The sequence below is a fragment of the Sphingomonas sp. PAMC 26617 genome (genome assembly GCF_000242835.1).
GTDB lineage: Bacteria > Pseudomonadota > Alphaproteobacteria > Sphingomonadales > Sphingomonadaceae > Sphingomonas.
Genome location: NZ_JH594425.1, coordinates 3,623,548 through 3,679,810 on the forward strand (window position 1 = coordinate 3,623,548; position 56,263 = coordinate 3,679,810).

The following is a 56,263-nucleotide window of genomic DNA, read 5'->3' on the forward strand; positions in this document are numbered from 1 at the left end:
TGGCGTGCTGGACTGCCCCTCTCCCCGGCCCTCTCCCCGCAAGCGGGGAGAGGGAGAAGAAAAGATGGACCACGCTATCTCCGCCGATACTGCAGTTCAGGCGCAGCTTGACCGGCTATGGAAGCTGTCCCCCGGTGCGGACATCCTTGGCCTCGAGCGAATCACGCTCCTGCTCGACCGGCTCGGCAACCCGCAAGACCGATTGCCCCCGGTGTTCCATGTCGCGGGCACCAACGGCAAGGGATCGACCTGCGCGTTCCTGCGCGCCGCGCTCGAGGCGGCGGGATATACCGTCCACGCCTACACCAGCCCGCATCTCGTCCGCTTCAACGAACGCATCCGCATCGCCGGGCGTCTCGTCGACGACACCCTGCTCGCCGCGCTGCTCGAGGAAGTGCTCGACGCGGGCGGCGACATCGGCGCGAGTTTCTTCGAGGTCACCACCGCCGCGGCGTTCCTCGCCTTTGCGCGCACCCCGGCGGATGCATGCGTGATCGAGGTCGGGCTCGGCGGGCGGCTCGATGCGACCAACGTCATCGCGCACCCGCTCGTCACGGGGATCGCGCAGCTCGGGATCGATCACCAGAGCTTCCTCGGCGATACGGCCGAAGGGATCGCCGGCGAAAAGGCCGGGATCGCCAAGCCCGGCGTCGCGCTCGTCACAATGGCTTATGAGCCCGACAGCGCTGCGCGCGTCGCCTCGGTAGCGATGCAGGCGGCCGCGCATGTCCTTCCGCTCGGCACGGCCTGGCACATGGAAACCGACGCCGCGATGCTCCGCTACGAGGACGCTGGCGGGACGGTCGAAACCCCGCTGCCCGCAATGGCGGGCCCGCATCAGCCGGGCAATCTCGCGCTCGCGATCGCAATGCTCCGCCACCAGACGGTGTTGACGATCCCGACCGACGCCTATGCCGCCGCCGCCCGCGACACACGCTGGCCCGCGCGGATGCAGCGCCTCCATCCGGGGCCGCTGGTCGACCTGCTCCCGCCCGGCAGCCAATTGTGGCTCGACGGCGGGCACAATCCCGCCGCCGCCGGCGCGATCGCGGCGACGCTGCGCGACATCGCCAACCCGGGCGTCGGACGGAGCGAAGTCCATCTCGTGCTCGGGATGCTCGCCAACAAGGATCCCGTTGGACTGCTCGCGCCGTTCGCCGGGATCGCGACGACGGTGCATGCGGTGCCGATCACGCAGCACGAACACCACACCCCCGCCGCCCTCGCAGCGACCGCGCACGCCCTCGGGCTTGCCACCCATACCGCGCCAGACGTCGCCAGCGCGCTGCGCGACATCGCCGAAATCGCGGATCAGGCCGAGCCTCCCATCGTCCTCGTCCTCGGCTCGCTCTACCTTGCGGGCGAAGTGCTCCTGGCAAACGGCGAGTTGCCCGACTGACCGATATTATTGCGATTGACTTGCAATAGCGACTGAAGGAGGATGCCCCCATTCCACGGAGCATCCCCCATGACCGCATATCGCCCGTCCGCCGCCACCCTCCCGGCCGCCCTCCCGCACCTGCTGCCGGAGGATCCCAACGCACGATTGCTGCTCTTCGCCTTTCGCCGGATGGGCGCGCACGGGCTTGGCGATGCGCACGCAGCCCAAACGATGATCGACGGGTTCGGCACTGACTTCCGGCGTCCGTTGACCCTGTTGCGCGCGATGATGGCGGATCTTGCAGACAGCGCGACGTGCGCGATTGCGATTGCGCCGTGCTGCTGCCGCCGGATGACGCATGCCGAACACGCGGTTCTGACAATCCTCTCACGCGCGGAAACGTCTCCCGCTTCCGCGCGGCTGTTACTCGGCGACCTGATCGGGGTGCGCAACCCGGACGGCGTGCTCGCGAGCGTGACCGTGGTGGCGCAGGCGTTTGCCGACGCGGGACGTCCGATCCTCGCCGAATGATGCAGGCAGTGCGCTCCCGCACCCTGCCTGTCGCCTCAGTCCGCCGCGCCATTCTCGGTCGCGCCGATCGACGCGTCGATCAGCCCGGTCCGGCTCATCCACCAGAACAGAAGCACCCCCGGAAACGCCAAAACGGTCGTGAGCAGATAGAAGTTCACATAGCCCATCGAATCGATCAGCCCCCCCGCGGTCGTCCCGGTCACCGCGCGCCCGACGATGCTCGCCGCCGCCGAAATCAGCGCATATTGTGCGGCGGTGAAGCGCGCGTTCGTCAGCGCGGAGAAATAGGCGATCACGGTCACGCCGCCGATCCCGCTCGAAAAATTCTCGAACCCGATCGCGCTGCCCATGCCGAGGTTGGAATGCCCCGCCGCCGCCAGCGCAGCGAAGCTGAGGTTGGAGAGCATCATCAGCACCAGCGACACCAGCACCGACCGCTTGAGACCGAGCCGCGTGTACAGGATGCCGCCAACGAAGATCCCGACCATAAAGGCGAGGAACCCGACCCATACGTCGTAATAGGCGATTTCGTCATTGGTGAAGTGGAGTGAGTCAAAGAGCAGCCGGAAGGTCAGGTTCGCGAGCGTATCGCCAATCTTGTGGATCAGGATGAACAACAGGACGAGCACTGCGCCACGCCGCTGGAAGAATTGGAGGAACGGCCCGAGGATCGAGCTGCCCAGACTCGCCAGCCCGGCGCGCCGTTGTTCGGGCGCGCGACGGTTGGCGGGTTCTCCGCAGATCAGGCCGGCCAGTATCGCGGGCAAGGCGAACGCCGCGCACGCCAGATAGCCGTTCGCCCAGCCGAACCGCGCCGCGACGACCAGCGCGACCGCCCCTGCCCCCGCCGACCCGAGCCGCCAGCCATATTGCGACATGCCCGACCCGACGCCCAACTGGCGCGGTTCGAGCAGTTCGATCCGGTACGCGTCGATCACGATGTCGAAGGTCGCGCCCGCCGCGCCGACGAGGATCGCCGCAACCGCCGTCGCGAAGATGTCCGCCTTCGGGTCGACCAGCGCCAGGTTGACGACCGCAGCGATCACCAGCAGCCCCGCCACGAGCAACCATGACACCCGCTGGCCCAGCGCGCCGATCAGCGGCAGGCGTACGCCATCGACGATCCACGCCCACAGCCATTTGAGATTGTAGACGAGGAACGCGAGGCTGAACGCGGTGACGGTCGACTTGGTGACGCCAGCCTGCGCCAACCGGCTCGTCAGCGTCGCGCCGATCATCGCGAACGGGAAGCCCGAGGAAATCCCCAGCGCCAGCGCCGCCAGCGGGGCCTTTTCGAAATAGGGACGGATGCCATCCGACCAGCTCGCGGCACGCCCGCTCACGCCATCCATTCGTCTCTTGCCCCCACCGCCACAACCACTTCACCATAATCGCTTGCCGAGGCAAGCGACCCTAACGGCTAAATTGCGAAGCGAAAGGGCGCAGCGGGTCAGCGGGACCGATCGTCGCGCTCAGTCGACGTTCGTGAACAAACTCAGCCCATTTGGCATCCGTCTGGGAATCTTGCCGTCGAGCACCGCCTCGAGAGCCGAGATCGCGGCGAGCAGGTCGCGTTGCGCATAGGGTTTGGCGAGGCAACCATTGGCCACCGCGCGACCACCCTGCGGGCATTGACCGGTGACGAACAGAACCGCGATCCCCTTCGCCTTCGCGGCCCGCGCAACGTCGACGCCATTGCCGTCCGCCAGGCTGATATCGACCAGCACCAGATCGATCTCGAGCTCGTTGTCGATCACCGCGATCGCATCGGCGACGCGATCGACCGTCGCGACGATCTCATATTCCGCGTCGCGCAGGAAATGTTCGGTATCGAATGCGACCAACGGCTCGTCCTCGACGAGCAGAAGCTTGCAGATTCGCCGCTTTTTCCGTCCGAACAACATGTTCGGCCCCCCACCTTCTGTCACGCGCCGAAACTGGCAATGTGCGTATCGCCCTCGTTACGCACCCGTAGCTTAACGCTCGGCTACAAGATCGGGCGCAAATCTTTTTGTTCAACACGTGCGCCCGATTTTCGGTATCAGGGCGCGGTGTCAAAATACCGTCCCCCCAAAACCCCCGCACCCGGCGCCACCACCCCCCGCGCCCGCGCCGACGACGAACAACGGATCGCGAAACTGCTCGCGCGCGCAGGCATCGCCTCGCGCCGCGAAGTCGAACGCATGATCGCCGAGGGTCGCGTCGCGCGAAACGGCGTGGTGATCGATACGCCTGCGACGATCCTCGCCTCGCTCGACGGCGTGACGGTCGACGGCAATCCGGTCGCCGCCCCCGCCGACGCGCGGCTGTTCCTGTACCACAAGCCGTCGGGTCTGCTCGTTACCGAGCGCGATCCTGCCGGGCGCCCGACGATCTACGACCGTCTACCGCAGGATCTGCCGCGCCTCGTCCCGGTCGGGCGGCTCGATCTCAATACCGAGGGGCTGTTGCTGCTCACCACCGACGGCGAATTGAAGCGCCAGCTCGAGCTTCCCGCGACCGGCGTCGAACGTGCCTATCGCGCGCGCGCTTATGGCCCGGTGACGCAGGAGCAGCTCGAGGAACTGATCCACGGGATTGAGATCGAAGGCGTCCGTTACGGCTCGATCAACGCCAACCTCGAACGCCGCACCGGCGCGAACGTGTGGATCGAGATGATCCTGACCGAGGGTAAGAACCGTGAAGTCCGCCGCGTCCTCGAATTCCTCGGGCTGCGTGTCTCGCGGCTCATCCGCACGCGCTACGGGCCGTTCCTGCTTGGCGACCTCGCGCCGGGCGACATCGGCGAAGTGCGCGCGCATGACGTCGCCGCATTCCGCAAGGACCCCAAGCGGATCCTGCAACCCGAGCGGATCCGCGGACCGCGCCCCGACCAGCGGCCGACCGCCGAACCGGAAGCCCCGGCCGCCGCACGCCCGGCGCGTACGCCACGCGCGCTGCCGAAGCCGCAACCGGTGCGGATCACCCGCGCGGTCGCGAACACTTCGGATCGCGCCGCCTTTGCCGAGCCGCGCCGCGAAGGCATCGTCGTCGCCAAGGCACCCAAGGTGAAGCGTTTCTATGACGCCAAGCCCAAGGCGGGATCGCCCGCCCCCGCTGCGGCCACCCGTGCTCCGGCGCGCACGCCCGATGGCCGCCCGGCACGCGTGTTCAATCCCGAACTCGGTCGTAACGTCCGTGCCAAGACGCCGCGCGCCACCGGTGGAGCGGGCGCAGCGCCTGCCCGCCCGGGGGCGTCGCGCCCGAATGCGGTGCGACCGACGACCGCTCGGGCCGGGGCCGACGGTGCCACCGCCAGCCGCCCGACCGGGGCTCGCCCGACCGGCGACCGCCAGACTCCACGCCCTGCCAAGCCACGCACACCACGGACCCGTAAATAATGCGCATCATCGCCGGAGAATGGCGCGGCCGCCCGCTCGTCGCCCCAAAGGGAGACGCGACTCGTCCCACCGCAGACCGCGTCCGCGAGGCGTTGTTCTCGATGCTTTCGAGCCGCCTCGGCAGTTTCGAGGACCTCAGCGTGGCGGATCTGTTCGCTGGGTCGGGCGCGCTCGGGCTCGAGGCGCTGTCGCGTGGTGCTGCGTCGTGCATCTTCGTCGAGCAGGACAAGCCAGCGCTGGATGCGTTGCGCACCAATATCGCGAAGCTGTCCGCCAGGGCGGACGTCCGCGCGCAATCGGTGATGGCGCTCGGCCACGCGGTCGCGCCGCTCGACCTGATCCTGATGGACCCGCCCTATGACAGCAATGCGGGCGCGGTCGCGCTCGACAAGCTCGCGCGGCTCGGCTGGGTTGGCGATGCGACGTGGATCAGCATCGAGACCGCCAAGCCCGACCGGGTCGAAGTCGCCGGATTCGTCGAGGACGTCACGCGCGTCCACGGCAAGGCCCGGCTGACGCTGTTGCGGCGGGGCTGACTTGCGACCAGGCTGACGTGTCCGGGTCCGGCGCCGCGACGGCGCGGGCCCGGACCTTGCCTTTTACGGATCACCCTCGATCGATTTGTTTCGAGCGACGTCGATCCGCGCGACCCGTGCCATGCCCGGTATCACGACGTGATCGGAAAGGAAGGGCGTGCGGGGAGCGCTCTGCTGCCGAAATCGATCGAAAGATGGAGGCTGCGACCTACTGTTATCGCAGTATTTTTTACACCTCGCCGGCAATATCGTCGCCGGGCGTTACACCCCGATCCTCGTTAACCATCCAAGTCGTTGAGAGTTCGAAATGGCATGAACTATGCGAGGTACATGGCACTCGGGTATTGAGGGCGTTACTAGCACTTTAGAATGACTTTCCGTTCCGAGTCAATCAGGGAAAGGAAAAGCGATGCGTATGAATAGGACTTTGGGAGTATTGGCGGCCAGTGCGGCGCTGTCACTCGCAGCACCTGCTTTTGCAGCCACCAACTTCTTCACGAATTTTGACTCGATCAACTTCGGTTCCGGCCCTGGCTTCACCACGCGGGAGTCGTACGAGGGCTGGACCGCCGGCCGCAACGGCCTTGAGGTCCAGTATAACAACGTCGCCGGGGCAGCATTTTCGGGGGCGAACCTGGTCGAGCTCGATACGTCCGCCAACAGCTCGATGAGCCGCATGATCGATCCGGGCACGTACGTCCTGCGCTACTGGTATTCGAACCGGCCCGGCGTTCCGGCATCGTCGAACGGGATCAGCGTCCTGCTGAACGAGTCGCCGATCTTCACCACGCCCGGCGGCAACGGTGGCGCGTCGACCAACTGGGTGCTGCAGACCGTCAATTTCGCGGTCACCGCCCCGACCACCCTCACCTTCTCGGCAATCGGCACCAGCGACTCGGTTGGCGGGTATCTCGACAGCATCTCGCTGTCGGCAGTGCCCGAACCCGCGAGCTGGGTGATGATGATCCTCGGCTTCGGAATGCTCGGCGTAGTGCTGCGCCGCCAGCGTCAAGCCAAGCTCCGGGTTACCTACGCCTGACACCATAGGTCGGGGGGAGAAAAGGCCGTCGGCGCATGCGTCGACGGCCTTTTTGCACGTAGGCGTCAGAACACCGCCTTGCCGTCTCCCCCGAGCATGGCTTTGAGCACCAGCGGCAAAGGCGGTCCGCCGTAGCTCAGCAACTGGTCGTGGAACGCCTTCCACCCGGCGCGACCGCCATGCGTCGCGGTCCAGTCGGCGCGCATCTTGCGGATCAGCAGCTTGCCCATCGTATAGTTGAGATACGCCGGATCATAGGTCCCGCGCGCGGACTGCTGCCGGGCATTGCCCTCGTCCTGATAGCATTGCTCGATGAACATCCGGCGGGACTGCTCCTGCGTCATGCCATGCGCGTGAAGCCCGATCGCGGAGAGATAGCGGCAGTCGCGCAGCAGCGCGTTCGACAATTGCCCGACATGCGTCTCCGGGTCGCCCGCATGAAGCCCGGCTTCCCACATCATTTCCTCGGCATAATGCGCCCAGCCCTCGGCGAAGGCGTAGCCAACGAACAGCCGCCCGAACAGCGAGGGCGAGGCATTGGCGTGGCGGAACTGGAGGAAATGCCCCGGCATCACCTCATGCACCGAGGTGAACAGCAGGTCGTTCTTGCCGGGGATGAACCCCTCCTGCTCCGCCTTGCTCCACGACGGGTCCGGCGGGGAGATGTAATAGACCGAGGGGATGCCCTTCTCGAACGGGCCGGGCGGATCGATGTACGCAGAGTTCTGCCGATTGTACGGCGGGCTTTCCTCGACCAGCGCCTGTTCCTGATCCGGGATCGTGACGACGTCGCTCTTGAGCACGAACGCGCGAAGTTCGGGGATCTGCTTGCGCGCCTCGGCGACGGGGTCGTCGTTGACCGGCTTGTTCGCGTTCATCTTCGCCATGCACGCAGGCACGCTCGCGCCGGGCGCGAATTGCGCGCAGGCGGCGATCAGCGCCTGCTGGTTGCGCGCCATGTCCGCCCGCCCCGCCGCCTCGAGCGTCGCGAGCGGCACGTCGACGCCCTCGGTATCGCGCACCATCCGCGAGAATTTGTCCGCGCCGAGCGCGAAGTCCTGCGTCGCCGAGCCGCGCTGGCTCTCGAGCCATGCGCCGAGATCGTGCATCGCCTTGGACGCGGCAGTCGCGGCCTGGCCGAACTCATCCTGCAGCGCGGGGCTTTTGACGTCGGCGAACGCCTTTCTGGCGTCACCGGTGTAATAATCGCCGAACCCGTTGAACGCCGCGACACCGAAATTGATGTAGCTCAGCGGCATCGGCGTCTTGAGGTTCGCGCGGATCTGCGCGGTCGCGGTCGGGATCTTGCGGAGGAACGCGACCATCGCGCGCATCCGCGTCGGCGCATCGGCATAATGCCGCGCGATATAAACGTTCGGGTCGAGCCCCGCGTTGACATACCATGCCGGATTGCGATGCGGGAAATCGGCATCCTCGAGCCAGAACAGCTTCCCCGCCGCGACCGTCACCAGATAGTCGCGTTCGAACGCGTCCTGCTTGCCGAGCCTGGCGGAATCGAACGCCTTCGCCTTGGCGATCGCCTCCCGCAGGAACGCCCCCTGCCGCTTGAGCCCCTCGGGCGACCAGTCCCCCAGGCCGCCGTCGAAATCATGCCGGCCCTGATAGACCGCATCGGCGGGCGACACCTTGAACCAGTCCTCGATGAACGCGTCGCGGAACCGCTTCCAGTCCCCCGTCGGCAAGGGGGCGAGCGCCGCCGTCGCCGTCTTCGGCATCGGCGCCTCGGCGGTGCACGCCGCCATCGCCAGCGCCGCTATCCCGGTAAGCCAGATCTTCCGCATTGCCGCTCCTTCTTGTACGTTCGGTCAGGGGATTCGTTTGCGATGGGAAGCTGGCAGCTTGCGATGACGAGCGCCACCCCGCACGGAACGGCCCCCGCCGCGTATCGTTCTGGTCAAGCAGTTCAACGCCAAGGAGCTTTCCATGCCCTATATCAAAACGCGCGATGGCACCGATCTCTACGTCAAGGACTGGGGCAGCGGCCGCCCCGTCGTCCTGATCCACGGCTGGCCGCTCAATGCCGACAGCTGGGACGCACAGGCGATGGCGCTTGCCGATGCCGGGTTCCGCGCAATCGCCTATGATCGCCGCGGGTTCGGCCGGTCGGGCCAGCCGTGGACCGGCTATGATTACGACACCCTGACCGACGATCTGGCGGACGTGCTGGAGCAGACCGGTGCGGACGATGCGACCATCGTCGGGTTCTCGATGGGCGGCGGCGAAGTCGCGCGCTACATGAGCCGGCATGACGGCAAGGGCGTGGTCGCGGCGGGGCTGATCGCCTCGGTCGTGCCGTACATGCTCCAGACCGACGACAATCCGCACGGCGTTCCCGAGGACAAGCTCGCGAGCATCGGCGAAGGCATCCAGAAGGATCGCTACGGCTTCTTCCAGACCTTCATGAAGCAGTTTCTGGGCGTCGGGTTCATCTCGTCGCCGGTGAGCAGCGAGACGGTCGACTGGGCGTGGTCGCAGACCAATCTGGCCGGGCTCAAGCCGATCCTCGCCTGCGCGCAGTCGTTCGGGCATACCGATTTCCGCCCGGATCTCGCGGCCTTCCGCGTGCCGACGCTGATCGTCCACGGGACGAGCGACCAGACCGTCCCGATCGACGCAACCGCCCGCCGCGCCGCCGAGGGCATCGCGACGTCGCAGCTCGTGGAATATGAAGGCGCGCCGCACGGGCTTACGATTACCGAGAGCGACCGGTTCACGAATGACCTGCTGACGTTTCTGGGGCGGTAAACCGCTTTGTTGCGACTCAGCCCCTCCCCTTCAGGGGAGGGATTGGGGGTGGGGGAGGTCTCACCGAGACTGTCCCTGATGGAGTACGCTGCACGGCCCCACCCCAACCCCTCCCCTGAAGGGGAGGGGCTTTTGCGCATGAACCTTCAACGACTCACCGGCACCTGTCATTCGGGAGGGGGAGTAACCAAACCTAGCCCCTGCTCGCCCCTCCCCTTCAGGGGAGGGGTTGGGGGTGGGGGAGGTCTCACCGAGACTGTCTCTGATGGAGTGCGCTGCACGGCCCCACCCAACCCCTCCCCTGAAGGGGAGGGACTTTTGGGCTAATTCAGCGGAACGATAACCTCGTCCTGATGCACGACGCCAAGATCCTTGCGCGCCAGCTCATCCGCCAGGTCGGGATCGGCATGCCGCGGATCGAGCAATGCGACGCGGTTCTTCAGCTCGGAACGGTTACGATCGAGCAACGCCAGGTGATGTTGCTTGACCGCAAGCTGCCGCTGGATGTCGCCATACGCCAGCACGCCATTCGGCCCGAACACCGCATAGCCCCCGAAAAACAGGCCGACGATCATCAACGCCGCCGGCGCGATCGCGCTGCGGAGCATCATTCGGACGTTGGATCGAGTCTTGGCCACGAGCGCGATTCTCTTACATCGCGACTCGTGGATCAAGCGGTTATTTCCCTAAATCAGACACGCAGCACCGAACGCCCGGCGTAGAGCGCCGCGCCCTCGAGTTCCTCCTCGATGCGGATCAGCTGGTTGTACTTCGCGAGCCGGTCCGACCGCGCGAGGCTGCCGGTCTTGATCTGCCCGCAATTGGTCGCGACCGCGAGATCGGCGATCGTCGAATCCTCGGTCTCGCCCGACCGATGCGACATCACCGCGGTGTAGCCAGCGCGGTTCGCCATCGACACCGCTTCGAGCGTCTCGGTCAGCGTGCCGATCTGGTTGACCTTCACCAGCAGCGAGTTGGCAAGACCATCCTTGATCCCCTGCCCCAGCCGCTTCGGGTTGGTCACGAACAGATCGTCGCCGACCAGCTGGACCGTATCGCCGCACAGATCGGTAAGCGCCTTCCAGCCCTCGAAATCATCCTCGCCCATCCCGTCCTCGATCGAGAAGATCGGGTAGCGCCGCGCAAGATCCGCCAGATACTCGGCCATCTCGTGGCTGCTCAGGCTCTTGCCCTCGCCCGAAATCTCATACTTGCCGTTTTTGTAGAATTCGGTCGCCGCGCAATCGAGCGCGAGCATCACGTCCTCGCCAGGCTTGTACCCGGCGGTTTCGATCGAGCGCAGGATGAACTCGATCGCCTCGTCGTTGGTCGCGATGTTGGGCGCAAAGCCGCCCTCGTCGCCGACCGAGGTCGACAGGCCCTTGGCACTCAGCCCCTTCTTGAGCGTGTGGAAGATCTCCGATCCGCAGCGGACCGCTTCGAGGATCGACGACGCGCCGACCGGCACGATCATGAATTCCTGGAAATCGATCGGGTTGTCGGCATGTTCGCCGCCGTTGATGATGTTCATCATCGGCACCGGCAGGACATGCGCGGCAACCCCGCCGACATAGCGGTACAGCGGAAGGCTGCGCGCATCGGCGGCGGCCTTTGCCACCGCGAGCGACACGCCGAGGATCGCGTTCGCACCCAGGCGGCTCTTGTTGTCGGTGCCGTCGAGCTCGATCATCGTGTGGTCGACGTCGCGCTGGTCTTCGGCTTCGAGCCCGAGCACCGCGTCGGCGATCTCACGGTTGACCGCCTCGACCGCCTGGTCGACGCCCTTGCCGCCCCAGCGGCTCTTGTCGCCGTCGCGCTTCTCGACCGCTTCGTGCGCGCCGGTGGAGGCGCCCGAGGGAACGGCGGCGCGGCCAAAGCTGCCGTCTTCCAGCATCACGTCGACCTCGACCGTCGGGTTGCCCCGGCTGTCGAGGATCGTACGGGCATGAATGTCGATGATTGCGGTCACGGAACGATCCTTCTACCAAATTGGGAATGGCGTCGCGGGTGCCTCTATCGCCTAACCGGTGTGGCCGCAATTCGTGCGCGTCCGATGGAACCCAGCGCGGCCCGGACCGCTTATTGTCGACAAGTAACAATTGGAGGGCATAACAATGGCCACGACTTCAGATTCCCCCACGTGCGAAGACGCACAGGCGACTGCAAACGAGAAGATCAACGCCGCTGCCGGTGCCGCCAAGGAGGCCGCGTCGTCGGCCCGCGACGAAGCCGCGAAGCTGACCAGCGGTGCCGCGCAGCTGTTCAAGGACAGCACCGACAAGCTCGGCAAGGAAGTCGTCGGTCGCGCCAAGACCTATGCCGAGGACGGCAAGGCCCGCGCCGGAACCGCACTCGACGAGGTCGTCAAGATGATCAACGATGCAGCCGGCACCGTCGATGAAAAGCTCGGGTCGCAATACGGCCAGTATGCCCGCACCGCCGCCGACAAGGTCCAGGGTTTCTCGGAAGGCCTGAAGGCGAAGGAACTCGACGACCTGATCGAGGACGCGCGCGGCTTCGTGCAGAAGAGCCCCGCGATCGCGATCGGCACCGCCGCCGCGCTCGGTTTCGTGCTCGTGCGCCTGATCCAGTCGGGTCTCGCCGCCGACAGCGACACCAAGGCCTGATCGCAGCGTGACGGGGACCCGGATGAGCGAAATCCTGAAGAATGCCGGGTCCTCCCCGGCGGACGACACCATCGTGACCTTGCTGTCACGCGTGGTGTCGGACGCCGGCGAGGTCGCGCGGGCCGAGGTGGATCTGCAGAAGGCCAAGGTCTTCTCCAAGGTCTCGGATGCGAAAGGCGGCGTCGTCATGGCGGCGATCGCAGCGGTGCTTGGCCTGCTGGCGCTGATCGGGCTGGTGGTCGGGTTACTGATGATCCTGACGCCGGTCGTCGGGCCGATCTGGGCGACGGTGATCGTGGTCGGCGGGTTGCTGGTACTGGCGGCCATTTTCGCGATGGTTGCGGTGGGCCGCTTCAAGGCGATGTTCGCCGTACCGGGAGCAAACGCATGAGCACCACCGATTCGGTCGCGCTGGCGCAGGCCCGCGCCGATGCCGCCCGGGCGCAACTGGCCGAGACGATCGGCATCCTGCAGAAGCGGGCCAACCCGCAGACGCTGGCCTCTGACGTTGCCGAGAACCTCAAGGTCCGCGGGACCGAGGCGGTGACGACCGCCGTCGAGACTGCCCGAAAGAACCCCGTGGCCACGGGCATCGTGGGCGCGGTGCTTGGGTCATTCCTGGTGGTCGGACCGGTCTCCCGGCTGTTGCGGGGTCGCAAGCCCGCGAAATCAAAACTGAAACGCTGAAGTGAATTTGGGAGACGATGAGATGACTGTAGCCGAAACCCTCCATTCGGGTGCCGCAGCGGTGTCGGACAAGGCCCGCACCGCACTCGATACCGCCCGCGAAACCGCCGGCACCGCAGTCGACACCGTCCGCGAGACCGCGGGCACCGCGTTCGAGACCGCGCGCGAGGCGTCCGGCAAGGCGATCGAGACGACGACTCACGCCGCGCAGGACTTCTCGGCACGCGCGATCGCGCTGGCTGAAGCCAACCCGTTGAGCGTGCTCGTCGGCGGTCTTGCGGTCGGGATGCTGACCGGTTCGCTGCTGCCGCGCACCGATCGCGAAGCGCAGTTGCTCGCCCCGGTCGGGCGGCGGCTGAGCCTGACGGCGCATGGCGCGGTCGATGCGGCGAAGGAGACCGCACGGTCCGAATTCGCCGGACTTGGGCTGTCGCGCAACGCCGCAAAGGATCAGGTCGGCAAGCTGCTCGGCAACGTCATCACCGCGCTGACCGCGGCGGGGACGGCAGCGGTTACCGCGAAGGCCGGTGGCACCGACGCCGCCGCCACGCCTGAGCCTGCCGCACCACAGGCATCGACCAAAACGGGGTCCGCTACCAATTAATCGCGGATGACAGGTTCCCGAAGCGGCAGCGCGTGCCTATGAGAAGCGCGACCCTGCTGTCTTCGGGAACCCAATACCATGAGCAAACTGCACCTAGTCTTCGGCGGCCGCGTCCGTGATCCGCGCGGAGTCGACTTCGTCGATACCGCCTCGATCGAAATCGTCGGCGTCTATCCAGATTATGCGAGCGCCGAAAAGGCGTGGCGCGCGGCGGCGCAGCGTACGGTCGATGATGCCGAGATGAAGTTCGTGGTGGTGCATCTGCACCGTCTGCTCGAGCCCGATCTGCTCAAGCCGGGCACCGCTGCCTGAACCAAAAAAAGGCCCGCCCTGCATCTGCACGGCGGGCCTTTTTGTTAGATGAATTCGATCTTCGAGACGACGTAGTAGCGGTCGCCCGACGGAACGGTGACTTCGACCTCGTCATCGAGCTTCCGCCCGATCAGCGCGCGACCGAGCGGCGAGTTGTACGAGATGCGGCCGCCCTTGGCGTTCGCCTCGGTCTGGCCGACGATCTGGTAGGTGACGGGCTTGTCGTCCTCGTCCATCAGCGTGACGGTCGCGCCGAACACGACCTTGTCGCCCGACAGTTCGAGCGGATCGATGACCTGCGCACGCGCAAGCTTGTCCTCGATATCGCTGATCGACGCTTCGATCTGGCCCTGACGCTCCTTGGCGGCGTGATATTCGGCGTTTTCCGAAAGGTCGCCATGCGCGCGCGCCTCTTCGATCGCATCCACGATCGTCGGGCGTTCCGCCTTCAGCCGTTTCAGGTCTGCATTCAGCGTTTCATAGCCTTCCTGCAGCATCGGCATCTTTTCGACGGTAGCCATCCCTTAAACCCTTTGTCTTCGAACAATCCCTTATCAAGCGAACCCTCCTAGGAGGGCGCGCCCGCACTGTTTCAATATGTCGGGATCAATGGTGCGAAGAGGAATAATAGGATTGTAACGGTCGCACTTCAAGACTGCGCGTCGAAAGCGCGACGATTGCCTGTGCTGCCTCGACGCTCGCGGGTGCCGTCGTGAAGTAGGGGATCTTCAATTGCAGCGCGGAGGCGCGGATCGGCTGCGAGTCCTTGAGGCTCTGCCAGCCCTCGGTCGTGTTGAAGATCAACGCGATACCGCCATCCTTGATCCGGTCGACGATATGCGGCCGCCCCTGCGCGACCTTGTTGACCCGCTCGACCGGCACACCCTGCCCCGCGAGGTAATCCGCGGTGCCGCCGGTCGCGACGATCGTGAAGCCATGCCCGGCAAGCGCACGCACGCCCGGCAGGATCACCGGCTTGTCGGTATCCTTGACGCTGACGAACACCGCGCCCGCCTTGGGCAGGATCGTCCCCGCGCCGAGCTGCGACTTGGCGAAGGCGAGCGTGAAATCGGGGTCGATCCCCATCACTTCGCCCGTGCTCTTCATTTCGGGTGACAGCACCGGATCGACCCCGGGGAAGCGGTTGAACGGGAACACCGCTTCCTTGACCGCATAATAATCGATGTGCCGATCTATCACGGGCAGGTTGGCGAGCTTTTCCCCCGCCATCACGCGCGCGGCGATCTTGGCGATCGGTGCGCCGATCGCCTTGGCGACGAACGGCACGGTGCGGCTGGCGCGCGGGTTGACCTCGATGAGATAGACCTGCCCGCCCTTGACCGCGAACTGGATGTTCATGAGGCCCACCACCGACAGCGCCTTGGCGAGCGCGGCGGTCTGCTTCTCGATCTCTTCGATGATCGCGGGCGTCAGGCTGTACGGCGGGATCGAGCAGGCGCTGTCGCCCGAATGGACGCCGGCTTCCTCGATATGCTGGAGCACGCCCGCGACGACGACATCGGTGCCGTCCGAAATGGCGTCGACATCGACCTCGATCGCATCGCGCAGATACTGGTCGATCAGCACCGGTGAGTCGCCCGACACCTGGACCGCGGTCTGGATGTAATTGTCGAGCTGGAGCGGCCCGTCGACGATCTCCATCGCGCGCCCGCCGAGCACGTAGCTCGGGCGCATCAACACGGGGTAGCCGATCCGCTCGGCGACCGCGATCGCCTCGTCGCGGCTGCGCGCGATGCCGTTGGCGGGCTGAAGCAGGCCGAGCTTGTTAATGAGGGCCGCGAACCGTTCGCGGTCCTCCGCCAGGTCGATCGCGTCGGGCGAGGTGCCGAGGATCGGGATGCCTGCGTCCTGGAGCGCCTGCGCGAGGTTGAGCGGGGTCTGCCCGCCGAACTGGACGATCACGCCGACCAGCGTGCCGTTCTGCTGCTCGACGTGGAGGATTTCGAGCACGTCCTCCGCGGTCAGCGGCTCAAAGTACAGGCGGTCGGACGTGTCATAGTCGGTCGACACCGTCTCGGGGTTGCAGTTGACCATGATCGTCTCATAGCCCGCATCCGCGAGCGCGAAGCACGCATGGCAGCAGCAGTAATCGAACTCGATCCCCTGTCCGATCCGGTTCGGCCCGCCACCGAGGATGACGATCTTGCGCCGGTCGGTCGGCTGGCTCTCGCACTCGGGCTCTCCGAAGCTCGGGGCTTCGTAGGTCGAGTACATGTACGGCGTCTTGGCGTTGAATTCCGCCGCGCAGGTGTCGATCCGCTTGAACACCGGACGGACGCCCAGACGATGCCGCAGAGCGCGCACTTCGGCCTCGGTCACGCCACCGGTCATCGCGACGATCGCGTCGTGCACCAGCCCCGACCCGCGCGCGATACCACGTGCGTTACCGCGCAAATTCGCTGATTTCAGAGCAAGATAAGCGAGACGCTTGTCACTGAATCCCATCGACTTCAAACGCCGCATCCCGGGCCCGTCGATCGGCAGACCGTTGGCGCAGATCTGCTCCTCGGCCGCGACGATCTCGGCGATCCGCTCGAGGAACCACGGGTCGTATTTCGCCAGCGCATGCACCTCGGCGACGGTGAAGCCCTCGCGGAGCGCCTGGGCTGCAACCAGCAACCGGTCCGGCGTTGCGAGCGCGAGCGCGGCCTCGATCTCGGCGCGCGGTGCGCCTTCGAGGCGGTCGATCATGTTGAAGCCGGACAGGCCGGTCTCGAGCCCGCGGAGCGCCTTCTGGAGGCTTTCATGGATGTTGCGGCCGATCGCCATGACTTCGCCGACCGACTTCATCGCGGTCGACAGCACGGCTTCGGCGCCCTTGAACTTCTCGAACGCGAAACGCGGGATCTTGGTCACGACGTAATCGATCGTCGGCTCGAACGACGCAGGGGTAGCCCCGGTGATGTCGTTCATGATCTCGTCGAGCGTATAGCCGACCGCCAGCTTGGCGGCGACCTTGGCGATCGGGAAGCCGGTCGCCTTGGACGCGAGCGCCGAGGAGCGCGACACGCGCGGGTTCATCTCGATCACGATCAGGCGCCCGTCCTTGGGATTGACCGCGAACTGGACGTTCGACCCGCCCGTCTCGACGCCGATCTCGCGCAGGCACGCGATGCTCGCGTTGCGCATGATCTGATATTCCTTGTCGGTCAGCGTCAGCGCAGGCGCGACGGTGATCGAGTCGCCCGTATGGACGCCCATCGGATCGATATTCTCGATCGAGCAGATGATGATGGCATTGTCGGCGCGGTCGCGCACGACTTCCATCTCATATTCCTTCCAGCCGATCAGCGATTCCTCGATCAGCACCTCGGTCGTCGGCGAAGCGTCGAGCCCCGAGCGTACGATCGTTTCGAATTCCTCGCGATTGTACGCGATCCCGCCGCCGGTGCCGCCCATCGTGAAGCTCGGCCGGATGATCGAAGGAAGTCCAGTCCGCTCAAGCACTTCGAACGCTTCGGTGAGGCTGTGTGCGATCCCAGAACGCGCGCTTTCGAGACCGATCTTGGTCATCGCGTCGCGGAACTTCATCCGGTCCTCGGCCTTGTCGATCGCCTCGGCATCCGCCCCGATCATCTCGACGCCGTATTTCTCGAGCGTACCGTCGTTGAACAGCGCCAGCGCTGTGTTGAGCGCGGTCTGCCCGCCCATCGTCGGCAGAATCGCGTCGGGACGCTCCTTCTCGATGATCTTCGCGACGATCTCGGGCGTGATCGGCTCGATATAGGTCGCGTCCGCCAGCTCGGGATCGGTCATGATCGTGGCGGGGTTCGAGTTCACCAGGATGATGCGATAGCCATCTTCCTTGAGCGCCTTGATCGCCTGCGTGCCCGAATAATCGAACTCGCACGCCTGCCCGATGACGATCGGCCCCGCGCCGACGACGAGGATCGAGGAGATGTCGGTACGTTTTGGCATTAGTGTGCTTGTCCGGTTTCTTCGGTGTCGTCCGCGTCGTCATCGGTGCCGTCCTCGGACGTGCAGCCCCAGCCGTCATATTCGACGCCGTACGCGAGTTCGATCTGGACGCACTTGCGCGTCAGCGCGCGGATCGAGGCTTCGTCGGCGGCTTGCTCGCAGCCGAGGAACAGGCACATCTCGCCTTCCTCATCCTCTTCGCGCTCGATCACTTCGAAGCCGAGGTCCTCGGCATCCGCCTCGAGCTTGTCGAGCGCCGCGTCGTCGCCGCGGAAGCTGACGTCGACCGGACGAACGAGATGCGCGATGTCGCCGCTTTCCTTGAGGCTGGCGAGCACGTCCTTGTCGGCGGCCCACTCTTCTTCGAGCCGGGCTTGCGGGACTTCTGGGAGGTTCATCATGCCGGTGCTTTCAGGGATGAGACGAATTTTGCGAACAGATACAGGCTGTCCTGCGGGCCGGGGCTCGCTTCGGGGTGATATTGCACGCTGAACGCGGGGCGGTCGGTGAGTTCGATCCCGGCGTTGGAGCCGTCGAACAGCGAGACGTGCGTTTCGCGGGCGGTCGGCGGGAGCGTGGCGCGTTCGACCGAGAAGCCGTGGTTCATCGAGGTGATTTCCACCGCGCCGTCGCTGAGGCGCTGGACCGGGTGGTTGGCGCCGCGGTGGCCCTGGAACATCTTGGTCGTGCTCGCGCCGACCGCGAGCGCGAGGAGCTGGTGGCCGAGGCAGATGCCGAACAGCGGCTTGCCGGTGTCGAGCAGCTGCTGGATCACGGGCACGGCATATTCGCCAGTCGCGGCGGGGTCGCCCGGGCCGTTCGACAGGAAGATGCCGTCGGGGGAGAGTGCAATGATGTCGTCGAAGCTCGCCTGCGCGGGGACGACCGAGACGTCCGCGCCGGCGGCGACGAGGTTGCGGAAGATGTTGCGCTTCGAGCCGTAATCGATCGCAACGACATGCGGCCGCGTCTTCTGAAGCCCCTCCCCTTCAGGGGAGGGGTTTGGGGTGGGGCTGTCGTGTGAAATCGCGGGGTCGGTGGGCTGCACGGCCCCACCCCCGGCCCCTCCCCTGAAGGGGAGGGGGGAAGAGGTGTCATAGCCTTTGCCGAGCTTCCACGTGCCGCCGGCGGTTTCGGCACCCCAGCCATAATGCATCTCGGTGCTGACCCCGAGCGCGAGGTCCATGCCCTCGAGCCCCGGCCACGCACGCGCCATGTCGAGCAGCTGGGCGACGTCGAACACGCCATCCGCCGCATGCGCGATCACGCCGTTGGGCGCGCCGCCGCTACGGATCCGGCGCGTCAGCGCGCGCGTATCGACGCCGGACAGGCCGATTCGCCCGTGCTTCGCCATCCACGCATCGAGTCGCTCGGTGCTGCGGAAATTGCTCGGTTCGGTCACGTCCTCGCGCACGATCATGCCGAGCGCGTGGGGATCATCCGCCTCGATATCGTCCGCATTCGCGCCGACGTTGCCGATATGCGGGAAGGTGAAGGTGATCATCTGGCCCGCAAAGCTCGGGTCGGTCATGATTTCCTGATAGCCGGTCATCGCGGTGTGGAAGCAGACTTCGCCGACGGCGGCACCTTCCGCGCCGAACCCCCTGCCCCATACGATCTCGCCAGTGGATAGCACCAGAACGCCGGTGGCTCCGTCGGGCGCAGTCATGGGATTGGCGTCGGCCATTGCGGCGGGCACTCCGTTTTTCGTTTCGATGTCGCTAAGCGCCGGGAGCTAGAGGGGGATGGGCAGTGCGTCAATCGGATAAACCCGCTACCCTCCTGCCCCAGCAAAAGGACGACACATGATTCGAGACGACATCAAGGCTGCATTGATCACCGCGATGAAGGGCGGCGACAAGGCGGGCACCGCAACCCTCCGGCTGGTGCAGTCGTCGATCAAGAATCGCGACATCGAGGCACGCGCGCCGCAGTCGCGCGAGGGCAAGGCGCCGGACGACGACAATGTGCTCGTGGTCGAGGTGCTGCAGAAGATGATCAAGCAGCGCCGCGAGTCGATCGAGATGTACGTCAAGGGCGGGCGCCAGGAGCTGGCGGATGCGGAGAGCGCGGAAATCGCGGTGATCGAGCAGTTCCTGCCCGCACAGCTCGATGAGGCGCAGACCGCGGCGGCGATCGAGGCGATCAAGACCGAGCTTGGCGCGAGCGGCATGAAGGACATGGGCCGCGTGATGGCGGAGCTGAAGGCGCGCCATGCGAGCGAGATCGACATGAGCAAGGCGAGCGCTGCGGTGAAGGCTGCGCTGACGTAACCGGGGGTAGCGCGGGGTTCTCGACTTCGCTCGAACCGAACGGGGGGTGGGGGGTGCCCCGCCCCTAACCCTTTCCTGCCAGACCGAAGCCCCGCCACTCGCCACTCAAATCGTGCCACTCGCCAACCGTTCGTTTCGAGCGAAGTCGAGAACCCCGGCACCCGCCATCCCCGCGCTCGACTCTTCCCGGGCGCGTGGGGCACAATACCGCATGGCCTTCTGGACCTACATGCTACGATGTGCAGACGGTGCCTATTACACCGGCCACACCGACTCGCTCGACCGCCGGATCGGCGAGCACCAGACCGGCGGCCATTGCGACTTCACCTCCCGCCGCATGCCTGTCGAACTCGTGTGGAGCGAATATTTCCCGACCCGCCTGGAGGCCCTTGACGCCGAGCGGATTGTGGGTGGCTGGTCGCGCGCAAAGAAAGAGGCGCTGATAGCGGGGAACTGGTCGATGCTCTCCCATTTCGCCAAACCACCGAGGGAACGTATGCCCAACCCCCAACCGTTCGTTTCGAGCGAAGTCGAGAAACCCGGCACCATCGCAGGTTTCTCGACTTCGCTCGAAACGAACGGGGGTGTAGGGGGGCCTCCCCCGAAGGCCCCCATCGCATGACCCTCTCCCCCCAATTCCTCGACGAACTCCGCAGCCGCACGCTGCTGTCCGGCCTGGTCGGCAAGACCACCAAGCTCCAGAAGGCGGGGCGCGAGTGGCGTGCGTGCTGCCCGTTCCATAACGAGAAGACCCCGAGCTTCTACGTCAACGACGACAAGGGCTTCTACCATTGCTTCGGCTGCTCGGCGCACGGCGACGCGATCCGCTGGATGACCGAGCAGCGCGGGCTGCCGTTCATGGATGCGGTCAAGGAGCTCGCGCAGACCGCGGGGATGGAACTCCCCGCGATGGATCCGCGCGCCGCGGAGAAAGCGGAAGCCGCCAAGGGCCTCCACGAAGCGTGCGCCGATGCCGCGACCTGGTTCACCGAGCAGCTCGACGGCCTGGCGGGCGCGACCGCACGCGGGGTGCTCGCCAAGCGCGGAATCAAACCCGAGACGGCGCGGACCTTCGGGCTCGGCTTCTCCCCCGATTCGCGTGGGGGACTCAAGACCGCGCTCAAGGACTATGGCGACCCGCTGCTGATCGAGGCCGGTCTGCTGATCAAGGTCGACGACAAGGTCCCCTACGATCGCTTCCGTGGCCGCCTGATGATTCCGATCCGCGACCCGCGCGGGCGCACCATTGCCTTTGGCGGCCGCATCATCGGCGACGGCGAGCCCAAATATCTCAATTCGCCCGAAACCCCTTTGTTCGACAAGGGCCGCACGCTCTACAATCTGGACCGTGCCGCGCCCGCCTCGCGCAAGACCGGCCGCGTATTGGTGGTCGAGGGCTATATGGACGTGATCGCGCTCGCGCAGGCGGGGTTCGGCGAGGCGGTGGCCCCGCTCGGCACCGCGCTGACCGAGCCGCAGCTCGAGCGGCTGTGGCGGTTGTGCGAAGTCCCGATCCTGTGCTTCGACGGTGACAGCGCGGGGCAGAAGGCGGCTTTGCGTGCCGCGCACCGCGCGCTCCCGCTGCTCCAGCCCGGGCGCAGCCTTGCGTTCGTCACCCTGCCCGCGGGGCAGGACCCCGACGATCTCGTCCGCGCGAAGGGGCCGGGCGCGTTCGAGGCGTTGCTTCAGCAGACCGAACCGCTGGTCGACCGGCTGTGGAAAAGCGAGCTCGCCGCCGAGCCGCTCGACACACCCGAGCAGAAGGCGGGCCTCAAGGCACGCCTCGCCGATCTTGCGAAGACGATCGCCGACAGCAACGTCGCGCACGAATATCAGGCGGAGTTCCGCACGCGCTTCGACGAAGCCTTCCGCCCGCAACGCAAGCCCTTCGAACCGCGCGCGCCGTTCCAGCCGTTCCAGCGCGGAAAGCCCGGCAAGGCGTATAAGGCGCCGCATCTTCCCGTCGGCGAAGGGGTCAAATCGGTCCGTACCCGCGGAATCGATCCGATCCTCGCCAAGGCGGTGCTCGCCGGGCTGATCCGCCATCCGGCGGAAATCGCACGGCATATGGAGGTGCTGGGGAGCCTGAAGCTCGGCGACGATGCGCTCGGGCGGTTGTTCGAGGCGGTGGTCGATCTCGCGGTCGAAGACCATGTGCTTGATAGTGACCGCTTGCTCACCATATTGGCTTCATCCGGATTTGACAGTATCGCGCATGATCTGCTGCGACCCGACCGATTGTCGTGTTCGTTCACGCAGAAGGATGCCGAGCCGGCCCGGGCGCGCGAGGACCTCGACGAGGCGATCGCGATCCTGGTGGCGCGACCAGAAGTCGACGCCGCGCTGGCTGAGGCAACCGCTGCGATGCAGCTGGAGTGTTCGGATGAGGCCTTTGCCCGCCAAGTTGCGCTGGTGAAGGAAAAACAGACGCTCGACGCGCGACTTGCAAATCTGGTGCAGTCGAACGAAGACGCAAGAAGCTTTATGACCGAGGGCAGTTGATGGCGAAGACGGATATGGCGGACGTTGCGGATACGACCGAGTCGAGCGACGCACCGCTGATCGATTTGAACGACGCTTCGATCAAGAAGGTGATCGCGCGCGCGAAGAAGCGCGGGTACATCACCTATGAACAGCTCAACGAGGCGCTGCCGCAGGGCGAGATGTCGTCCGACCAGATCGAAGACATCAGCGCCGCGCTCAGCGAGATGGGCATCAACATCGTCGAGAATGACGAGCAGGGCGAGGACGGCGACGAGCCGGCCAAGGCCGAAGACGACGACGATGCGGAACCCGTAGACTCGTCGGAAGACGCCGGCCCCGCGCTCGACGTCAAGAAGAAGGAAATCGTCGACCGCACCGACGATCCCGTCCGCATGTACCTGCGCGAGATGGGCGCGGTCGAGCTGCTCAGCCGTGAGGGCGAAATCGCCATCGCCAAGCGGATCGAAGCGGGTCGCGACACGATGATCCTGGGTCTGTGCGAATCGCCGATCACGTTCAACGCGATCATCGACTGGTCGACCGCGCTCAACGAAGGCACGATGCAGCTGCGCGAGATCATGGATCTCGATGCGATGCTGTCGAAGGACCCCGCGCCGGAAGCGATGGCCGAAGCCGAGGAAGGCGACGGCGAGATTTCGGAAAAGAACGCAGGGCCATCGTTCAAGGAAGAAGCCGAGCCCGAGGAGCCGTCGGTCGACGAGGACGAGGACGGCGAGCGCCGCACCCCGCGTGCGTCGGACGACGAGGAAGAGGACAACACCCTCAGCCTCGCGCAGATGGAAGAGCAGCTCAAGCCGATCGCGCTCGAGCGCTTCGCCAACATCACCGCGCTCTACAAGAAGTTCTCCAAGATCCAGCAATCGCGTCTCGACGCGATGGCGGGCGGCGGCGAGCTGTCGAGCAGCGACGAGAAAAAGTATCACAAGCTCCGCGAGGAGCTGACCGCCGAAGTCGAGAGCGTCCAGTTCCACAACGCCAAGATCGAATATCTGGTCGACCAGCTCTACGCCTTCAACCGTCGCCTCACCGCGCTCGGTGGCCAGATGCTGCGCCTCGCCGAGCGTCACAAGGTGCCGCGCAAGGACTTCCTCGACCGCTACATCGGCCATGAGCTCGATGAGCAGTTCCTGCCGAGCGTCGCCAAGCTCGACAAGAAGTGGACCGCGTTCGTCACCAACGAGGGCGAAGCGGTCGATCGCATCCGCGTCGAGATCAGCGAGATCAGCCAGGCGACCGGCATGGCGCTCGGCGAGTTCCGCCGCATTGTCAACATGGTCCAGAAGGGCGAGCGCGAAGCGCGCATCGCCAAGAAGGAAATGGTCGAGGCGAACCTGCGGCTCGTCATCTCGATTGCCAAGAAGTACACCAACCGTGGTCTGCAGTTCCTGGATCTCATCCAGGAGGGCAACATCGGCCTGATGAAGGCTGTCGACAAGTTCGAGTATCGCCGCGGCTACAAGTTCTCGACCTATGCGACGTGGTGGATCCGTCAGGCGATCACACGTTCGATCGCGGATCAGGCACGGACGATCCGCATTCCGGTCCACATGATCGAGACGATCAACAAGCTGGTCCGCACCAGCCGTCAGTTCCTCCACGAACAGGGCCGCGAGCCTACGCCCGAGGAAATGGCAGAGCGTCTGTCGATGCCGCTCGAGAAGGTTCGCAAGGTGATGAAGATCGCCAAGGAGCCGATCTCCCTTGAAACGCCGATCGGCGACGAGGAGGATTCGCATCTCGGCGATTTCATCGAGGACAAGAACGCGATCATCCCCGTGGATGCCGCGATCCAGGCGAACCTCAAGGAGACCGTCACGCGGGTGCTCGCCTCGCTCACCCCGCGCGAGGAACGCGTGCTGCGCATGCGCTTCGGGATCGGGATGAACACCGATCACACGCTTGAGGAAGTCGGCCAGCAGTTCTCGGTCACGCGCGAACGTATTCGTCAGATCGAGGCGAAGGCGTTGCGCAAGCTCAAGCATCCGAGCCGCAGCCGCAAGATGCGGTCGTTCCTCGACCAGTAAGCCGGTGACGGACGGCGATGGAGACCCCATCGTCGTCCAGTCGCATGGCCACGACGCGCAATAGCAATTGCATCCGGTTTGGCGGCATTCGGTGGTGCCTCGGCGGTCTTTGCGCGATCACCGTCGCATGCCGACCGCATCCCACCCCTATCCCGCAGCGTTTCCGGCAACGCCCGACCGGATCGTCACTGCCTCCAATTTGGTTCGACATTTCGGCGTGTGGCAGGAACGCGCCGCGCGAGAGCCGGTCTACGTCCTGTTGCACGGCCGGCCCCGCCTCGTGCTGCTGGCGATGGAAACGTTCAACGGGTTGTGTGGGGAAGCCACCCCCGATCCCGACAGCGACACAAGTGAACCGATCGACGTTGCCCCATTGCTGGATACGATCGGCGACATCGTTCTCGTCGCCGACGCGGACGGGAGGATCGCGGCGACGAGCCGCGCGGCGCGGCTTCATTTCGGGACGATGGCTGCGCCCGGTCAACCGCTTGCCGGCATCGCCCCGGTCGCGCAGCACCCCGTCCTCACCGCGGCGATCCAGCGGGTTGCCATGACCGGAACGGCGGAAGCGCTTTACCTCCGTTCGATCGCGCGCGCCGGGCGAGTCCTCGCCGTCACGCTTGTCCCATCTCGACGCGGCGTCGCGCTGATCGGTCGCGACGATACGCTCGTCCAGGACCATGCCCGGATCTGCGCGATCGAACAGGCAGCGGCGGACGCGATGATGGCGGCGGGGGATATCGCGCTGGTGCTGATCGACCGGTCCGGGGCGATCGCGGAGCCGGCGCCGGCGCTCACGGTGATGATCGGGTCCGACGCGGACATGCTCCGTTCGACCGCCTTTGCAGCACTGGCTGTGCTGTCGCAGCGTGCCACGGTCGCCCGAACGATCGAGCGCGTCTTTGAAAGCCATCGCGCCGAAGCGATCGACACGGCACTCGCCCAGGCACCCCGACGCTCGCTCAAGGTCCGGATCGGCTTCGCACCGGTGTGGCACGGCGCCATGGACCGGATCGTCGGCATGGTCTGCGCACGCTGATCCCGCCGGCAAAGCAACAAGCTAAGACATTGCCCTTATAGTAGAATTTTCAGAACCGGCGATGACGGAAAGACAATTTCTCGTACCGTCTAGGCGATCCGGCAATCTTTTGCCGATCAGCAACTTGCGTTTGCCGCCAAGGATTGTGCGGGACTAAGTTGAAATAGGTTTAACCTGCCATAAACCAGGTTTTTACGTGCTTCGGTATAAGCCTTGCGCCAAAGCGGTGTGGCGTCCTGCCAATACGGCGGACGCGACTCGAACCGAAGGACGAACCGAAGATCATGCCGACCGCAGCGACAGGGGTACATTCGGGGGCGGGAGTCCCCGGTACGATCGTGGCGCTTGCGGGGACGGATAGCTGTGCGCACCACCCCTTCGTTCCTCGCCTGCTCGGCGCACGGGCTGCCGGCCGCGATCTTGCCGATGCGATCCACGCGTTGTGTGCGGTGCACGGGCGCGCGAACATGCTGTTCGAGGCGGCCGCGCGGCAACGCATTCCCGACGTCGACCACCGCTGGGTCGACGATGCCGCCGCCGCCATCGCTGGCGAGCGTGGCTATCTCGCCGCCTTGACCGCCGCGGTAGGCCCCCTGCCCTCGACCCCGGGCCAGGCGGAGAGTGACAGCGCGTTCGCCGCGCTTCGACATGCCTTCGATACGCTTGCCGGCTCGGACCGGCTCGGCTGCGCCACCGGGGCGGCCATCGCGCTGCTGATCGACTGGCAGACGTTTCGCCGCATCTGCGATACCGCCGCGGGTCGGGTCGGAGTAGAAATTCCGGAAAGCGAGCTGCCCGACGAGGGTGCGATCGTCCGGCTGAGTGCGGCGGCGGGCGCGAGCCCGGCGGTCCACCGCGCGATGCGGTTCGGCGCGCAACAGGCGTTTGCGCAGCATCGCGGGCTGTTTTGCCTGATCGAGGCGCGCGCGACCGCGCGCGACCGGCACTAGCCGAGGCCGCCGCGCACACCCCTCCCTCAGGGGTTCGTTTCGAGCGCGCTTGCGCTACCGCGCGCATTCCCGCTATCGCCGTACCCGGAATTCAAACGAACGAGGGCGTCGCGATGAAGCGGTTCGAAGGCACGCAAGGCTATGTCGCCACCGATGATCTGAAGGTCGCGGTCAACGCAGCGGTGACGCTGCGGCGCCCGCTTCTGGTCAAGGGCGAACCCGGCACCGGCAAGACCGTGCTCGCCTATGAGATTGCCAAGGCGCTCGATGCCGAACTGATCGAATGGAACATCAAGTCGACCACCAAGGCCCAGCAGGGCCTGTACGAATATGATGCGGTCGCGCGGTTGCGCGACGGGCAGTTGGGCGACGCGCGCGTCCACGACATCGGCAACTACATCCGCAAGGGCAAATTGTGGGAAGCGTTCACCCGCCCCAAGCCGCCGGTGTTGCTGATCGACGAGATCGACAAGGCCGACATCGAATTCCCCAACGATCTGTTGCAGGAACTCGATCGGATGGAATTCCACGTTTACGAAACCCGTGAGACGGTGCGTGCGGTCGAACGGCCGATCGTCATCATCACCTCGAACAACGAAAAGGAACTGCCCGACGCGTTCCTGCGCCGCTGCTTCTTCCACTATATCAAATTCCCCGACCGCGGCACGATGCAGGCGATCGTCGATGTCCACTTCCCCGGCATCCAGAAGATCCTGGTCAACCGCGCGATGGATATCTTCTACGATGTCCGCGACGTGCCGGGGCTCAAGAAGAAGCCGAGCACGAGTGAATTGCTCGACTGGCTCAAGCTGCTGCTCCACGAGGACATGCCGCTCGACGTGCTGCAGAACCGCGACCCGACCAAGGCGATCCCCCCGCTCCACGGCGCGCTGCTCAAGAACGAGCAGGACGTGATGCTGTTCGAGCGTCTCGCGTTCATGGCGAAGCGACAGCAGAACAAGGGCTGAAGCGCGACCCCGGCATGCCCCGAGGTGACGGCGGCTGAAATTCGGTAACGACTCGGTCACCGTTTCGCGCTACGCAAACCGCCGGGCTGTGTCCGACGGGATGCCAGATGCGCGGAATTCGATTGACGATCACGGCGTTGAGTGCGGTCCTTGTGACGGCACCGGCGGTCGCGTCGTCGCTGCTCGATTATGTCGGCCAATGCGTTCCGTTCGCGCGTGCCGCCTCCGGAATCCAGCTGTTTGGCGATGCCTGGACGTGGTGGGCGCAGGCCGCGGGGCGTTATCGCCGGGGCGAGATGCCCAAGGCGGGTGCCGTCCTCGTCTTCGCGCGCACCAGCCGGCTTCCGCTCGGCCATGTCGCGGTCATCAGCCAGGTCGTCGATTCACGCGTCGCGATGGTGACGCACGCCAACTGGTCACGAATGAACGGCGAGCGCGGGCATGCCGAACAGGATGTCACGCTGACCGACGTCTCGCGCGACAATGACTGGAGCGTGGTGAAGGTGTGGTTCCGCGACAATGCCGGGCTCGGCGGGTCGGTCTTTCCGACCTACGGCTTCATCTATGGCCAGCCGGTCGGCGACCGGGCGGTGGCAAAGGTCCGGCCCGCACGCGAGCTGACCGGGCGGCATCCCGATTACGTCGGCGCGTTGATCGACGCCTATCGCTGACGCCGCGCGGGCTGTCCTACACGGCCCAAGTCTGTCATCATCAGGTCGCAGCGTCGTCCAGCCGACGCGCCGTGCGCCCGTCTGCAATGGCGTGCGTGTGCGACCTTTGTGATGTTCCGGACCATAAAGCCATGTTCCTCCACTTCCTCGACGAGCTCCGCGCCGCCGGCATCCCGGCCAGCCTCAAGGAACATCTGCTCCTGCTCGAGGCGCTCGACGCAGAGGTGATCGATCGCACGCCCGAAGATTTCTATTATCTGTCGCGCGCGGTGTACGTGAAGGACGAGGGCCTGCTCGACCGGTTCGACCAGGTCTTCTCGAAGGTGTTCAAGGGCATCGCCACCATCTTTGGCCAGACCACCGCAGAGATCCCCGAAGACTGGCTCCGCGCGGTCGCCGAAAAATATCTAAGCCCGGAGGAAATGGCCGCGATCACGGCGCTCGGATCGTGGGACGAAATCATGGAGACGCTCAAGAAGCGGCTCGACGAGCAGAAGGAGCGGCACCAGGGCGGCAACAAGTGGGTCGGGACGGGCGGCACCTCGCCCTATGGCAACAGCGGCTATAACCCGGAGGGCGTCCGCATCGGCGGGGAAAGCACGCACCAGCGCGCGCTCAAGGTCTGGGACCAGCGCGAGTTCCGCAATCTCGACAATACCCGTGAGCTCGGCACGCGCAACATCAAGGTCGCGCTCCGCCGGTTGCGCAAGTTCGCGCGTGAGGGTGCGGCGGACGAACTCGATATCGACGCGACGATCGACGGCACCGCGCGGCAGGGCTGGCTCGACGTCGTGATGCGCGCCGAACGGCGCAATGCGGTCAAGCTGCTGCTGTTCCTCGACGTCGGCGGCTCGATGGATCCGTGGGTGAAGCTGTGCGAGGAATTGTTCTCGGCGGCGACCACCGAGTTCAAGAACCTCGAATTCTTCTACTTCCACAATTGCCCTTATGAGGGCGTGTGGAAGGACAACACCCGGCGCTTCGCCGAGCGGACTCCGATGTGGGACGTGCTCCACAAGTTCGGGCATGATTACAAACTGGTGTTCGTCGGCGACGCGTCGATGAGCCCGTATGAGATCAGCCACCCCGGCGGATCCGTCGAGCATTTCAATGAGGAATCGGGAGCGGTGTGGATGCACCGCCTCACCACGACCTATCCGGCCGCAGTGTGGCTCAATCCGATTCCCGACCAGCAATGGGGCTATTCGCAAAGCGTCCGGATCATCCGCGAGCTGATGAGCGACCGCATGTATCCGCTGACGCTCGCCGGGCTCGACGAGGCGATGCGCGAACTGACCCGGAAACGCTAGCTCAGGCGGCGGTCAGGTCGGTCGACAGCGCCTGCAATTTGGCAAGATAGGAATGCACGAGCACCATGCGACGCTCGCGCGCTTCGACGGTAATGGCGCGTGCAGCGGCAAGACGTTCCGCCGTGACCCGGCGCATGTAAAACAGACGGTCTGATTCCACTTGGTCCACCCTCCGATACGATCCGACAACCCCCCAGCCGTCGCGAATCGCCTAAGTCCTGCATGACCGAGGGTGCGGCATCGCGCCATCGTCAATCCGGCTTATGACCGCGACTCGTTACTCAATTACGACCAACCGAAATTTATTTTCGTAAAGCGATCAGGACACGGTCAATAGCGGAGGAAGTCTTGGCGACGTTCGGCCCAGGCGGCTTCGTCGGCGATCGTTACTGCAGTGAGATCGCCTGGGCACGAAGCCGCATCGTCGACCCATTCCCGCAAGCCCGGGCCGCCGTTGATGACGTCGATCGGCAATTTGCCGAAGGCATATTCATACGGAAAGTCGCGCCACAACGGATACTCTGGATAGAGCGTCCGGATCGCCTTGAACGCGAGCGCCTGAAGCCGCCACGGCCGGAAGGCGGCATGGTCGTAGCTCGGGCCTTCGCAGTGGATCTGGACGCCGTTGCACAATTGGTGGACGTGCTTGTGGAAGGTCGGTTCGAACCAGATCTCGCGCAACCGGCAGCCCTCGAGCCATTCGGGCGCGAGCCGCCGCATCTCGCCGATCACCGCGCGTGCCGCGATATCGGGCGCGCCGAACAGTTCGAGCGGACGGGTCGTCCCGCGGCCTTCGGAAAGCGACGTGCCTTCCAGCATCACCGTACCCGGGTAAGCCCGCGCCATCATCACATTGGGCGCGTTCGGACTGGGGTTGATCCACGTCCGGTCGACCGGCCAACCGAAGCCCGGCGCGGCATCGGGCTGCCAACCTTCCATCGCCACGACCTGATAGTCGACATCGAGCTTGAGCAAGTCAACGAACCAGTGCCCGAGTTCGCCCATCGTCAGCCCATGCCGCATCGGCATCGGCCCCGCGCCGACGAAGCTTTCCCAGCCCGGCAGCAGCGTCAGCCCTTCGATCGGACGGCCGACCGGATTGGGGCGATCGAGCACCCACACCGCCTTGCGGTGTTCGGCGGCGGCTTCGAGCACATAGCGCAGCGTCGTGATGAACGTGTAGATCCGCGTGCCGAGGTCCTGCAGGTCGACCAGCAGCACGTCGAACAGGTCCATCGATTCGGCGGTCGGGCGGCGCACCTCGCCATACAGGCTGAAGACCGGCATCCCGTAGGTCGGATCGGTGAAGTCGGGCGACTCCATCATATTGTCCTGAAGATCGCCACGCACGCCGTGTTGCGGGCCGAACATCGCGGTGACGTTCACGCCGACCGCGACCAGCGCGTCGATCGCGTGCGTCAGGTCGGCGGTCACCGAAGCGGGATGCGCGAGCAGCGCGATGCGCTTGCCCTCGAGCGGCTTGCGCAAAGCGGGGTCGGCGAGGAGGCGATCGATACCGAAGTTCATGGGGTCTGGTCCCTGCACCATCTCGATTTTTCTTCCCCGGCGAAGGCCGGGGCCCAGTAGCGAAGGTGATCGTTACCGCGCGCTGCGTCTTGCGTTCAACCGTCCCTCGACTGTGCCCCGGCCTTCGCCGGGGAAGCAAAGCAGGTCAAGGGTGCGCTGGTACCGGCAGGGTTGCGATGAACGTCGCCCGGTTGTGGAAATCGGGCGGCCCGGGCGCATGCGCCAGCGCCCAATAGGATTTGGTGCCGTCGGTTTCCTCAATGACGGCGGTGAGGCTCATCTGGAGCAGGCCCGGCGGCAGGTCGGACAGGTTTTGGCGGACCACGGCGAGATCGGCGGACTCGTGATCAACATGTGGCTCTACCGACAACGGAAGATCGCAACCGCCCGCCCGATAGGAGTCGAACCGATAGGCCGCCCATTGCGTCGAGGGGGAATAGTTGAACTCGAAATAGACGTCCGACCCGGGAGGCGCGAGGAAGAGCTCGCAGCAGGTGGTCTTCCAGAGGCCGTCGGTGCGCGAGGGAACAGCCCGGTCGGGAAGCGCGACGTGCTCCAGACCCTCGACGATGAAAGTCAGGAGCAGTTCGTCGCCGTCCCATAGCACCTCCGCGCTGACCGATCGCACCGCACTGGGCGGCCTGTCCCGATGCGCGACCAACCCGTATGCCTTCCCCGGCGAAGGCCGGGGCCCAGTAGCGGAATCTGTCATGGCTGCGCGATCCGGTCGTACAAATTTTCCCATTCCGGGTTGAGCCCTTCAATTTCGCGAATTTTCCACGCCCGTTTCCACGACTTCATTTGAAACTCTCGCAACCGCGATGATTCCACCACACCATGAACCTCGTACCAGAACAGCAGCTTGCAGCCATATTCCTTCGTGTATCCGAGGATGACGCCTTCGCGATGCTCCCATGCACGCCGCGCCAGAGCGTTGGTCGATCCGATGTAAAGCGTGCCGTTTTGCCCGCTTGCCATGATGTCCACATAGGTTTGCCCGTCCATCACGATCGTTCCTCGACTGGGCCCCGGCCTTCGCCGGGGAAGCGGAGAGTTGCGGGGATTCGTGCCGAACGCAACCGGCTGGCAAATTCGCCCCAAGATCGCTACATGCCGCCGTTCCCATGGCAACAACACTCCCCTCCCCGCCGAAAATCGGCATGGTCTCGCTCGGCTGTCCCAAGAATCTGGTCGATAGCGAGCGGATCCTGACCAAGCTGCGCTCCGATGGCTATGCCATGTCCCCCGATTATGCGGGCGCGGACGTCGTGCTCGTCAACACCTGCGGCTTCCTCGATTCCGCGAAGGAGGAGTCGCTTGAAGCGATCGGCGAGGCGATTGCGGAGAACGGTCGCGTCATCGTCACCGGCTGCATGGGCAAGGAAGCGGAAATGATCCGCGCCAAATTCCCCGGCATCCTCGCGGTCACCGGCGCACATCAATATGAGGAAGTCGTCGGCGCGGTGCATGAAGCCGCCCCGATGCCGCCGAGCGCGTTCCTCAATCTCGTCCCCGAGAGCGGGCTCAAGCTGACGCCGCGGCACTACAGCTATTTGAAAATTTCAGAAGGCTGCAACCACCGCTGCAGCTTCTGCATCATCCCGAGCCTGCGCGGCGACCTCGTCAGCCGCCGCCCCGATGCGATCCTGCGCGAGGCAGAGAAGCTGATCGAGGCGGGCACCCGCGAACTCCTCGTGATCAGCCAGGACACATCGGCCTACGGCGTCGACATCCGGCATCAGCCGCGGATGTGGCACGGCGAGGAAGTCCGCGCGCACATGACCGACCTGTCGCGTGAACTCGGCAAGCTGGGCGCTTGGGTCCGGCTCCACTACGTCTACCCCTACCCGCACGTCGATCAGGTCATCCCGCTGATGGCCGAGGGGCTGATCCTCCCCTACCTCGACATCCCGTTCCAGCATGCCAGCCGCAACGTCCTCAAGCTGATGAAGCGCCCGGCGAACGAAACCAAGGTGCTCGAACGCATCAAGACCTGGCGCACCATCGCGCCCGACATCGCAATCCGATCGACCTTTGTCGTCGGCTTCCCCGGCGAGACCGAGGACGATTTCGCCTATCTGATGGACTGGCTGGAAGAAGCGCAGCTCGACCGCGTCGGCGCGTTCCGGTTCGAGCCGGTCGAGGGCGCCGCTGCCAACGACCTGCCCAACCACGTGCCCGAAGAGATCAAGGAAGAGCGCTACGCACGCCTGATGGAACTGACCGCGCGGATTTCGGCGGACAAGCTCCAGGCCAAGGTCGGCCGCACGCTCGACGTCATCGTCGACGCGGTCGATGACGAGGGCGGCGCGACCGGTCGGTCGAAGGCGGATGCGCCCGAGATCGATGGCGAAGTGTTCCTCCGCGACGCAGGGCACCTCAGCATCGGCAGCATCGTTCCGGTCGTGATCGAGGATGCCGACGAGCACGATCTTTACGGCGTCCCCGCCTGACGGCTTGCGCGCGGGGCGAGCGCTCCCGATACAAGGGTATGACCTTTGACCCCGCGCAGTTGCTCCAGGCCGATCGCGGCCAACCCGCCCGCCTCATTCACGTCGTCCACCCGGAACAGTGGTCGGCGTGGCTCACCGCCCAGCCCCCACGGATCCGCGCAACGATAGCCGCGCATCGCCTGACGGGAAAGCCGGGCAACCGGGCGGTTCTCCCCGGCGATGCTGCAGACGACTGGGCGATGCTGCTGGTCTGCAACGAAAGCCTCGAGTCTCCGTGGCGGATCGCGTCGCTTGGCGGACAGCTTCCGGAAGGCACGTATCGACTGGCGCAGGGCGAGCCCGGCGCGGCGATGCTCGGCTGGGCGCTCGCGCAACACAGCTTCGATCGCTACTGCAAGGATGACGCGGCGGTCGGCCCTCGGGTCCTGCTGACCAGTGAACCCGCGCGGATCGATCCGGTCGTGGCGATCGCGCGTGCCGTTGCGAAAGTGCGCGATCTCGTGAACACGCCAGCGGCCGATCTTGGTCCGGCGGAGCTCGAGGAAGACGCTGCAGCGCTCGCCAAGTCGCACGGGGCGACGCTGACCGTTGCCAAGGGGGAGCCGCTGGTCAAGGGCTATCCGATGATCCACGCCGTCGGCCAGGCGGCGGCCAAGGGACGCGAGCCGCGGCTGATCGAGCTCGAATGGGGCAACCCGGCGCATCCCCGCATCGCCGTCATCGGCAAGGGCGTGTGTTTCGACTCCGGCGGGCTCGACATCAAGCCCTCGTCGGGAATGCGGCTTATGAAGAAGGACATGGGCGGTGCCGCCCATGCGCTCGCGCTTGCCGGGCTGATCATGGGCGCGCGGTTGCCGGTACGGCTGCACCTGCTGATCCCGGCGGTCGAGAACAGCATCGCGGGCAACGCGTTCCGCCCGGGCGACGTGCTGGCGACGCGCAAGGGCGTGACGGTCGAGAACACCAACACCGATGCCGAGGGTCGGCTTGTCCTTGCCGATGCGATCACGCGTGCTGCCGAGGAAGCGCCGACGCTGATCCTCGACTTTGCGACGCTGACCGGCGCGGCACGGGTCGCGCTCGGGCCCGACCTGCCCGCCACCTTCGCCAATGACGATGCGTTGGCCGAGGCGCTGCTCCACGCCGGAACAGAGACCGGGGATCCGTTGTGGCGGCTGCCGCTGTGGGATGGCTATGACGAGATGCTGGCCTCCGACATCGCCGACATGGTCAATGCGCCCGACGGCGGGTTCGCCGGATCGGTGACGGCGGCGTTGTTCCTGCGCCGGTTCGTGCCTGCGGATACGCCATGGGCGCATTTCGACACGTTCGCTTGGCGCCCGTCCGCCAAGCCGGGCCGCCCCAAGGGGGGGGACGCGCTCGGCCTGCGCGCGGCTTGGGCAATGCTGCAGGCGCGCTATCCGGGATGATCTACATCCTGATCAATCTGGCGCCGATCCTCGTAGCGACCGGAATCTGGCTGCTGCTCGGCGCGGCGTATCGCGCCACGGTTGATCGAGGTGTGTCGCCGCCGGTGACGATCGCGACTCTGCTGATCGCAACGCTCGGTCTGTTCTGGTTCGCGTCGATCCTGGCCGGCGCGCTGATCCTTGCGCCGCCCAAGGCGGCACCGTGGATCATGGCGGTGGGCAGCGCAGTGGTGATCTGGGCCGGGTTCGTGCTGCCGGTCGTCGCGATCACGCAAAGCTATCGCGGTGCGCGGCTCGGGCAGATCACGCGCGATGGTCTGTTCTGGTTGGTCACGATGGTTTTTCAGGCCGTCGCGATGAAGTTGCTCGGGCTGGTCCCGCCGCCCGCCTGACACAGCACGGTCACCGGTCGACGATCTCCATCGTCGTGTATGGCGCGACGACACGCCACCCCAGAGTCTCGTACAGGGCTCGTCCCGCGTCGGTCGCGGCAAGCATCCTGCACGCAGCACTGTCCGGCTGCGCATGGCCGAGCGCATGCATCACCGCGCGACCCAAGCCGCGTCGATAGTGTGCCGCCTCGGTCCGGATCCGGTCGTAACAGTCGATCCTGCCCGAGCGGCAGCCATAGCCCCGCGCCGCGAGTGCCCCATCATCACCGATGATGACGGCCGCAACGACACCGTCGGCCGTCGTCACGTCCAGCGCATAGCCGGGCGGGAGCGGCGGCTCGGCATCGTCGCGTCGCGGATCCTGCACCATGATCCAGGCGACGGACTGGAGCGTCCAGCGCGCCGGTACGACCGCCAGCACCGCCGAAGCGGCCGCGCACGCCTTGAGGAACACGCGCGGCGCAGCAATCGCTTCCGCTGCCGCAACAAATGCCGTGTCCACGTCGAGGAAGACATAGCGGGCCTGCTCGACCGCGCTATCGGTATCGACTCGCAGACCGCCCCGGTCACGAACCGGGAGCGGCAGGCGGCGTGCGCGCGACCGCGCCGTCGCCCAGTCCTCCAGCATCCACCACGAAAGAGTCCCGGTCATACCGTCGATCCGATGCTTACGCCGCTTCGATGATCGGCACGAACTTCGCCGCGGTCAGGCTCGCGCCGCCGACCAGTGCACCGTCCACCTCCTCGGTCTCCAGGATCGCCGCGGCATTCGCGCCCGTGACCGAGCCGCCGTACAGGATCCGGATCCCGTCCGCGGCATCTCCCACCAGCGTCCGCAGCTTGGCGCGCGCGATCGCGTGGACTTCGCCGATCTCGTCGAGCGTCGGGGTACGCCCGGTACCGATCGCCCAGCGCGGTTCATAGGCGAGCGTCAGCCAGTCGCCCGTTGCAAGGTCGGGCACCGACTTCTCGATTTGCGCCTGCACCACGCGCGCCGCGCGACCGGCATCGCGTTCCGCGTCGGTTTCGCCGACGCACAGGATGACGCCGAGCCCGTGGCGGTGCGCTGCGCTTGCCTTCGCCCAGGCATCCTGGCTGGTCTCGCCCTGATCGGCGCGCCGTTCGCTATGCCCGACGATCGTGAAGCGCGCGCCCGCCTCGGCCAGCATCGATGCCGACAGACATCCGGTGTGCGCGCCGCTCTCCGCCTCGTGAACGTCCTGTCCGCCGATCATGAACTTGGGGACCAATGCCACCGCGGGCGCGATGAGCGTTGCCGGCATCGCAATCGACACGTCGATGCCGCCAGCCGCCTCCGCCGCCGCCGCGATCGTCACGAGCTCCGCCAAGGCGGCGTGACTGCCGTTCATTTTCCAATTGCCTGCCACCAGCTTGCGTCGCGCCATCTGCGGGTCTCTCCTTTTGTATCTTTCCGACAGCGATAGCGCAGCGTGCGTGCTGCACAAGCTTGATGCCGCCCCGACCTGCCCGTAAAGCAACCCCTCTTCGTCCCTTACAACGACAGATCGGCCGCACCCGACCATGCTCAGTTTCTTCCGTAGAATGATCCGCCACCCGCTCGGCGGCGCGGTCGCGCTGGGCTTCGTCGCCCTGCTCGGGCTCGCGTTCGTCCTGTCGGATCATTCGAGCAGCAACACCGGCGCGTCGGTCAACGCCGCCGACGTCGCGGTAAAGGTCGGTAACAAGACAATCACGATCAGCGAGTTGCGCGCCGCCGTCGCGCGCGACATGGACGGCTATCGCCAGCAGCAGCCGACGCTCGACATGCAGCAGTTCGTCGCGGGCGGCGGGTTCGACGCGACGCTCGAGCGGCTGATCGATTCGACCGCGTTCCGCCAATATGCCCAAGCGCAAGGCATGGTCGTCAGCAAGCGTGCGGTCGACGGGCTGATCGCCAGCCAGCCGGGCCTCACCGGGCTCGACGGCAAGTTCAGCCAAGAGAAATACGAGCAGGTGCTCCGCCAGATCGGGATGACCGATGCCGAGGTCCGGCTCCAGTCGACCGACCAGGTGCTGACGCGACAGTTGCTGCTCTCGCCGATCCAGGCGAAGCAGGTGCCGGCGGCACTTGCGATGCCGTACGCAGATTTGCTGCTCGAAAAGCGCAGCGGCCAGATCGGGTTCATCCCGGCGGCGGCGCTGCCCGCAGGCCCCGCGCCGAGCGATGCCGAGCTGACCACTTTCTATGCGCGCAACTCGGGCAAATATCGCCTGCCCGAGCGCCGCATCGTCCGTTACGCGACGCTGACCCCGGCCTCGGTTGCCGCACAGGCGACACCGAGCGACGCCGAGATCGCCGCCGCTTACCGCGCGCAATCTCAGAAATACGCCGCTGCCGAGCTTCGCACGATCGTTCAGGTCGTCGTCGGCGATCAGGCCTCGGCCAATACGCTTGCCGCCAAGGTGCGCGGCGGAACGCCGATCGAGCAGGCCGCGCGCGCAGCCGGGCTCGAGCCTGCGACGATCAAGGATACGCAAAAGGCGGCCTTTGCCGGCCAGTCGTCGCCCGAGATCGCCAATGCAGCGTTCGAAGCGAAGGCCGGCGACGTCGTTGGCCCGCTCCGCGCTCCGCTCGGCTTCATCGTCGCCAAGATCGCAACCGTCCGCACCCAGGCCGCAAAGTCGCTCGCCGAGGCAAGCCCCGAACTCAAGGCATCGCTCGCGCCGCAGAAGGTGACCGCGCTGCTGACCGAGAAACGCAACGCGCTCGACGATGCATCGGGCAAGACGAGCTTCGATGGCCTTGTCGCGAAGAACCAGATGGCGGTGCAAACGACCCCGGCGCTTACCGCGAGCGGTCAGAACGTCGACACCCCGACCGTCAAGCCCGATCCCGCTTTGACCCCGATCCTTGCCGCCGCCTATGCCGCGTCGGCGGGTGACCAGCCGCAGACGGTGCCGCTCGGGCAGGACGGAAGCTTTGCCCTCGTGACGCTCGACAAGGTAATCCCCGCCGCTGCCCGTCCGCTCACGGAGATCCGCGATGCCGTCGTGCGCGACTATCAGCTCGACCGTGCGGAACGGTCGGCGCGTGATGTCGCGGCGAAGGTCGTTGCGGCGACCAATGGCGGCACCGCGCTCCCGCAGGCACTGGCCGCAACCGGGCTCAAGCTCCCGCCGCTGCGTCCGGTCACCGGTCCGCGTGCGGCGCTGATCGGCAACCCGCGCCAGGTGCCGCCGCCGCTCGCGCTGATGTTCGCGATGGCGCCCAGGAGCACCAAGCTGCTCGAGGCACCCGACAAGTCGGGCTGGATCATCGTCCATCTCGACACCATCACGCCCGGCAATGCGCAGGGCAACGCGAAGGTGATCGCGGGCACGCAGAGCGATCTCGGCAATGTCGTCGGGCGCGAATATGTCGCGCAATTCGGCAAGGCGGTGCAGAATGCGATCGGGACGTCGCGCAACGCCGCTGCGATCGCGTCGCTCAAGGCCGAACTGCTTGGCGTCGCCAGTGCCAGCCAGCCCTGATCGTGCAGGCGCCGCCGCGGCGCGGGTTGCGCTTGCGGCGGGGCGTCCGGCGTTGCTGTGGCAGCGCCAGATCGCGGACACCGAAACCCCCGTCGCCGCGGCACTCAAGCTGATCGAACCGGGTCGCGGGGATTTTCTGCTCGAATCGGTCGAGGGTGGGGAGACGCGCGGACGGCACAGCCTGATCGGGCTCGCGCCGGATCTGTTGTTCCGCGCGCACGGGTCGGCAGCGGAGATCAACCCTTCGTGGCTGACCGATCGAGCCGCCTTCGAGCCCTGCCCGCAGCCGACGCTCGACGCGCTGCGCGCCTTGGTCGCGACGTGCCGGATGGACGTCCCCGCCGAACTGCCGCGCGCGCTCGCCTGCCTCGTCGGCTATTTCGGCTACGAGACGATCGGTCTGGTCGAACGGCTGCCGCGCCCATCCCGGGATGCGCTCGGCGTGCCCGACATGATCTTCGTGCGGCCGACCGTCATTCTCATCTTCGACCGGTTGGCGGATGCCTTGTTCGTCGTCTCCCCGGTCTGGCCCGATCCCGCGCGCGACCCTGACGCGATCATAGCCGACGCGCTCGATCGGATCGAATCGACCGTAGCCCGGCTCGCGACCGCCCCCCTGCCCGCACCGGTCCGGATCGAAACGCCCGACGAGATCGCACTGACATCGACCCTGCCCGCCGGGCGGTATGCCGAGATGGTCGCGCGTGCGAAGGACTATATCGTCGCTGGCGATATCTTTCAGGTCGTGCTCGCACAGCGCTTCACCGCGCCATTCCCGCTCCCGCCGATCGAACTGTATCGCGCGTTGCGGCGGATTAACCCGTCACCGTTCCTGTATCACCTCGATCTGCCCGGGTTCGCGCTGACCGGGTCGTCGCCCGAGATTCTCGTCCGGGTCCGCGATGGCGAAGTCACGATCCGCCCCATCGCGGGAACCCGCCCGCGCGGCAAGACCGCCGCCGAGGACGAGGCCAACCGCACGAGCCTGCTCGCCGACCCAAAGGAGCGCGCGGAGCATCTCATGCTGCTCGATCTCGGCCGCAACGATGTCGGACGTGTGGCGGAGGCCGGCAGCGTTACCGTCACGGCCAGCTACACGACCGAGTTCTACAGCCATGTGATGCACATCGTGTCGAACGTCGTCGGGCGGCTCGCCCCCGACAAGGACGCGCTTGACGCACTGTTCGCCGGCTTCCCGGCTGGCACGGTTTCGGGCGCGCCGAAGGTCCGCGCGTGCGAGATCATTGCCGAACTCGAGGATGCGGTGCGCGGGCCATATGCGGGCGGCGTCGGCTATTTCTCGCCGGACGGATCGATGGATTCGTGCATCGTGCTGCGAACCGCAGTGGTCAAGGACGGGGTGATGCACGTCCAGGCCGGCGCGGGGATCGTCGCGGACAGCGAGGCCGTCTATGAGCAGCGGGAGTGCGAGGCGAAAGCCGGAGCGTTGCTGGCGGCCGCGCGGGAAGCGGTCGGACGGGCCAGCGAGGCCGGCTTCGGTCAGTAATTCGCCACGCCAGAGCCTGATCCATGGTCGCGAGGTAAAAACGGCTTCCCGCCCCCTTTGAAGCGGGAGTTGGAAGAGATGATGATCTCCCAAGCCGTTGCCCGAGTGTCACCCCGGTGCACCACCGGGGTTCCACACCCGCCAGGTTACGGAACGATCTCGGCTTGCCGCCGCCGTTCTGCACGATCCGCTGCAAACTGTTCCGCGAGGAGCTTCGAGCAGCCCGTCTGCCCGCCCGAACCGACCGGTGAGCAGGTATCCGGCAGGCCCGCTGCCCGACGTCCGGCGTCATCGGCGACGGCAGTGCGGTTAACCCAGCTCTGGTTCTGCGCCGGGATCGGCTTGTCGTCGCGCAATTCCTTCGGGATCCGGTAAGGTTCGCCGACGCGCGCGCAGACGACGATCTCGGCATCGGGATCCGTCGACTTGGGACACGCCTGATTCCCCGTCAGGGTGATCGAACGAATCCGCTGCGGCGGTTTGCCCGACTCGGCTTGCTGCTGCCCCGCGGGAACTTGCGCAAACGCGGCAACGGGCAAGGCGGTCAGCAGCCCCAGCAGGGCAAAGGTGCGCGACATCATCATTTCTCCTGAGGATTCCCTAACGTGCGGGGTGCAAGGTTGATCCATGCTGAACCACGTCCGCCGGGCCGGTAGCAGCGTAATCATTGTGGTATATGTCCAAACACGGTAGCGGCGCGCGATGATCCTCGTCATCGACAATTATGACAGCTTCACCTGGAACCTGGTCCATTATCTGATGGAGTTGGGCGCCGAGGTGAAGGTCGTTCGCAACGATGCGCTGACCGCCGCGGATGCGATGGCGAGCAACGCGCAAGGGTTCCTCATTTCCCCCGGCCCCAAGACGCCGACCGAGGCGGGCGTCTCGCTCGATCTCGTCGCGGCGTGTGCGGAGGCTGGGCGGCCGTTGCTGGGGGTCTGTCTCGGCCATCAGGCGATCGGCCAGCATTTCGGTGGAACGGTCGTCCGTGGCGGGCTGATGCACGGAAAGACCTCGCCGGTGCGACACGACGGCAGCGGCGTGTTCGCCGGCCTCCCCTCGCCGTTCATCGCGACGCGCTATCATTCACTGATCGTCGAGGACATGCCCGATACGCTCATCGCCAACGCGCATGCCGATGACGGATCGGTGATGGGCGTCCGCCACCGCTCGCTGCCGATCCACGGGGTGCAATTTCATCCCGAAAGCATCGCGACCGAACACGGCCATGCGATGCTCGCCAATTTCCTCGCCGACGCGGGCATCACCGCGAAGACGCCGGCATGAGCACGCTCGCCTTGCTCCCCGATCCGACGAGCCCGCTCAGCCGCGAGACGGCGGCGCAGGCGTTCGCCGACCTGCTCGACGGGCATGTTCCCGAAGACGCGATCGCGGCGTTCCTGGTCGGGCTGACCGAACGCGGCGAGACCAGCATCGAGATCGCCGAGGCCGCGCGCGCGTTGCGCAACCGACTGATCCCGATCTTCGCGCCTGCGGGCGCGATCGACGTTTGCGGCACCGGTGGCGACGGGCATCATACGCTCAACGTCTCGACCGCGGTATCGATAGTCGTTGCGAGCACGGGCGTGCCGGTCGCCAAGCACGGCAATCGCGCGGCGTCGTCCAAGGCGGGCGCCGCCGACACGCTAGAGGCGCTCGGGCTCGACATGGACCGTGCGGGCGCGCTCGCCGAGGCAAGCCTGCACGACATCGGCATCGCCTTCCTGTTCGCCGCGAACCATCACCCGGCGATGCGGCGGATTACCCCGATCCGCCAGCGGATCGGACGGCGGACGATCTTCAATTTGATGGGCCCGCTCGCAAATCCTGCTGGGGTCACCCGCCAGCTGATCGGGATCGCTCGGCCCGATTATACCGCGACCTATGCCGCGGCGCTCGAGCAGCTCGGCACCGAGGCGGCGCTGGTCGTTTCAGGCGAGGAAGGGCTCGACGAACTGTCCTGCGCCGGGCCAACCATCGTGGTCGGCGTCGGGCAAGCGGACCTCCCTGGCCGGATCATACCCGAGGACGCCGGACTGCCGCGCCATCCGATCAGCGCGATCGTCGGCGGCGACCCTGTCCATAACGCCGCCGCATTGCGCCGCCTGCTGACCGGCGAAACCGGTGCCTATCGCGATGCCGTGCTGTTCAACGCCGCCGCCGCGCTGATCGTCGCGGGGACCGCGCAGACTCTGTCCGACGGCGTCACACGCGCAACCGAAGCGCTCGATTCGGGCGCCGCCAATACCTTGCTCGATCGCTGGATCGCTTATTCATGACCGATATTCTCAACCGCATTCTCGAAACCAAGCGCGCCGACGTCGCCGCGCGCAAGGCGACGATCCCGATGGCCGAACTCGATGCGCGAATGGCGGCACAGAGCAAACCGCGCGGGTTCCGCGCTGCGCTCGACGCCAAGGCGCTGACGGGACCCGCACTGATCGCCGAGATCAAGAAAGCCAGCCCGTCCAAGGGCCTGATCCGCGAGGATTTCGATCCCCCTGCGCACGCCACCGCTTATGCCGCCGGCGGTGCGGCCTGCCTGTCGGTGCTGACCGACGAGGCGTGGTTCCAGGGGGCGGACTCGTATCTTTCGGCTGCGCGGGGGGCGTGTGACCTTCCCGTGCTGCGCAAGGACTTCATGGTCGATCCGTGGCAAGTGCCCGAGTCGCGCGGGCTTGGCGCGGATGCGATCCTGCTGATCATGGCCGCGCTCGACGATACGCTGCTCGCCGAAATCGAGGCGAGCGCGATCGAATGCGGGATGGACGTGCTGGTCGAGGTTCATTCGCAGGACGAGATGGAGCGCGCGATGAAGCTCAAGTCGCGGCTGATCGGCGTCAACAATCGCGACCTGCGCACTTTCACGGTCGATTTCGCGCGGACCTACGAACTCGTGTCCAAGGCCCCCAAGGGCTGCACCTTCGTTGCCGAAAGTGGGCTGACGACCCGCGCCGACCTCGACGCGATGGCGGAGCACGGCATCCGCTGCTTCCTGATCGGCGAAGCGCTGATGCGGCAGGCGGATGTCGAGGCGGCGACGCGGAGCCTGATCGGATGAGCGGGCTGACGCATCTCGACGCGGCGGGCGCCGCGCACATGGTCGACGTCGGCGGCAAGGATGCGACCCGGCGCGAAGCGGTCGCGCGTGGCCGAATCGACATGGTTCCCGAAGCGGTCCGCGCGATTCGCGACGGCAGCGCGATCAAGGGCGACGTGCTCGCGGTGGCGCGCGTTGCCGGCATCATCGGTGCCAAGAAGACGAGCGACCTGATCCCCTTATGCCACCCGCTCCCGCTCACGCGCGTCGCGATCGATCTTGCGGTGGATGATGCGGGCGTCGTCGCGACCGCGACCGCGGCGACCGAAGGCAAGACCGGAGTCGAAATGGAGGCGCTCACCGCGGTCAGCGTGGCGCTGTTGACCATCTACGACATGGCCAAGGCGATCGACAAAGGCATGACGATCCGGGACATCCAGTTGCTGACCAAGTTCGGCGGTAAGTCGGGCGATTGGGTTCGTTGAAATCCCCGGCTGCGATGGAACGGTCAGAACGCGGTAGCGGACATCAATTTTATTGCGGCACGGTCCGCGCCTGATTCGGTCAAAGGCAGGCGATCCGCCAGGTGTCCAAGACGGCAAAAAACAGGAATATCCCACACGCCAGCGCCGTCAGCGGGACGATTCCAAAGGCATAGAGGCGCGGCGCAGACGCGCGCCCCGGCGCGATGAGGCGACCCTCCTGCGCGTTCTGGACCGCCTCGAACACGACGGGGTATGGGTGGATATACTGGTCGCCGGGAATATAACTGCGCTTGCCGTCCTCGCGCCTTTCCAGGCTGATGACCCGCGAAGTGCTTTTCCCGGATGAGACCCATCGCTCGGCGGCGTTGCCATAATCCGCCCACGCAAATGCTGTCGTCTTTCCGAAGAAACTCGTCGTCCATCCGTCCGGGTGAGCGTCAGGGTATCTGGCCGGATAACACGGTGCAAAAGTCTGAACTCGGCCCAAAGAAATAGTAATAGGAGAAGAGCGAGGAGTAAGACGAGCCACTGGTTCGACGTGTGCTCACCGTGAATGATGCCGTCAACATACGCCGCAGACCCTCCCCCAAAAAGGTAGATGGGAACCGCGACAATCAAGACGGGCGGCAGCGCCTTGGCGCGACTGCTCTGGAACTCGATCGCTGCCAGGGTATCGGTCATGAATGCTACTATGGATCGCAGCCGTTAAATCTTGATGATCGGGAGGATTGGCAACGCCAACCTCGGCTCAAGAGGCGGATAAACGATTTCCGTGCGCCGCAAAACCTTCGCATCAGCGCCTCGGTCTATCGAAACTCCCCATCTGATTCGCAGGTTGCTTCCCGTTCGTTCCCCGTCCGGATCGGGGATCTCCCTTGCCGCGATTGTTCGATCGGGTGATATCGGCGGAAACGGGGTCCACGCTTTAGGCTCGGTGTCGGTCGGAAGGACCTTGCAATGGCGAATGCGATCAAGGTCCCGGCGGTGACGCTCGGGTTCTGGGCAATCAAGATCCTGGCGACGACGCTTGGTGAAACCGGTGGCGATGCCGTCAGCATGAGCTGGCTAGGCGAGACGACCCCGGCTGCGGGAAGCGGCGGTCTGAACGGGTATCTGGTCGGCACCGCGCTGTTCGGAGCGCTGTTGGTGGTCTTGGTGTGGTTGCAGGTCCGGGCGCGCCTCTTTCATCCCTGGCTCTATTGGGCGACGATCATCGCCTCGACCACCGCCGGAACGACGCTGGCGGATTTTGCGACGCGGTCGATCGGGCTGGGATATGTCGGCGGCTCTGTCTTGTTGCTCGCGCTTGTGCTGGCGTCGCTGTTTACGTGGCATCGCGCGATCGGGACCGTCGACGTGAATGCGATCGACACGGCGCGCGCCGAGACTTTCTACTGGATCACCATCACCTTCTCGCAGACGCTCGGCACCGCATTAGGGGATTGGGTCGCTGACGGCGCGTTGGGATATTCCGGCGCGGCAATGGTGTTCGGCGGTGCGCTGATCGCGCTGTGCGTGCTGTACTATGCGACCCGCACGTCGCGCGTTTTACTCTTCTGGGCGGCTTTCATCCTGACCCGCCCGCTTGGCGCTACGGTGGGGGACTTTCTCGACAAGCCGATCGCGAAAGGCGGTTTGGAACTCGACCGCCTGCTGGCGACGATTTGCCTTACCGCCGCGATAGCCCTGCTGATCTTCCTCGTGCCACAACGGTCGGGTGGGCATGACGGCGACGTAAAGACACGGTAGGCCAGGCGAGGATTTCGACCGCCGCCAGGCTTGGCGGGTCTCCGTACAGTTCAAGGATCGCAAGGCGCGGCCCGATGTCGGCGGATTGGCGATCTTCCAGATGCGGATGTTCGGGCAACCGCGCTTGAACGGACTTGCGAACGCTCCAGACCCCAGGGTACACATCGCCATGCGCGTTCAGGGAAGCTGCCATTGCGGTGCCGTCCGGGTCGAGGTGCCTGACGCCCCAGCCTGGGTCGCCGCATGCAACTGCTCGCTCTGCCGCAAGCTTGCGTGGCGCGTGGCCTATTACCCGCCCGAACAGGTCCGCATCTCGGGCGAGACCGTGGCCTATGTGTGGGGGGACCGGATGATCGGGATCCACCATTGCCCGGTTTGCGGCTCCGGAACGCACTGGCAGACGCTCGGCGAGGATTTCGGCAAGATGGGCATCAACGCCCGGCTGCTCGACGGCTTCGATGAGAGCGCCGTGGAAGTCCGCAAGGTCGACAACGCTGACTGAGTCGAACGCCCCGGCCGTTCCCGGTGAAGGAACCGCCGGGGCGCCAGGCCATCAGAACTTGCCGCTGAGCGACACGCCGATGATCCGCGGGTCGTTGAAGACCGCGGCGTTGTAATTCTCGATCACGCCCTTGAGGTTCTTCTCGTTGGTCAGGTTGCGGACGAACACTGCCAGCTCATACTTGTTGTCCGGCGCGACATAGCCCGCCTTGAGGCCCGCCTCGAACGTGCCGTTCGAGTTAAATTCCGCCGTCTTGTAGAGCACGAAGTTGGTATAGCCCTGGACGTTCGCATCGCCCGCGAGGAACAGCGAACCGCCGTTGCCGAGCGGCAGATCGTAGCGTGCGGTCGCATTGAACTGATATTTCGGCGCGTTGGGGAGCGGGTTGCCGTCGATCTGCGCGAAGGTGTTCGCGCCGACGCGGATCGTCGGATCCTGCACCGTGCAGGTGACGACCCCGCCGAGGATGCAGACCTGCGCATAGACGCGCGGATCGTTGATCTCGGTATGGAGCAGGCTGCCACCCAGCCCCAGCGTGAACTGGCGGACCGGGCGCCACGTCAGCTCCGCCTCGCCGCCCCACGCCTTTGCCTTGTCCGCGTTGAACAGCACGCCATTGCCGAACGAATCGTTGCCGTTGAGCTGGATGTCGCTGACTTCGTAATAGAAACCAGTCGCGTTGAAGCGCAGCGTGTTGCCGAACAGGTTCGATTTGAAGCCCGCTTCATACGACATGATCGTTTCGGAATTGGCGGTGGTGAAATCGGCGTTAAACACCGCCGACCGCCCCTGGATCGTCGGCCCGCGGAAGCCGCGTGCGACGCGCGCATAGACGCTGACGTTGGGGTCGATCTGGTACAGCGCACTCGCGTCCCAGCTCGGCTGCGTGTCCGACAGGCGGACGTAGCGACGCCCGGCATAGCTCGACACGCCCGCCGCATTGGCGTTGGCGATCAGCAGACGGGTCGCCTTGGTGTCGTTGGTGACTCGCACGCCGCCGGTCAGCGTCAGCTTGGGGAGGATCTCATAGCTGATCTGGCCGAAGCCCGCGTAGGACGTGTTGAAGTCCCGCAGCAGGACGTAGTTGTTCGGGTTCGGGCGGGTATTGTTGAGATCGGGCTGGATCAGGAAGACGCCGCGCTGGTCGAATTCCGTCAGGTCGCGCTGCTCGAAATACATCCCGCCGATCTGCCACTTGAACCGGCCGGTGCCGTCGTCCGACAAGCGGACTTCCTGCGTCAGCTGGTCGAGATTGCGGATCCGGCCCTGGCTCTCGCCATAGAAACGCGCGCCGGCGAAGTTGGTCGCGGCACCGCCATCGGTGTCGCCGCGGCTATAGCCCGAGGTCGTTTCCCACGCGGTGATCGAGGTCAGCACCACGCCGCCGAAATCGTTCTTGAGGTTGAGCGACGCGCCGTAGGTCTTGTACGCCTGCGGGTTGTTGGCCGCCTCGTCGAGCGCGATCGACGCGCGCGGTTCGGCGCTGACGTCGTTCGAGCCGCGCTTGAGCGCGCCGCGATGGAAGATCGTCGACGTGCCGCTGTAATCGCGCGCATGCGCGGAAAGCAGCCCGGTGAAGCCCGTGTCGGGCGGGGTCAGCATCAACTGGACGCGAACGTCCTTCTCGTCGAACCCGCCGAGCTTGTCCTTGCCGCCGACGGTGCCGTCCGCGCTGACGCCGGTATAGGTGTTGTTGACCCAGTTGTCGCGGTGCTGGAACAGCCCGGAGACGCGGAACGACAGCACGTCCTTGACGATCGGCCCGCCGACGCCTGCATCGATCGTCGCGGTGTTGTAGCTGCCGAACGACGCGGAGGCGCGGCCGTGGAAATCGTTGGTCGGGCGGTTGGTGTCGAACTTGATGATGCCCGCGGTGGTGTTGCGGCCGAACAGCGTGCCCTGCGGCCCGCGCAGCACCTCGACCTGACGGACGTCGAACACCGGGTTGGACTTGAGCACGACATGCTCGAGCACGACGTCGTCCTGGATGATCGACACCGGCTGCGATGCGCCGAGATAGAAATCGATGTTGCCGAGGCCGCGGATGTAGAAGCGCGGGAAGATGCGCCCGGTCGTCGTCTCGGCATAGAGGCCGGGAACACGGTTCGCGAGTTCGAGCGCGTCGCCGCCACCGCTCTGGAAGGCGCGCAGATCGTCCCCACCGACGACGCCGACCGACACCGGCACCTTCTGCAGGTTCTCGCTTCGACGCTCCGCCGTGACCACGATATCGCCGACGCCATCGGCGGCAGCCGATGCCTCGACCGATGCGGGCGCGGCAGCGTCGGGCGTGGTCTGCGCCATGGCCGACGGGACGGCGAGCAGAGCCGAACCGGCGGCGCCGGCAAGCAGCAGCGATTTTGCGATGGTGATCGTCATGTGCGGAGTCCCCCTTGGATTGCTTTGGGAACCGACCGACCCGCTGCGCCGTCCCGCGCCATTTTGGCATCGTGACGGGTGAGTTGCGCCCGGGATCGAAAAGTCCGTTCCCCCGCCGCGCCCGCTAGGGTTGGTTTGTTGCTAATTGATGACATGCTGTTTCGGCATCGAAAGTTGGTTACCGAGCGTGGCTGCAATGTCGCACTTTCGACGCGCGATCCAAGCTCGTGCGCTGGCTGACAGGGGTCGACGCGAGGCGATACGAGGCGATAAGGCAGCCGATATGACCACCCCCGTACCGCTCCTCTCCGTCGAAGAAGCCCAGACCCGTCTGCGCGCGCTCGCTCCGACGATCCCGCTCGAGACCGTTCCGCTCCGCACCGCGAGCGGACGGTGGAGCGCGGCGGACATCCTGGCGCTCCGCACCCAGCCCGCGCGCGACCTGTCCGCAATGGATGGCTATGCGGTACGGTTCGACGATCTCGCGCAGCCGCTGCAGCTCATCGGCGAAAGCGCGGCCGGGCATCCGTTCGACGGCGCGATCGGCCCGAACCAGACCGTCCGGATCTTCACCGGCGCGGCGCTGCCCGGTGGCGCGGATGCGGTGCTCGTCCAGGAGGAAGCGGCGCGCGACGGCGACACCGTCCGCCTTTCGGGGAGCGGCCCGGTTCGTGGCGGCAACATCCGGCGCGCGGGGATCGACTTCTCAAACGGGGACGTCCTGATCTCGACCGGTCAGCGGCTGAGCCCCGCCCGCATCGCACTCGCCGCCAGCGGCGGACACGGCGAAATACGGGTGGCGCGGCGCGTGCGTGTCGCGATCGTGGCGAGCGGGGACGAACTGACGCTGCCGGGCGCTCCGCTCAGCGACCGGACGCTCCCCGAATCGAACGGTGTGATGCTGGCGGCGATGCTCGCCGACCTCCCGGTCGACGTCATCGATCTCGGGATCCTGCCCGATCGGCTCGACACGATCGTCGAGGCTTTCTCGCGGGTCAAGGCGGATATCCTCGTCACCACCGGCGGTGCATCGGTCGGCGATCACGACCTGATCCGTCCCGCGCTCGCAGCAGCGGGGGGCGCGATCGATTTCTGGCGGATCGCCTTGCGGCCGGGCAAGCCGATGCTGGCGGGAAAGATCGACGACATGCTCGTGCTGGGGTTGCCGGGCAATCCGGTGTCTGCGTTTGTGACCGCGGCGATCTTCCTCAAGCCCTTGATCGCGTCGATTTCGGGCGCGCGCGATCCCCGCCCGGTCGCTTACCCGGCAATCCTTGGCGCCCCGCTCAAGGAAAACGACCGGCGGCAGGATTATCTGCGCGCAACCACCCGCGACGGCCGAGTCTATGCCGCCGAACGGCAGGATTCGTCGCTGCTGGCGACCCTCGCCGATGCCGACTGCATGATCATCCGCGCCCCCTTCGCGCCCGCCGCCGCAGCGGGCGACTCGGTGGAAATCCTGCCGATCGCTTGACGCACTGCTTTATGTTCCGTATAGGTTCGTCGTCTGTTCCGACGAAAGGGCCCGGAATGTTAACGCGCAAACAGCATGAGTTGATCTGCTTCATCAACGACCGGCTGGACGAGACCGGGGTTTCGCCCTCGTTCGAGGAAATGAAGGAAGCGCTCGACCTCAAGTCCAAGTCCGGCGTCCACCGCCTGATCAGCGCGCTCGAGGAACGCCAGTTCATCCGCCGCTTGCCCAATCGTGCGCGCGCGCTCGAAGTGCTCAAGATGCCCGAACGCGGCGCCAAGCCGGTTTCCAAGGTCGTGACCCTGCCCGAGGCGTCGCCCGCCAACGTGCGTCCGCTGCCCAACCCCGCGAACGACGTGATCGAGATCCCGCTCCACGGCCGGATCGCGGCAGGCGTTCCGATCGAGGCGTTCGAAGGCGCATCGATGCTCGCGGTGCCGGCCGCGCTGCTCGGCGGCGGCGAGCATTACGCACTCGAAGTTGCGGGGGATTCGATGGTCGAGGCAGGAATCCTCGACGGCGACTACGCATTGATCAAGCGGCAGGAAGTCGCGCGCGATGGCGAGATCGTCGTGGCGCTGATCGACGACAGCGAGGCGACGCTCAAGTTCTTCCGGCGCGAGGGCGCGATGGTCCGGCTCGATCCCGCCAACCGGGCGTATGATCCGCAGCGTTACACCCCGGCGCAGGTCCGGGTGCAGGGCAAGCTCGCCGGATTGCTGCGCCGCTACGACTGATCGGGTGCGGTGCGGGGGTGGCGGAAGCGCCGCCCCGTGCCCCGCGCGGCCTGCGGTAGTGGTTGCGGGACGGTGATCCAGGGATGCTCGTCCCGTGCCCGTCGCACCGTCCGTATGCTCGCGGTCGCCGGGAGCGATAGCACGGACGGGTAGAACGTGATCGCCACCCCGCCGGTCTGCGCGAGCATCGTCCGGTCCAGTCGCAGCCAGCGCGGGTGACACCGCTTGGGCAGCCGTCGCTCGCTGATGACGATGTCAGCGCGCGCGCAGACCTCAACCAGCGTCTGCACCGGGATCGCATACGCGCTGCGGGTCGCGAGCACCTGCCATCGGCGATCGCCGACCAGGCTTGTCGCCATGCACAGATCGCGGCTGCATCGCGCCGATCGCTGGTCCGACCAGAGGACGGGAAGTCCCGTCGTCCCGCCGCCTTGCGCCATCATGTCGGCGGTATAATCCCCGGTCCGGTCCCGCAGCAACGCGACCGCCCCGTCCTTCGTGCGGATCGCGACATGCCGCCCGTCACCGGTCACGAGCAGGTCGGGCGCTGGCGTCGACAACGCCCACACCGCGCCAATCGCCAGCGGCCCGACGCCTAGCCGCCGCCATCGCGTCCGCCACAAGGCGATCCACAGGCCGCCCGCGACCATCAGGCCGAAGGCGCCATCCGGCATCGCCGGCAGCGGCGCGACCGATCCCGGGATCGCCGCCGTCGTCCGCGCGATCCACAGCAACACGTCGAGCGCCAGCCGCGTCGCCCACCACAAGGGCGCGCCTGCGCCGATCAGGTCGAACAGCAAGGCCGCCGCCTCGAGCGGCATGATGACGAACGTCGTCAGCGGGATCGCGCAGATGTTGGCGACCGCGCCGTAAATCCCCGCTTTCTGGAAGTGATAAAGCGAGATCGGCAGCAGCGCGGCCTCGACCATGATCCCGGTCAGCAACAATGACGCCAAACTGCGCGCTACCGAACGCAGGCGGGGCTCTTCCCGCGCAGCGAACTGGGCGCGGATGCGCGGATGCTCGTTGAGCGCGATGATCGACGCCACTGCGGCGAACGAGAGTTGGAAACTCGGGCCGACGAGCGACTCCGGATACAGCAGCAGCACGACGATTGCCCCCGCCGCAACGAGCCGCAGCGTCAACGCCTCGCGCCCGAGCGCCAGCGCGATCAGCACGCACAGCGCGGCGACGCACGACCGGATCGTCGGAACCTCGGCCCCGGTGAGAAGCGTGTAGCCGATCGCGACCAGCGCTCCGGCAGCGCCCGCAACGAGCGGTAGCCGCCAGCGCAAGGCCAGCCACGGCGACAAGGCAAGCAATCGCGAGACGAGGATCATCGTCGCCGCGACGGTCGCGCTGATATGCAGCCCGCTCACCGACAGCAGGTGGGCAAGGCCCGAGCGGCGCATCGCCTCGGTATCGTCGAGCGGGATCGAGCCCTGCTCGCCGGTCGCGAGCGCCGTCGCGATCCCCCCCGCCCCACCGCCGCCTGCGCTCACCTGGATATGGGCGGACAGGCGCTGGCGCAGCGGAATGCCGGTTGCGCGCGCGCCCGCGACGATCGTTACCGGCGGCAGCCCCCGTCCGGTTGCGCCGATCCGGTCGAACCAGGCACCGACCGCATAATTATAGGCGCCGGGAACCGATGGTTCAGGGGGTGGCAGCAACCGCGCCGTCAGCCGGAGCGTGACCCCGACGGCGAGTCCGGCGGGAACATCGCCGACCGCCAGATTGAGGCGCAGCCGCCGCGGCAAGGCGGGCGGTGGCCGGTCGCTGCCTGCCCGCCGGAAAACGGCGACAGGTGCGAGGCGAAGCCGGACCAGGTCGCGCGCAGGCAAGGGTTCGATCCGCTCGACCGTTGCGGTGAACGTCCCGATGCTCGGGCTCTGCAGGACGACATGGCCGACCTGCGTCGCCCGCCACCAGATCAGTCCGATCCCGAGCGCCACCACCAGCGCGCCGACCGCGAGAACGCGCGCGGCGCGCCCATGCCGACCGATCGCCGCCGCAGTGAGCGCCACGCCGAGCGCGCCCAGCAAAGCGACGGTCCATGCGGTGCGATCGGGAAGCACGAACCACACAGCGATCCCGCCGCCCAACATCACCGGAAGCCACAGCGCGAGCTGATCGCGCTCGGCCTCGAGCCCGCGTTCCAGCGCATCCGCCGCCTTGCGCGCGCCATCGCCCAACCATCTGCGAACGCCAGTTTGAAGCGGTGCAAAGCGCGTGCTAGGGGCGCTGCAGGCTGTTCCGGCCATCGATCTTCTAGTCTGGGAGTATGCGCGGTTGAGCGCAATCAGTGATACCACCGCAGCCCCCGAGGGCATGCGGGACGCCGCCTCCGGCGCGCAGGTCGTGACTCGTTTCGCGCCCTCGCCGACCGGATTCCTCCACATCGGCGGCGCGCGCACCGCGTTGTTCAACTGGCTGTACGCGCGCCATCACGGCGGGCGCTTCCTGCTGCGGATCGAGGATACCGATCGGGCGCGCTCGACCCAGCCCGCGATCGACGCGATCCTCACCTCGCTGCGTTGGCTCGGGCTCGATTGGGATGGCGACGAAGTCTATCAGTCCGCGCGCGCGGATCGCCACGCCGAGGTCGCGCACCGAATGGTCGAGCACGGCCACGCCTATCGCTGCTACCTCACCACCGAGGAGCTTGCCGCGATGCGCGCCGAGGCGGAGGCAGCGAAGAAGCCGCTCCGCGTCCGCAGCCCGTGGCGCGACCGCACCGATACGGACGATACGCGCCCGTTCGTCGTCCGCCTCAAGGCACCGACCGAGGGTGCCGTCACGATCGACGACCGTGTCCAGGGGTCGGTGACGGTCCAGAATGCCGAACTCGACGATCTCGTCCTCCTGCGCTCGGATGGCACGCCCACCTATATGCTCGCAGTGGTTGTGGACGATCACGACATGGGGGTGACCCACGTGATTCGCGGGGATGACCATCTCAACAACGCATTCCGCCAGTTGCCGATCATCCGCGCGATGGATGCGATCGCCAAAGAATCCGGCGAAGCGGGCTGGCCCGATCCCGTTTATGCACACATCCCGCTGATCCACGGTTCGGATGGCGCGAAGCTGTCGAAGCGGCATGGGGCCGTCGGGGTCGAATATTATCGCGACGAGCTCGGGATGCTGCCCGAAGCGCTCGACAATTACTTGCTCCGGCTGGGCTGGGGACATGGTGACGACGAGATCATCAGCCGGAGCCAGGCAGTCGAATGGTTCGATCTCGCCGGCGTGGGCAAGTCCCCGTCGCGATTCGATTTCAAGAAGCTCGAGAATCTGAACGGTCAGTACATTCGCGTCGCAGACGATGCACGGCTCGCCGCGCTGGTCGCCGACCGGCTTGATTTCACGCCCACGGACCAGCAACGCGAGGTTCTTGGCCGAAGCATGGCCTCGCTCAAACCGCGGGCGGCGGATCTGCTCGATCTTACCAACGGGGCCGCCTTCCTGTTCCGCCAGCGCCCGCTCGAGATGGACCGCGACGCCACCGCGCTGCTGTCCGACGATGCGCGATCGCTTCTCGCCCGGCTTCACGCAGCGCTTGACGCGGTCGAACGCTGGGATACGGAGAGCCTCGAAGCTGCGGTACGGCAGGTCGCCGAAGACGCAGGGGTCAAGCTCGGGCAAGTCGCGCAACCGCTGCGCGCGGCGCTGACCGGGCGCAAGACCTCGCCCGGGATTTTCGACGTGCTCGACCTGCTCGGGCGCGACGAGAGCCTGGGTCGCATCGCAGACCAGATGACCGCGTAAAAGTCACGAAAGGACTATCCATGACCGACACCGCCAAGCTGAGCGCCGCTGGCAAGGACCTCGATGTGAAGGTCATGCACGGCAGCGTCGGCCCCGACGTACTCGATATCCGAAAGCTGTACGCGCAGACGGGTATGTTCACCTACGACCCGGGCTTCACCTCGACCGCGTCGTGCGATTCCGCGATCACCTACATTGACGGCGACGAGGGCGTCCTGCTCCATCGTGGCTATCCGATCGGCCAGCTCGCCGAACAGTCGAGCTTCATGGAGGTCTGCCACCTGCTGCTCAACGGCGAGCTTCCGACCAAGCCCGAGCTCGAAAAGTTCACCTACACGATCAGCCGCCACACGATGCTCCATGAGCAGCTCGCGACCTTCTATCGCGGCTTCCGTCGCGACGCGCATCCGATGGCGATCATGTGCGGCGTCGTCGGTGCGCTGTCGGCGTTCTACCAGGATTCGGCGGACATCACGGATCCGCAGCAGCGCATGATCGCGAGCCATCGCCTCATCGCGAAGATGCCTACGATCGCTGCGATGGCGTATAAATATTCCATCGGCCAGCCGTTCATGCATCCCAAGAACAACCTGAGCTACACCGGCAACTTCCTTCAGATGACGTTCGGCGTCCCCGCGGAAGAATATGTCGTGAACCCGGTGGTCGAGAAGGCGATGGACCGGATCTTCATCCTCCATGCCGACCACGAGCAGAACGCCTCGACCTCGACCGTCCGTCTCGCGGGTTCGTCGGGCGCGAACCCGTTCGCGTGCATCGCAGCGGGCATCGCCTGCCTGTGGGGCCCTGCGCATGGCGGCGCCAATGAAGCCGCGCTCAACATGCTGCGCGAGATCGGCACGGTCGACCGCATCCCCGAGTATATCGCGCGCGCCAAGGACAAGAACGATCCGTTCCGCCTGATGGGCTTCGGCCACCGCGTGTACAAGAACTACGATCCGCGCGCGACCGTGATGCAGCAGACCGTGCGCGAAGTGCTCGGCGAGCTGGGCGTGACCGACCCGGTCTTCGACGTCGCGCTCAAGCTCGAGGAAATGGCGCTCAACGATCCCTATTTCATCGAGAAGAAGCTGTTTCCGAACGTCGACTTCTACTCGGGCGTCATCCTCTCGGCGATCGGCTTCCCGACCACCATGTTCACCGCGCTGTTCGCGCTCGCGCGGACCGTCGGCTGGGTCGCGCAGTGGAATGAGATGATCGCGGATCCGGAGCAGAAGATCGGCCGTCCGCGCCAGCTCTACACTGGTCCGACGCAGCGCGACTACGTCTCGCTGGACGCGCGTTCGTGAAAACCCTGGTGGCCCTCGTCGGCGTGCTCGCCACGCTGATGGGGCTGCTGTGGATCGGCCAGGGGCTCGGGCTGGTGCATTGGCCGGCGTCGAGCTTCATGATCGCGCAGACGCAATGGGCAGTCTACGGCGCGGTTCTGGCGCTGGTTGGCGTTGCCGCGATCTGGTGGTCGCGGCGGCGCTGAACTGCCCCTGCGGTCTGTTTTCGATTGGCCCGTCGTCACTCCGGTCTCGTACCGGAGTGACGACGGTTCAAGACCTTCAGGCGGGCTTTGCGCCCGGCGTTCCGCATTTGGCGAATTTGCCGTTCAACCGGCATTTGGTGGCCTTCGGAGCCACTGTCGGGCATTTCATGAAACGCCCCTTGGCGTCCTTGCACGGCGCGGCCATGGCTGGCGCGGTTCCAACGGCAAACGCGAGCAGCGACGCCGCGACGATAAGCTTACGCATACAAACTCTCCCCGCCCATACGTGGGCAC

The 56,263-nt window shown here is 65.9% G+C and carries 56 protein-coding genes; 36 read left to right on the plus strand and 20 right to left on the minus strand.

The annotated features are described in order from the left end of the window. The first annotated feature begins 64 nt into the window (after positions 1-64). The gene (locus tag RH91_RS15875; RefSeq protein WP_010163937.1) at positions 65-1,399 is read left to right on the plus strand and encodes a bifunctional folylpolyglutamate synthase/dihydrofolate synthase; all 1,335 of its coding nucleotides are present in this window, start codon (positions 65-67) and stop codon (positions 1,397-1,399) included. Between the two features lie 69 nt (positions 1,400-1,468). Then, the gene (locus RH91_RS15880) at positions 1,469-1,912 is read left to right on the plus strand and encodes a DUF6628 family protein (RefSeq protein ID WP_010163938.1); all 444 of its coding nucleotides are present in this window, start codon (positions 1,469-1,471) and stop codon (positions 1,910-1,912) included. Between the two features lie 35 nt (positions 1,913-1,947). Here the strand turns inward: RH91_RS15880 and RH91_RS15885 are convergent, their stop codons facing one another. Both RH91_RS15885 and RH91_RS15890 read right to left on the minus strand, forming a co-directional pair. Continuing rightward, a complete protein-coding gene (locus tag RH91_RS15885; protein WP_010163939.1) occupies positions 1,948-3,264 on the minus strand; it encodes an AmpG family muropeptide MFS transporter in 1,317 nt (438 codons plus the stop codon). Between the two features lie 120 nt (positions 3,265-3,384). Then, complete coding sequence (locus RH91_RS15890) at positions 3,385-3,816, minus strand: response regulator (RefSeq protein ID WP_010163940.1); 432 nt, start codon at positions 3,814-3,816, stop codon at positions 3,385-3,387. A gap of 147 nt (positions 3,817-3,963) precedes the next feature. Between RH91_RS15890 and RH91_RS15895 the strand changes: the two genes are divergently transcribed. The 3 genes from RH91_RS15895 (at position 3,964) to RH91_RS15905 (ending at position 6,867) form a co-directional block, all read left to right on the plus strand. After that, on the plus strand, positions 3,964-5,292 hold the full coding sequence (locus RH91_RS15895) for a pseudouridine synthase (RefSeq protein WP_010163941.1): 1,329 nt from the start codon (positions 3,964-3,966) through the stop codon (positions 5,290-5,292). After that, a complete protein-coding gene (gene rsmD / locus RH91_RS15900; protein WP_010163942.1) occupies positions 5,292-5,828 on the plus strand; it encodes a 16S rRNA (guanine(966)-N(2))-methyltransferase RsmD in 537 nt (178 codons plus the stop codon). Before RH91_RS15895 ends, rsmD begins: the two co-directional genes overlap by 1 nt. A gap of 409 nt (positions 5,829-6,237) precedes the next feature. Beyond that, positions 6,238-6,867 (plus strand): PEPxxWA-CTERM sorting domain-containing protein, encoded by a 630-nt coding sequence (locus tag RH91_RS15905; protein WP_232283536.1) that lies wholly within the window; start codon positions 6,238-6,240, stop codon positions 6,865-6,867. A gap of 65 nt (positions 6,868-6,932) precedes the next feature. Here RH91_RS15905 and RH91_RS15910 read toward each other — a convergent pair whose 3' ends face one another. After that, on the minus strand, positions 6,933-8,669 hold the full coding sequence (locus tag RH91_RS15910; protein ID WP_010163945.1) for a DUF885 domain-containing protein: 1,737 nt from the start codon (positions 8,667-8,669) through the stop codon (positions 6,933-6,935). Between the two features lie 142 nt (positions 8,670-8,811). On the opposite strand from RH91_RS15910, the gene RH91_RS15915 reads away from it, so the two are divergent. Then, complete coding sequence (locus RH91_RS15915; RefSeq protein WP_010163947.1) at positions 8,812-9,633, plus strand: alpha/beta fold hydrolase; 822 nt, start codon at positions 8,812-8,814, stop codon at positions 9,631-9,633. 323 nt (positions 9,634-9,956) lie between these two features. Here the strand turns inward: RH91_RS15915 and RH91_RS15920 are convergent, their stop codons facing one another. Together RH91_RS15920 and eno are read right to left on the minus strand one after the other, a co-directional pair. Continuing rightward, positions 9,957-10,244 carry an FtsB family cell division protein gene (locus RH91_RS15920; protein WP_010163949.1) on the minus strand — a complete coding sequence of 96 codons (288 nt, stop codon included), beginning with the start codon at positions 10,242-10,244 and terminating at the stop codon, positions 9,957-9,959. Positions 10,245-10,324: 80 nt separating this feature from the next. Further along, a complete protein-coding gene (gene eno / locus RH91_RS15925; protein ID WP_010163950.1) occupies positions 10,325-11,602 on the minus strand; it encodes a phosphopyruvate hydratase in 1,278 nt (425 codons plus the stop codon). 145 nt (positions 11,603-11,747) lie between these two features. Between eno and RH91_RS15930 the strand changes: the two genes are divergently transcribed. From RH91_RS15930 to RH91_RS15950, 5 genes are all read left to right on the plus strand, one after another. Then, the gene (locus tag RH91_RS15930; protein WP_010163951.1) at positions 11,748-12,260 is read left to right on the plus strand and encodes a hypothetical protein; all 513 of its coding nucleotides are present in this window, start codon (positions 11,748-11,750) and stop codon (positions 12,258-12,260) included. A 22-nt stretch (positions 12,261-12,282) separates the two neighbouring features. Continuing rightward, positions 12,283-12,651 (plus strand): phage holin family protein, encoded by a 369-nt coding sequence (locus tag RH91_RS15935; RefSeq protein ID WP_010163952.1) that lies wholly within the window; start codon positions 12,283-12,285, stop codon positions 12,649-12,651. Beyond that, positions 12,648-12,947, plus strand: a complete 300-nt coding sequence (locus RH91_RS15940) for a DUF3618 domain-containing protein (RefSeq protein ID WP_010163953.1) — start codon at positions 12,648-12,650, stop codon at positions 12,945-12,947. Before RH91_RS15935 ends, RH91_RS15940 begins: the two co-directional genes overlap by 4 nt. A gap of 22 nt (positions 12,948-12,969) precedes the next feature. After that, positions 12,970-13,551: a hypothetical protein gene (locus RH91_RS15945; RefSeq protein WP_010163954.1), complete on the plus strand. Its 582-nt coding sequence runs from the start codon at positions 12,970-12,972 to the stop codon at positions 13,549-13,551. 78 nt (positions 13,552-13,629) lie between these two features. Continuing rightward, positions 13,630-13,863, plus strand: coding sequence for a DUF4170 domain-containing protein (locus tag RH91_RS15950; protein ID WP_010163956.1), 234 nt, complete (start codon positions 13,630-13,632; stop codon positions 13,861-13,863). Between the two features lie 44 nt (positions 13,864-13,907). On the opposite strand, the gene greA is transcribed toward RH91_RS15950, so the two are convergent. From greA to carA, 4 genes are all read right to left on the minus strand, one after another. Next, positions 13,908-14,384 carry a transcription elongation factor GreA gene (gene greA, locus RH91_RS15955; protein WP_010163958.1) on the minus strand — a complete coding sequence of 159 codons (477 nt, stop codon included), beginning with the start codon at positions 14,382-14,384 and terminating at the stop codon, positions 13,908-13,910. Positions 14,385-14,469: 85 nt separating this feature from the next. After that, entirely contained in the window at positions 14,470-17,802 is a 3,333-nt protein-coding gene (carB, locus tag RH91_RS15960; protein WP_010163961.1) for a carbamoyl-phosphate synthase large subunit, read from the minus strand. Beyond that, entirely contained in the window at positions 17,802-18,200 is a 399-nt protein-coding gene (locus RH91_RS15965; RefSeq protein ID WP_010163962.1) for a ribonuclease E inhibitor RraB, read from the minus strand. The genes carB and RH91_RS15965 overlap by 1 nt, the downstream gene beginning before the upstream one ends. Then, positions 18,200-19,489, minus strand: coding sequence for a glutamine-hydrolyzing carbamoyl-phosphate synthase small subunit (gene carA / locus RH91_RS15970; RefSeq protein ID WP_010163963.1), 1,290 nt, complete (start codon positions 19,487-19,489; stop codon positions 18,200-18,202). The genes RH91_RS15965 and carA overlap by 1 nt, the downstream gene beginning before the upstream one ends. Positions 19,490-19,607: 118 nt before the next feature. Between carA and RH91_RS15975 the strand changes: the two genes are divergently transcribed. From RH91_RS15975 to RH91_RS16015, 9 genes are all read left to right on the plus strand, one after another. Then, positions 19,608-20,075 carry a GatB/YqeY domain-containing protein gene (locus RH91_RS15975; RefSeq protein ID WP_029623968.1) on the plus strand — a complete coding sequence of 156 codons (468 nt, stop codon included), beginning with the start codon at positions 19,608-19,610 and terminating at the stop codon, positions 20,073-20,075. A gap of 211 nt (positions 20,076-20,286) precedes the next feature. After that, on the plus strand, positions 20,287-20,697 hold the full coding sequence (locus RH91_RS15980; protein ID WP_010163965.1) for a GIY-YIG nuclease family protein: 411 nt from the start codon (positions 20,287-20,289) through the stop codon (positions 20,695-20,697). After that, complete coding sequence (dnaG, locus tag RH91_RS15985; protein WP_010163966.1) at positions 20,694-22,577, plus strand: DNA primase; 1,884 nt, start codon at positions 20,694-20,696, stop codon at positions 22,575-22,577. Before RH91_RS15980 ends, dnaG begins: the two co-directional genes overlap by 4 nt. Continuing rightward, positions 22,577-24,604 (plus strand): RNA polymerase sigma factor RpoD, encoded by a 2,028-nt coding sequence (rpoD, locus tag RH91_RS15990; protein WP_010163968.1) that lies wholly within the window; start codon positions 22,577-22,579, stop codon positions 24,602-24,604. The genes dnaG and rpoD overlap by 1 nt, the downstream gene beginning before the upstream one ends. Positions 24,605-24,731: 127 nt before the next feature. Beyond that, positions 24,732-25,643, plus strand: coding sequence for a PAS domain-containing protein (locus RH91_RS15995; RefSeq protein ID WP_010163970.1), 912 nt, complete (start codon positions 24,732-24,734; stop codon positions 25,641-25,643). Between the two features lie 284 nt (positions 25,644-25,927). Continuing rightward, positions 25,928-26,593, plus strand: a complete 666-nt coding sequence (locus RH91_RS16000) for a DUF6975 family protein (protein ID WP_029623970.1) — start codon at positions 25,928-25,930, stop codon at positions 26,591-26,593. A 113-nt stretch (positions 26,594-26,706) separates the two neighbouring features. Then, a complete protein-coding gene (locus RH91_RS16005) occupies positions 26,707-27,561 on the plus strand; it encodes an AAA family ATPase (protein WP_010163973.1) in 855 nt (284 codons plus the stop codon). A 107-nt stretch (positions 27,562-27,668) separates the two neighbouring features. Then, positions 27,669-28,232, plus strand: a complete 564-nt coding sequence (locus tag RH91_RS16010; RefSeq protein WP_010217184.1) for a CHAP domain-containing protein — start codon at positions 27,669-27,671, stop codon at positions 28,230-28,232. A gap of 131 nt (positions 28,233-28,363) precedes the next feature. Beyond that, positions 28,364-29,542 (plus strand): vWA domain-containing protein, encoded by a 1,179-nt coding sequence (locus tag RH91_RS16015; protein WP_010163975.1) that lies wholly within the window; start codon positions 28,364-28,366, stop codon positions 29,540-29,542. 1 nt (position 29,543) lies between these two features. On the opposite strand, the gene RH91_RS22555 is transcribed toward RH91_RS16015, so the two are convergent. The 4 genes from RH91_RS22555 to RH91_RS16030 all read right to left on the minus strand — a co-directional run bounded on the left by RH91_RS22555 (position 29,544) and on the right by RH91_RS16030 (position 32,074). Further along, positions 29,544-29,702, minus strand: coding sequence for a hypothetical protein (locus RH91_RS22555; protein WP_157136955.1), 159 nt, complete (start codon positions 29,700-29,702; stop codon positions 29,544-29,546). A 170-nt stretch (positions 29,703-29,872) separates the two neighbouring features. Continuing rightward, positions 29,873-31,069, minus strand: coding sequence for an exo-beta-N-acetylmuramidase NamZ family protein (locus tag RH91_RS16020; protein ID WP_010163976.1), 1,197 nt, complete (start codon positions 31,067-31,069; stop codon positions 29,873-29,875). Positions 31,070-31,214: 145 nt separating this feature from the next. Beyond that, the gene (locus RH91_RS16025) at positions 31,215-31,730 is read right to left on the minus strand and encodes a DOMON-like domain-containing protein (protein WP_037478883.1); all 516 of its coding nucleotides are present in this window, start codon (positions 31,728-31,730) and stop codon (positions 31,215-31,217) included. A gap of 47 nt (positions 31,731-31,777) precedes the next feature. Continuing rightward, positions 31,778-32,074: a GIY-YIG nuclease family protein gene (locus RH91_RS16030; protein WP_010163979.1), complete on the minus strand. Its 297-nt coding sequence runs from the start codon at positions 32,072-32,074 to the stop codon at positions 31,778-31,780. Positions 32,075-32,193: 119 nt separating this feature from the next. Here RH91_RS16030 and rimO point away from each other — a divergent pair, with 119 nt between their 5' ends. The 3 genes from rimO to RH91_RS16045 are packed head-to-tail and all read left to right on the plus strand — an operon-like array spanning position 32,194 to position 35,344. Then, positions 32,194-33,522, plus strand: coding sequence for a 30S ribosomal protein S12 methylthiotransferase RimO (gene rimO, locus RH91_RS16035; RefSeq protein ID WP_010163981.1), 1,329 nt, complete (start codon positions 32,194-32,196; stop codon positions 33,520-33,522). A gap of 38 nt (positions 33,523-33,560) precedes the next feature. Then, entirely contained in the window at positions 33,561-34,952 is a 1,392-nt protein-coding gene (locus RH91_RS16040; protein WP_010163983.1) for a leucyl aminopeptidase family protein, read from the plus strand. Next, positions 34,949-35,344, plus strand: a complete 396-nt coding sequence (locus RH91_RS16045; protein ID WP_010163985.1) for a hypothetical protein — start codon at positions 34,949-34,951, stop codon at positions 35,342-35,344. The genes RH91_RS16040 and RH91_RS16045 overlap by 4 nt, the downstream gene beginning before the upstream one ends. A gap of 10 nt (positions 35,345-35,354) precedes the next feature. Here the strand turns inward: RH91_RS16045 and RH91_RS16050 are convergent, their stop codons facing one another. Together RH91_RS16050 and tpiA are read right to left on the minus strand one after the other, a co-directional pair. Further along, complete coding sequence (locus tag RH91_RS16050; RefSeq protein ID WP_010163987.1) at positions 35,355-35,996, minus strand: GNAT family N-acetyltransferase; 642 nt, start codon at positions 35,994-35,996, stop codon at positions 35,355-35,357. 16 nt (positions 35,997-36,012) lie between these two features. Then, positions 36,013-36,750: a triose-phosphate isomerase gene (tpiA, locus tag RH91_RS16055; protein ID WP_010163988.1), complete on the minus strand. Its 738-nt coding sequence runs from the start codon at positions 36,748-36,750 to the stop codon at positions 36,013-36,015. Positions 36,751-36,886: 136 nt separating this feature from the next. On the opposite strand from tpiA, the gene RH91_RS16060 reads away from it, so the two are divergent. Both RH91_RS16060 and RH91_RS16065 read left to right on the plus strand, forming a co-directional pair. Beyond that, positions 36,887-38,836 (plus strand): peptidylprolyl isomerase, encoded by a 1,950-nt coding sequence (locus RH91_RS16060; protein ID WP_029623973.1) that lies wholly within the window; start codon positions 36,887-36,889, stop codon positions 38,834-38,836. Next, entirely contained in the window at positions 38,808-40,343 is a 1,536-nt protein-coding gene (locus RH91_RS16065; protein ID WP_010163990.1) for an anthranilate synthase component I, read from the plus strand. The genes RH91_RS16060 and RH91_RS16065 overlap by 29 nt, the downstream gene beginning before the upstream one ends. Positions 40,344-40,489: 146 nt before the next feature. On the opposite strand, the gene RH91_RS16070 is transcribed toward RH91_RS16065, so the two are convergent. After that, a complete protein-coding gene (locus tag RH91_RS16070) occupies positions 40,490-41,059 on the minus strand; it encodes a hypothetical protein (protein WP_232283537.1) in 570 nt (189 codons plus the stop codon). Here RH91_RS16070 and RH91_RS16075 point away from each other — a divergent pair. Genes RH91_RS16075 through moaC form a run of 4 tightly spaced genes read left to right on the plus strand, consistent with a single transcriptional unit; the run spans position 41,046 to position 43,868 of the window. Continuing rightward, positions 41,046-41,630 carry an anthranilate synthase component II gene (locus tag RH91_RS16075; RefSeq protein ID WP_010163992.1) on the plus strand — a complete coding sequence of 195 codons (585 nt, stop codon included), beginning with the start codon at positions 41,046-41,048 and terminating at the stop codon, positions 41,628-41,630. The genes RH91_RS16070 and RH91_RS16075 overlap by 14 nt on opposite strands. Continuing rightward, positions 41,627-42,622, plus strand: coding sequence for an anthranilate phosphoribosyltransferase (gene trpD / locus RH91_RS16080; protein ID WP_010163994.1), 996 nt, complete (start codon positions 41,627-41,629; stop codon positions 42,620-42,622). The genes RH91_RS16075 and trpD overlap by 4 nt, the downstream gene beginning before the upstream one ends. Beyond that, the gene (trpC, locus tag RH91_RS16085) at positions 42,619-43,404 is read left to right on the plus strand and encodes an indole-3-glycerol phosphate synthase TrpC (protein WP_010163996.1); all 786 of its coding nucleotides are present in this window, start codon (positions 42,619-42,621) and stop codon (positions 43,402-43,404) included. Before trpD ends, trpC begins: the two co-directional genes overlap by 4 nt. After that, the gene (gene moaC / locus RH91_RS16090; protein WP_010163997.1) at positions 43,401-43,868 is read left to right on the plus strand and encodes a cyclic pyranopterin monophosphate synthase MoaC; all 468 of its coding nucleotides are present in this window, start codon (positions 43,401-43,403) and stop codon (positions 43,866-43,868) included. Before trpC ends, moaC begins: the two co-directional genes overlap by 4 nt. Before the next feature lie 79 nt (positions 43,869-43,947). On the opposite strand, the gene RH91_RS22560 is transcribed toward moaC, so the two are convergent. Next, entirely contained in the window at positions 43,948-44,397 is a 450-nt protein-coding gene (locus RH91_RS22560) for a hypothetical protein (RefSeq protein WP_157136957.1), read from the minus strand. 428 nt (positions 44,398-44,825) lie between these two features. Between RH91_RS22560 and RH91_RS16095 the strand changes: the two genes are divergently transcribed. Together RH91_RS16095 and RH91_RS16100 are read left to right on the plus strand one after the other, a co-directional pair. Then, positions 44,826-45,617, plus strand: coding sequence for a COG4705 family protein (locus RH91_RS16095; RefSeq protein ID WP_010163998.1), 792 nt, complete (start codon positions 44,826-44,828; stop codon positions 45,615-45,617). A 169-nt stretch (positions 45,618-45,786) separates the two neighbouring features. Continuing rightward, positions 45,787-46,119, plus strand: a complete 333-nt coding sequence (locus RH91_RS16100; protein ID WP_029623976.1) for a GFA family protein — start codon at positions 45,787-45,789, stop codon at positions 46,117-46,119. Positions 46,120-46,170: 51 nt separating this feature from the next. Here the strand turns inward: RH91_RS16100 and RH91_RS16105 are convergent, their stop codons facing one another. Next, positions 46,171-48,498, minus strand: coding sequence for a TonB-dependent receptor (locus RH91_RS16105; RefSeq protein WP_010164000.1), 2,328 nt, complete (start codon positions 48,496-48,498; stop codon positions 46,171-46,173). 283 nt (positions 48,499-48,781) lie between these two features. Between RH91_RS16105 and RH91_RS16110 the strand changes: the two genes are divergently transcribed. Both RH91_RS16110 and lexA read left to right on the plus strand, forming a co-directional pair. Further along, a complete protein-coding gene (locus RH91_RS16110; RefSeq protein WP_010164001.1) occupies positions 48,782-49,972 on the plus strand; it encodes a molybdopterin molybdotransferase MoeA in 1,191 nt (396 codons plus the stop codon). 56 nt (positions 49,973-50,028) lie between these two features. Continuing rightward, positions 50,029-50,709, plus strand: a complete 681-nt coding sequence (lexA, locus tag RH91_RS16115; RefSeq protein WP_010164002.1) for a transcriptional repressor LexA — start codon at positions 50,029-50,031, stop codon at positions 50,707-50,709. On the opposite strand, the gene RH91_RS16120 is transcribed toward lexA, so the two are convergent. Then, complete coding sequence (locus tag RH91_RS16120) at positions 50,700-52,901, minus strand: ComEC/Rec2 family competence protein (RefSeq protein ID WP_010164004.1); 2,202 nt, start codon at positions 52,899-52,901, stop codon at positions 50,700-50,702. The two genes, lexA and RH91_RS16120, sit on opposite strands and share 10 nt — an antisense overlap. Before the next feature lie 136 nt (positions 52,902-53,037). Between RH91_RS16120 and gltX the strand changes: the two genes are divergently transcribed. The 3 genes from gltX to RH91_RS16135 are packed head-to-tail and all read left to right on the plus strand — an operon-like array spanning position 53,038 to position 55,969. Next, entirely contained in the window at positions 53,038-54,477 is a 1,440-nt protein-coding gene (gene gltX / locus RH91_RS16125) for a glutamate--tRNA ligase (RefSeq protein ID WP_010164006.1), read from the plus strand. A gap of 20 nt (positions 54,478-54,497) precedes the next feature. Then, positions 54,498-55,784: a citrate synthase gene (locus RH91_RS16130; protein ID WP_010164007.1), complete on the plus strand. Its 1,287-nt coding sequence runs from the start codon at positions 54,498-54,500 to the stop codon at positions 55,782-55,784. Further along, complete coding sequence (locus tag RH91_RS16135; protein WP_010164009.1) at positions 55,781-55,969, plus strand: hypothetical protein; 189 nt, start codon at positions 55,781-55,783, stop codon at positions 55,967-55,969. Before RH91_RS16130 ends, RH91_RS16135 begins: the two co-directional genes overlap by 4 nt. A 76-nt stretch (positions 55,970-56,045) precedes the next feature. On the opposite strand, the gene RH91_RS16140 is transcribed toward RH91_RS16135, so the two are convergent. Beyond that, positions 56,046-56,234 carry a hypothetical protein gene (locus tag RH91_RS16140; RefSeq protein WP_029623979.1) on the minus strand — a complete coding sequence of 63 codons (189 nt, stop codon included), beginning with the start codon at positions 56,232-56,234 and terminating at the stop codon, positions 56,046-56,048. Positions 56,235-56,263: the final 29 nt, after the last annotated feature.

Coding starts and splice junctions, on each gene's coding strand:
- RH91_RS15875 (WP_010163937.1), top strand. CDS start 65: ATGGACCACGCTATCTCCGCCGATACTGCAGTTCAGGCGCAGCTTGAC.
- RH91_RS15880 (WP_010163938.1), top strand. CDS start 1,469: ATGACCGCATATCGCCCGTCCGCCGCCACCCTCCCGGCCGCCCTCCCG.
- RH91_RS15885 (WP_010163939.1), bottom strand. CDS start 3,264: ATGGATGGCGTGAGCGGGCGTGCCGCGAGCTGGTCGGATGGCATCCGT.
- RH91_RS15890 (WP_010163940.1), bottom strand. CDS start 3,816: ATGTTGTTCGGACGGAAAAAGCGGCGAATCTGCAAGCTTCTGCTCGTC.
- rsmD (WP_010163942.1), top strand. CDS start 5,292: ATGCGCATCATCGCCGGAGAATGGCGCGGCCGCCCGCTCGTCGCCCCA.
- RH91_RS15905 (WP_232283536.1), top strand. CDS start 6,238: ATGCGTATGAATAGGACTTTGGGAGTATTGGCGGCCAGTGCGGCGCTG.
- RH91_RS15910 (WP_010163945.1), bottom strand. CDS start 8,669: ATGCGGAAGATCTGGCTTACCGGGATAGCGGCGCTGGCGATGGCGGCG.
- RH91_RS15915 (WP_010163947.1), top strand. CDS start 8,812: ATGCCCTATATCAAAACGCGCGATGGCACCGATCTCTACGTCAAGGAC.
- RH91_RS15920 (WP_010163949.1), bottom strand. CDS start 10,244: ATGATGCTCCGCAGCGCGATCGCGCCGGCGGCGTTGATGATCGTCGGC.
- RH91_RS15930 (WP_010163951.1), top strand. CDS start 11,748: ATGGCCACGACTTCAGATTCCCCCACGTGCGAAGACGCACAGGCGACT.
- RH91_RS15935 (WP_010163952.1), top strand. CDS start 12,283: ATGAGCGAAATCCTGAAGAATGCCGGGTCCTCCCCGGCGGACGACACC.
- RH91_RS15940 (WP_010163953.1), top strand. CDS start 12,648: ATGAGCACCACCGATTCGGTCGCGCTGGCGCAGGCCCGCGCCGATGCC.
- RH91_RS15945 (WP_010163954.1), top strand. CDS start 12,970: ATGACTGTAGCCGAAACCCTCCATTCGGGTGCCGCAGCGGTGTCGGAC.
- RH91_RS15950 (WP_010163956.1), top strand. CDS start 13,630: ATGAGCAAACTGCACCTAGTCTTCGGCGGCCGCGTCCGTGATCCGCGC.
- greA (WP_010163958.1), bottom strand. CDS start 14,384: ATGGCTACCGTCGAAAAGATGCCGATGCTGCAGGAAGGCTATGAAACG.
- carB (WP_010163961.1), bottom strand. CDS start 17,802: ATGCCAAAACGTACCGACATCTCCTCGATCCTCGTCGTCGGCGCGGGG.
- RH91_RS15965 (WP_010163962.1), bottom strand. CDS start 18,200: ATGAACCTCCCAGAAGTCCCGCAAGCCCGGCTCGAAGAAGAGTGGGCC.
- carA (WP_010163963.1), bottom strand. CDS start 19,489: ATGGCCGACGCCAATCCCATGACTGCGCCCGACGGAGCCACCGGCGTT.
- RH91_RS15975 (WP_029623968.1), top strand. CDS start 19,608: ATGATTCGAGACGACATCAAGGCTGCATTGATCACCGCGATGAAGGGC.
- RH91_RS15980 (WP_010163965.1), top strand. CDS start 20,287: ATGGCCTTCTGGACCTACATGCTACGATGTGCAGACGGTGCCTATTAC.
- dnaG (WP_010163966.1), top strand. CDS start 20,694: ATGACCCTCTCCCCCCAATTCCTCGACGAACTCCGCAGCCGCACGCTG.
- rpoD (WP_010163968.1), top strand. CDS start 22,577: ATGGCGAAGACGGATATGGCGGACGTTGCGGATACGACCGAGTCGAGC.
- RH91_RS15995 (WP_010163970.1), top strand. CDS start 24,732: ATGCCGACCGCATCCCACCCCTATCCCGCAGCGTTTCCGGCAACGCCC.
- RH91_RS16000 (WP_029623970.1), top strand. CDS start 25,928: ATGCCGACCGCAGCGACAGGGGTACATTCGGGGGCGGGAGTCCCCGGT.
- RH91_RS16005 (WP_010163973.1), top strand. CDS start 26,707: ATGAAGCGGTTCGAAGGCACGCAAGGCTATGTCGCCACCGATGATCTG.
- RH91_RS16010 (WP_010217184.1), top strand. CDS start 27,669: ATGCGCGGAATTCGATTGACGATCACGGCGTTGAGTGCGGTCCTTGTG.
- RH91_RS16015 (WP_010163975.1), top strand. CDS start 28,364: ATGTTCCTCCACTTCCTCGACGAGCTCCGCGCCGCCGGCATCCCGGCC.
- RH91_RS16020 (WP_010163976.1), bottom strand. CDS start 31,069: ATGAACTTCGGTATCGATCGCCTCCTCGCCGACCCCGCTTTGCGCAAG.
- RH91_RS16030 (WP_010163979.1), bottom strand. CDS start 32,074: ATGGACGGGCAAACCTATGTGGACATCATGGCAAGCGGGCAAAACGGC.
- rimO (WP_010163981.1), top strand. CDS start 32,194: ATGGCAACAACACTCCCCTCCCCGCCGAAAATCGGCATGGTCTCGCTC.
- RH91_RS16040 (WP_010163983.1), top strand. CDS start 33,561: ATGACCTTTGACCCCGCGCAGTTGCTCCAGGCCGATCGCGGCCAACCC.
- RH91_RS16045 (WP_010163985.1), top strand. CDS start 34,949: ATGATCTACATCCTGATCAATCTGGCGCCGATCCTCGTAGCGACCGGA.
- RH91_RS16050 (WP_010163987.1), bottom strand. CDS start 35,996: ATGACCGGGACTCTTTCGTGGTGGATGCTGGAGGACTGGGCGACGGCG.
- tpiA (WP_010163988.1), bottom strand. CDS start 36,750: ATGGCGCGACGCAAGCTGGTGGCAGGCAATTGGAAAATGAACGGCAGT.
- RH91_RS16060 (WP_029623973.1), top strand. CDS start 36,887: ATGCTCAGTTTCTTCCGTAGAATGATCCGCCACCCGCTCGGCGGCGCG.
- RH91_RS16075 (WP_010163992.1), top strand. CDS start 41,046: ATGATCCTCGTCATCGACAATTATGACAGCTTCACCTGGAACCTGGTC.
- RH91_RS16070 (WP_232283537.1), bottom strand. CDS start 41,059: ATGACGAGGATCATCGCGCGCCGCTACCGTGTTTGGACATATACCACA.
- trpD (WP_010163994.1), top strand. CDS start 41,627: ATGAGCACGCTCGCCTTGCTCCCCGATCCGACGAGCCCGCTCAGCCGC.
- trpC (WP_010163996.1), top strand. CDS start 42,619: ATGACCGATATTCTCAACCGCATTCTCGAAACCAAGCGCGCCGACGTC.
- moaC (WP_010163997.1), top strand. CDS start 43,401: ATGAGCGGGCTGACGCATCTCGACGCGGCGGGCGCCGCGCACATGGTC.
- RH91_RS16095 (WP_010163998.1), top strand. CDS start 44,826: ATGGCGAATGCGATCAAGGTCCCGGCGGTGACGCTCGGGTTCTGGGCA.
- RH91_RS16100 (WP_029623976.1), top strand. CDS start 45,787: ATGCGCGTTCAGGGAAGCTGCCATTGCGGTGCCGTCCGGGTCGAGGTG.
- RH91_RS16105 (WP_010164000.1), bottom strand. CDS start 48,498: ATGACGATCACCATCGCAAAATCGCTGCTGCTTGCCGGCGCCGCCGGT.
- RH91_RS16110 (WP_010164001.1), top strand. CDS start 48,782: ATGACCACCCCCGTACCGCTCCTCTCCGTCGAAGAAGCCCAGACCCGT.
- lexA (WP_010164002.1), top strand. CDS start 50,029: ATGTTAACGCGCAAACAGCATGAGTTGATCTGCTTCATCAACGACCGG.
- gltX (WP_010164006.1), top strand. CDS start 53,038: ATGCGGGACGCCGCCTCCGGCGCGCAGGTCGTGACTCGTTTCGCGCCC.
- RH91_RS16130 (WP_010164007.1), top strand. CDS start 54,498: ATGACCGACACCGCCAAGCTGAGCGCCGCTGGCAAGGACCTCGATGTG.
- RH91_RS16140 (WP_029623979.1), bottom strand. CDS start 56,234: ATGCGTAAGCTTATCGTCGCGGCGTCGCTGCTCGCGTTTGCCGTTGGA.